Origin of the sequence: Salinarimonas chemoclinalis (assembly GCF_041514305.1) — a bacterium.
In the GTDB taxonomy this organism is placed as follows: domain Bacteria; phylum Pseudomonadota; class Alphaproteobacteria; order Rhizobiales; family Beijerinckiaceae; genus Salinarimonas; species Salinarimonas chemoclinalis.
In genome coordinates this window covers 1-45,569 of record NZ_JBGMWH010000023.1, presented here as the reverse complement: position 1 = coordinate 45,569, position 45,569 = coordinate 1, and the positions used below count along the sequence as shown (strand labels likewise).

Below are 45,569 nucleotides of genomic sequence, written 5' to 3'. Positions count from 1 at the left end.
GCGGCGCAGATCGGCATCGGACAGCCCGCGCAGGTCGGACGGGTCGCGGATCGTGTCGAGGAGGGGGGTGTCTGGGCGGCGACGCATGGCGACCTCCTGTGGACCGGGGGAGGGAGCGCGGGGGAGGGTCGCTCCGATTGTCAGTATAGCTTGACACATCGATGCGACAAGTCGTCGTCGCACGAAAAAGCGCCGGGTCCGTGTTCCCGCTTAGTCCCGAACGATCGCATGAGCCGTCTGCCGCAGGTGATCCAATGGATCAACGCGCGGTGCGCCAGCGCCGATACAGGTCGTAGACATGCGCGACGAAGGCGATCGTCAGCCCGGCGGCGACGATCGTCCAGGATTGACCGTGAATCGCGGCGCGCGCCGCGATCGAAAGCCCGAGGCCGGCGGCCACGAATCCCGCGAGATCGCGAAATCCGAGGCCGCGGCCCTCGGGGAGGAGCCGCGCTCTCGCCCGGGGGAGACGCGAGAGCGCGAAGAGCGCGATCCCTTCGAGGACCAGGATCGCGATGACCAGGTCGAAGACCCGGCCGGACGCGACGAAGTCGATCACGATGGCGATGCGTTCACGGCCGCACCAGCCCGAACAGATGCGCCAGGTCCTTGAAGAAGATCCGGATGTGCGCCATCGGATCGCGGCGCACGAGCTCCTTGTTCATGTAGGCCTGCCAGGTGAGGCGCTGCACGTCCGCGTCGCGGCAGATCGAGACGAAGCGCTCGCGCCGCTTGTCGCTGCCGTACCAGAAGCGCTGCATGATCCCCAGGATGAAGAACACCCGACCGTGCGCCTTCATGAAGGACTTGCGCGCGCCCGCCAGCGCCTTCGACCTGCCGGTCTCGAGATAGGCCTCGACCGCCTCCGCCGCGAGGCGCCCGCCCACCATGGCGTAGTAGATGCCTTCGCCGGAGGCCGGCGCGACGACGCCGGCGGCGTCGCCGGCGAGGAGCACGTCTCGGTTGTTGTCCCACTTCTTGGCCGGATGCAGCGGGATCGGCGCGCCCTCCTTGCGGATGGTGCGCACGCCGTCGAGCTTCGTCGTGGCGCGCAGATCCGCCACCGCCTCCTTGAGGCCGAAGCCCTTCTGCATCGACCCGACGCCGATCGAGGCGGATTTCCCGTGCGGGAAGACCCAGGCGTAGAAGTCGGGCGAGAGCTTGCCCTGGTAGTAGACGTCGCAGCGATTGGCGATGTAGTCCGCCGCGCCCTCGTCCGGCGCCTCGACGATCTCGTGATAGGCGAACACGAAGGGGACCGGCCCGCGCTGCGGCACGGCTTCGCGGGCCACCGCCGAGTTCGCGCCATCGGCGCCGATGACGGCGCGCGCGCGCACCGACACGCTCTCGCCGCCCTCCGCCCGCGACGTGCGGAAATGCACCCGCGCGGTTCCGTCGGGATCGCGGCTGATGGTCTCGAAGGTCGCGGACCGGCGGGTGGCGCCGTTGGCGGTGGCGCGCGCGCGCAGCCACTCGTCGAACACCTCGCGATCGACCATCGCGACGAAGCCGTCGTCGATGGGCATGTCCACCTTCTTGTCGGAGGGCGCGATCATGCGCGCGCCCGAGATCTTGGCGCAGATGATGCCGTCGGGGATGGCGAAGTCGCGCACGAGGCGGGGCGGGATCGCGCCGCCGCAGGGCTTGATCCGGCCCGCCCGGTCGAGGAGGAGCACGTCGCGCCCGCCGCGGGCGAGGTCCGTCGCCGCGGTCGCGCCGGCGGGGCCGCCGCCCACCACGACGACGTCCCAGGTGTGCTGCGGATCGACGGCGGTGCGGGTGAGTGTCTCCTCCGCGGGCGGAGGGGCCGCGTGCTCCGGGCTGTCGTGAGGCGTGTCGTGCGGGGTGTCTGTCGTATCGAAGGTCACGGGGACGGCCTCCCTTGCATGAGCGGTTCGCCGAGGGATCGCGAAGACGTCGCGAGAGACGGCTGCGGCGCGATCGCGGGCGTGGCGACGCGGGCGGGCCCGCGGACGAGGCTCGGCCGGCCGCTCATCACCCGTGCGGCGAGGACCGCCGAGACGAGGAAGAGCGCCGCTTCGCCGAGAAAGACCGAGGAATAGGCGGCGGAGGTGCTTTCGGCGACCAGGCGGCCGAGGTCGACCGCGACGGTGCCGACGAGCCCGCCGAGGCCGAAGGCGATGCCCTGCGCCGCACCCCAGAGGCCCACGCGCGTGCCCTCGCGATTGGCGGCGCCCTGGCTCGCGAGGCGCATCATGGAGCCGATGGCGGCGACCGCGAAGACGCCGTTGCCGAAACCGAGCGCGACGACGTTGGCGTGAAGCGGCCAGGCCGCCCCGACGGCGCCTCCGAAGGCGAGGCCGACGAGGGCCGCCGCCGAGATCAGGCAGCCGCCGATCGCCCACAGATGCAGGCGCGACGGCCCGCTGCCCCGGAAGCCGCCGCCGAGGAGCCCGGTGAGGATCATGCCGGCGAGAACGCCCGCGTTCTGGATGCCCGACAGCTGTGTCGTCTCTCCCGGCGTCATGTCGAAGACGAGGCCCGCGAACGGCTCGAGGATCAGGTCCTGGGCCGAGTAGGCCAGCATCGAGACGAAGACGAAGATCGTGAAGCGCCGCGCCGTCGGCTCGGCCCAGACCTCCGCCAGCGCCTGGCGGAAGGGGACCTTCGGCGCGCCCTCGACGGCCGCGCGGGCGCGCCGCGCGCCCTCGACGCCCCACACCGCGAGTCCGGTGACGAGGAAGGCCACGCCCGCGACGCTCGCGGTCACGGCGACGAGGCGGGTCATCGAGAACGGATCGAGGAAGTGCCCGGCCGTGCCCGCGGTGACGATGAAGCCCGCGATCATCATGATCCAGACGATCGCCGCCGCCGAGGCCTGGCGCGCCGGCGCGACGCGCTCGGCGAGGAGCGCCAGCAGCGAGGTGCCGGACGCGCCCACGCCCACGCCGATGACCCCGAAGGCGAGGGTGGACAGCGCGATGCCGGCGACGAGGTTCGTCGCCGCGAGCGCGGTGGCGAGGGCGGCGAGCACCGCTCCGGCCGCGAGCGCGGCCATGCCTCCGACGATCCAGGGCGTGCGCCGACCGCCGACGTCGGAGCCGTGGCCCCAACGCGGCCGCAGAAGCTGTACGGCGTAGTGCAGGCCCACCAGCAGGCCCGGCAGCGAGGCCGCCAGCGCCAGCTCCACCACCATGACGCGGTTGAGCGTCGAGGTGGTGATGACGACGATCGCCCCCAGCGAGGCCTGGACGAGCCCGAGCCGCGCGATACCGAGCCAGGAGAGGGGAGCGCTGTCGCGGAGGGCGTTCATCGTGCGGCTTCCCTTCATCCGGCGACCGGGCCGAGCCCGCGCAGGGCGAAGGCGGTGACGAGCATGCCGAGCACGTAGAGCGTCGTGCCGGTGGCGTTGTACCAGGCGGCCTTGCCGCGGGGATCGGCGACGAGCTTGCCCATGAGGGCGCCCTGCGCCGCCAGCAGCGCGGCGACCGCCAGCGCGTGCCACGGAGCGCCCCAGATCAGGAGCAGCGCGATCACGACGACCTGCGGCGCCGCCATGACCACGCAGGCGAGCCGCGCGGCGCGGTCGACGCCGAGCAGGACGGGGAGCGAATCGACCCCCTCGCGCCTGTCGCCCTCGACCGACTTGAAGTCGTTGAGCGTCATGATGCCGTGCGCGCCGAAGGAATAGAGCAGCGCCACGACGACGATCCGCCAGTCCGGGAAGGCGGCGGCCATGATCGCCGCGCCCGTGAACCACGGCAGTCCCTCGTAGGAGATCGCCACCGCGGAATTGCCCCACCAGCCGTTCTGCTTGAGGCGGAAGGGCGGTGCGGAATAGGCCCAGGCGAGCGCGAGCCCGATGACGCCAGCGAGCAGCACCACGGGCCCGAGCATGAAGGCGACGACGAAGGACAGGGCCGTCCAGATCACGGCGATCCGGAAGCCCCATTCGCCGGGGATGCGCCCCGAGGGAATCGGCCGGTTCGGCTCGTTGATGGCGTCGACGTGCCGATCGTACCAGTCGTTGACGGCCTGGCTCGCGGCGCAGACCAGCGGCCCCGCGAGCACGACGCCCGCGAGGATCACGGGCCAGCGCGTGTCGGCGGCGACGCCGGAAGAGACGACCCCGCAGGCGAACGCCCACATGGGCGCGAACCAGGTGATCGGCTTGAGGAGCTCGGTGAAGGAGAGGATGGCCGGTCGCGTCATGTCGGAGATGCTACCCCCTCCGACCGGCGCGTCAATCAGAATTGACACTTACGTGTGTCAAGTCGGGTGAGGGAGGTTCGCACGCCCGCGCGCGGCTCCCGGCCCGCGCGCGCTCGGCCTCAATCCTCGTGGTCGAGGTCGCCGAGCCCGTGCCGGCGCAGCTTGGCGTAGAAGCTCTGGCGCGAGAGGCCGAGCATCTCGGCGGCGGAGGCGCGGTTGTCGCCGGTGAGGTCGAGCGCGGCCTCGATGCACAGCTTCTCGATCACGTCGGTGGTCTCGCGCACGAGCTCCTTGAGCGACACGCGCCCGACGAGCTCCTTCATCTGCGCGACGGAATGCGGCAGCTCCGGCCCGGCGGCGCCCATCGCGGGGGCGGGGCGCGGCCCGGTGGGACGGATGGCGAAGCCGTAGCAGGCGTCGTCGACCTCCGGCGCCAGCACGGCGGAAACCTCGACGTCCTCGGTGAGCCCGTACTCGCCCTGGACGACGGTGCCGAATCGCTTCACCGCGCCGTGCTCGCGCACGCTCGCGGTCAGCACGTTGCAATCGACGCTCGAGCGGCCGAGCCAGCGGTCGAGCGGCTCGCCGCGGGCCTGCTCCTCGGTGGCGAGCTGCACGAGATCGAGGAAGGCGGCGTTGGCGGAGAGGATGCGCCGGTCCGAATCGGTCACGACGATCGCGTCCGGCAGGCGCTCGACCACCCGCAGCACGCGCCGACGCGCCGCGGCGAGGGCGCTCGCGCCGCCGGCGGGGGGGCTCAGCCGGACGAGGAAATGCGTCACCCGTTCCTGTCGGAAGACCGAGGCCGAGGCCAGCGCCTCGCGCCCGTCGCCGAGCTTGAGCCGCGCCTCGTCCGAGCGCCCGGCGGTGCGGGCGGCCCCGAGCAGGTCCTCGAGCGCGCCGGCGCTCTCGGGCGCGAAGAGCTGGGCGAGCGGCCGCCCGGCGATCGGGCGGCCCGAGGCGACGAGCTCGATCGCGGCGGGGTTGGCCTCGCTGACGCGGCGCGTGGCGGCGTCGACCACGAGCACCGCCTCGGACGCGATCTGGAAGAGGAGCCGGTAGCGCGTCTCGGCGCTGCGCAGGTGCGCGTACTCGCGCTCCATCGCGGCCTGGGCGTCCACCAGCCGGCGTTGCAGCGAGGCGACGCCGCGCAGGTCGCGGCCCACCGCGACGATGCGCCCGGAGCGGCCGACGTCCACGGCCGAGTAGAGAATCGGCAGGTCCGGCCCGGCGGGGAGGGGGTGGTTCACCTGGCGCCAGATGCGCGCCTCGTCGGAGGCGGCGTTGCGCATCAGGGCCTCGATCTTGTCGCGGCTCTCGACGGTGACGGTGTCGACCCAGCGCCTGCCGCGCCAGCGCCCGCATTCCTCCGCCTCGAGCTCCCGCGAGCCGACGGCGACGTCCTCGATCACCCCGTTGCGGTCGACGATGAGCGCGAGATCGTTCGTGGCCGCGATGAGGCGCGCGGCGCTCGCCGCGTCGACGTCGGCCAACGCCGTCTCAGGGGCCCGGAACCGGCGCAGGCCCTCGGGAGCCGTAGGAGTGTCCATCGGGCGCTGCGATCCTCGCTGTTCCAAGCCGATCCCTCACCGAGCCCGCGCGGCGCCTCCCACGAACCGCTGCGCCTTCCTGACGGCGTCGAGGCCGTCGAACGCCACGAGGTCGGCACCGACGAGCGCGGCGCTTTCGGGATGTTCGTTGAAGTAGTGGCCGCCGACGAGGACACCGATGCGCTTGTTGCGCGACCGGCGCCGCACCACGTCGATAGCGGACGCGAGCTCGGCGAGCAAGCTCTCGCAGCTCAACGACAATCCGACGACGTCGAACCAGTCGGTGCGGACGATTCGGCCCAGCTCGGAGAGAGAGGTGCCCGGCGCGCACACGGAGTCCCAGCCCGCGCGGCGCAGGAATTCCTCGACGATGGCCACGCCGAACGTATGGGTCTCGCCCGGCGAGGACACGAGCAGGATGCACTTCTCCTCGGGGCCGCCGTCGCCCTCCGCCTCGAAGGGCGCGCTGAGTGCGCGCAGCACCTGCTGAAGGCGCGAGAGGGCGATCGTGACGTCGCAGAAGTCCGCCTTGTCCTCGCGCCAGAGCGCGTCGAGGTGATTCGCGGCCGGCGCGAGTAGATGCAGGAAGATCGTCTCGAGCGTCGCGCCGCGGGCGCGCAACACGGACACGTAGGAGGTCGCGACCTCGACATCGTGCGCGATGACGATGCCGGCGAACTCCACCACCTCCTCGTGTGACGGCAGCGGGTCCTGCCGGTCGCCCCCGCCACAGCCGTCGCTCGTGTGCACGAGCATCAACCGGGGGATGATCTCCGCCTCGATGGTGCGGGAGAGCGCGTCTCGGCGATCGGCCTCGTTGCGCGGCGAGCGGCGCGATGCCTGTCCGACCGCCCGGGGGTCCCCCCGTGCATCGCTCCTCGGAGCGGCGGCGGATGACGCGATCGCCTCCTTCAGGCTGGCCATCGTAACCTCCCTTGGTCTCGGCGCTCGGCGCGTCGACTGCTCGCGAACCCTTGATCTTGTTGATTTTTACGGTCGGGGAGCGTGGCTGAACTTGGAGCGAGCATAAGGCGGAGCACGCTTAGCGCGCAAGTGGCGCGAAGCTACGCACTTAACCCGACCGTGTTTGTTGTGAGGATGGATTGACGTCAATCTAGGTTGACACTTCCGGGTCCGCTCCGTAGCTTTCGAGGCAAGAAGACGAGCCGTTCCAGGGAGGGTCGCGATGCGTCGCGCCGACGCCGAGACGCCGAGGAGAGGTCTCTACACGCCGCAGGAACGCCTGCGGCGCGACGCCTCCCCGTGGACCACGGTGCAGGGAGTCCTCGCCCCGGTGCAATTCCTGGTGTGCCTCGCCAGCATCGTCCTGATCGCGCGCTACCTCGCCACCGGGGAAGGCTACGCGCTCGCCACCATCTCGATCGTGGTCAAGACGCTGACGCTCTACACGATCATGGTCACCGGAGCGATCTGGGAGAAGGAGGTCTTCGGCGTCTACCTGTTCGCCGAGCCGTTCTTCTGGGAGGACGTGGTCTCCTTCGGTGTGATCGCGCTTCACACCTTCTATCTCGTGGCGCTGTTCACCGATCTGCTCGGCTCGCGCGGCGAGATGCTGCTCGCGCTCGCCGCCTACGCCGCCTACGTCGTCAACGCCGTCCAGTTCGTCCTCAAGCTGCGCGCCGCGCGGCTGCAGGAGAGCCGCGAGCGGGTGTCCGCATCGCCGGCTTCCGACGGGCTCGTGGCAGGGGAGGTCGCGCGATGAACCGCCACGTGCTCGTCGACGAGACCCGCAGGCCCGCCGCCGCCGGCTGCGCCGATCTTCCGGCCGCCGCCGCCCCCGGCACGGGTCCGACCGTGCGCACCGAGCGCGGCCAGCGCGAGGTCTTCTGCGGGCTCACCGGCATCATCTGGATGCACCGCAAGATCCAGGACGCGTTCTTCCTCGTCGTCGGCTCGCGCACCTGCGCGCACCTGATGCAGTCGGCCGCGGGCGTGATGATCTTCGCCGAGCCCCGATTCGCGACCGCGATCATCGACGACCGCGACCTCGCCGGCATCGCCGACGCCAACGACGAGCTCGACGCCTGCGTCGAGCGGCTGCTCGCGCGCCGACCCGACATCAAGATGCTCTTCCTGGTGGGCTCGTGCCCCTCCGAGGTGATCAAGCTCGATCTCTCCCGCGCCGCGCAGCGCCTCTCCGCGCGCTTCCTGCCGGACGTGCGGGTGCTCGCCTATTCCGGCTCGGGCATCGAGACGACGTTCACGCAGGGCGAGGACACCTGCCTCGCCTCGCTCGTGCCGACGCTGCCGCCGGCGGAGCCGCGGGCGAAGGAGTTGCTCGTCGTCGGCGCGCTCGCGGACGTGGTCGAGGACCAGTTCGCGCGCATCTTCGCCGCGCTGGGCATCCCCGCGCGCTTCCTGCCGATGCGCAAGGCGAACGACCTGCCGCCGGTGGGGGAGGGCACGCGCATGCTCCTCGCCCAGCCGTTCCTGGCCGAGACCGCCCGCGCGCTCGAGTCGCGCGGCGCGACGCACCTGCCGGCACCTTTCCCGCTCGGCGTCGAGGGGACCACCGCGTGGCTGAAGGCGGCCGCGGACGATTTCGGCGTCGACCCGGCGGCCTTCGAGCGCGTCACGGCGCCGATGGCGACGCGCGCCGGCGCCGCGCTGGCGCGCCAGCGCGAGCGGCTCTCCGGCAAGCGTGTCTTCTTCTTCCCCGATTCGCAGCTCGAGTTGCCGATCGCGCGCTTCCTGCATCGCGAGCTCGGCATGGAGCTCGTCGAGGTCGGCACGCCCTTCCTCCACCGCCAGCACATGGCGGCCGAGCTGGCGCTCCTGCCGGACGGTCTGGCGATCGTCGAGGGCCAGAACGTCGACCGCCAGCTCGATCGCTGCCGCGCGGCCGCGCCCGACATCACGGTGTGCGGGCTAGGCCTCGCCAACCCGCTCGAGGCGGAGGGCCTCGCGACCAAGTGGTCGATCGAGCTGCTCTTCACCCCCATCCACGGCTACGACCAGGCGGCGGACCTCTCCGGTCTCTTCGCCCGCCCGCTCGTGCGCCGCGAAAAGCTGAAGGTTTGAGGCGATGAAGCTCACCGTCTGGACCTACGAGGCTCCCCCGCACGTCGGCGCGATGCGCGTCGCGACCGCCATGGAGGGCGTGCACTACGTGCTCCACGCGCCCCAGGGGGACACCTACGCCGACCTGCTCTTCACGATGATCGAGCGGCGCGACCAGCGCCCGCCGGTGACCTACACGACCTTCCAGGCGCGCGATCTCGGCGCCGACACCGCCGAGATCTTCAAGGAGGCCGCGCGCGAAGCGTACGAGCGCTTCGACCCCGACCTGATGCTGGTCGGCGCGTCCTGCACCGCCGAGCTGATCCAGGACGATCCGGGCGGGCTCGCAAGGGCCCTGAACCTGCCGGTGCCGATCGTGCCGCTGGAGCTGCCGTCCTACCAGCGCAAGGAGAACTGGGGCGCGGCGGAGACCTTCCTCCAGCTCGTGCGCGCGCTGGCGCGGCCCCGGGCCGAGCCGCGGGAGGAGGGCGCGCAGCCGTCCTGCAACATCCTCGGGCCGACCGCGCTCGGCTTCCGCCACCGCGACGACCTCGAGGAGATCCGCCGGCTGATGGCCCGCATCGGCGTGCGCGTCAATGCGGTCGCCCCGCTGACCGCGCGGGCGCACGACATCGCCCGCCTCGGCGAGGCGGACTTCAACGTCGTCATGTACCCCGAGATCGCCGGGCCCGTGGCGCGCCATCTGGAGCGCGCCTGCGGGCAGCCCTTCACGAAGACGGTCCCGATCGGCGTCAACGCCACGCGCGCCTTCGTCGAGGAGGTGGGCGCGCTCGCCGGGCTCGACGTCGCCGACGTGCTGGCCGAGGGGGCGGGGCGGCTGCCCTGGTGGTCGCGCTCGGTCGATTCGAATTACCTCACCGGCAAACGGGTCTTCGTCTTCGGGGACGCGACCCACGCCATCGCCGCCGCCCGGGTCGCCTCCGAGGAGCTCGGCTTCGAGGTGGTGGGGCTCGGAACCTATTCCCGCGAGCTCGCCCGCGAGGTGCGTGCCGCCGCGGAGGGGCTCGGCCTCGAGGCTCTGATCACGGACGACCATCTCGAGGTCGAGGACGCGATCAACGCGCTCGCGCCGGAGATGGTGCTCGGCACGCAGATGGAGCGCCACATCGCCAAGCGGCTGGGCATCGCCTGCGCCGTGATCTCGGCGCCCGTCCACGTGCAGGACTTCCCCGCGCGGTACTCGCCGCAGATGGGCTTCGAGGGCGCGAACGTCCTCTTCGACACCTTCGTCCATCCGCTCGTGATGGGGTTGGAGGAGCACCTGCTCTCGATGTTCCGCGAAGACTTCGAGTTCCACGACGGCGCGGTGCCCTCGCACCTCGCCTCGGAGCACGCCGCACCCCGGCGCGAGGCGCCGCCGGCGCCGTCCGCCGAGCCGCGGCTCGAGCCCGCGGCGCCCGAGCACGGCGACGTCGCCGTGCTCGAGCGGCCGGTGGCGGAGGCCGGCGCCGACCTCCGCTGGACGCCGGAGGCGGAGAAGGAGCTCCTGAAGATCCCCTTCTTCGTGCGCGGCAAGGCCCGGCGCAACACCGAACGCTTCGCGCGCGAGCGCGGGGTCGCCCCGATCACCGTCGAGACGATCTACGATGCGAAGGCTCATTTCAGTCGTTGACAGGACGGATCTGACGATCCGATCCATGGACGGGCCGCCCGCGGCCCGCCTCGAGGGCGCCGCGTCGGCGTCGGCGGCGGGCGTGCCTCTGCGCTTCACCATCGTCACCCTCGACAATCATCTCGCGGGCCCGATCGCCCGCGCCCGCCGCACGCTCGCCCGGGAGCTGCCGGGGCTGACGCTGCGCGTCCACTGCGCCACCGATTTCGAGGGCGATCCGGAGGCGGTCGCCCGCGCGAACGCGGACATCGCGAGCGCCGACATCGTGCTGTGCACGATGATGTTCCTCGAGGACCACATCCGCGCCGTGATGCCGGCGCTGGAGGCGCGCCGCGACGCCTGCGACGGGCTCGTCGCCTGCATGTCGGCCGGCGAGGTGACGAAGCTCACCCGCATCGGCGGTCTCGACATGGGCAAGCCCGCCTCCGGGCCGATGGCGCTCCTGAAGAAGCTGCGCCCGAAGAGCTCGAAGAAGGACGGCGCCCCGGGCGCCGGCGATTCGGGCGCGCGCCAGCTCAAGCTCCTGCGCCGCATCCCCCAGATCCTGCGCTTCATCCCGGGCACCGCCCAGGACCTGCGCGTCTATCTCCTGTGCCTGCAATATTGGCTCGCCGGCTCGGAGGAGAACGTCGCCAACATGGTCCGCCTGCTGGTGGACCGCTACGCCGCCGGCCCGCGCAAGGTGCTGCGCGGCACGCTGAAGGTCGGCGATCCGGTCGAGGTGGCGGAGGTGGGCGTCTACCATCCGCGCATCCCCGGCGGCATCGCGGACAAGGCGGATGTGCTGCCGCGCCGCTCCGGAGCCGGTCGGGTCGGCCTGGTGTGCCTGCGCTCCTACATCGTCGCCGAGGACACGGCGCACTACGACGGGGTGATCTGCGCGCTCGAGGCCTCGGGCCTCGACGTCGTGCCCTGCTTCGCGGCGGGGCTCGACGCGCGCCCGGCCATGGAGCGCTATTTCCTCGACGCGGACGGGCGCCCGACGGTCGACGCCGTCGTCTCGCTGACCGGCTTCTCGCTCGTCGGCGGGCCGGCCTACAACGACTCGAAGGCCGCCGAGGAGATCCTGGCGCGCCTCGACGTGCCCTACATCGCCGCGCAGGCGAGCGAGTTCCAGTCGCTCGCGGCGTGGGAGGGCTCCGAGCGCGGGCTGCTGCCGGTCGAGGCGACGATGACGGTCGCGCTGCCGGAACTCGACGGCGCGACCGGGCCGATCCTCTTCGCCGGGCGCGGCCCCGGCGCGGGCGCCGGCGCCTGCGGGCATTGCCGGCGTTCGGAGGCGGAGCGCGCCGCCGGTGCCTGCGGCGACTGCATGCGCCCGCAGCCCGAGCGGGTGGCGATGCTCGCCGCGCGGGTGGCGAAGCTCGTCGCGCTGCGCCGCACCGCGCGCGCGGCGCGCCGGGTCGGCATCACGCTCTTCAACTTCCCGCCCAACAGCGGCGCCACCGGCTCGGCGGCCTTCCTCGCCGTGTTCGAGTCGCTCTTCAACACGCTCGCGGCGATGAAGGCGGCCGGCTACGCCGTCGACCTGCCCGAGAACGTGGACGCGTTGCGATCGGCGCTGCTCGAGGGCAACGCCGCCCGCTACGGGGCGGACGCCAACGTCGGCGCGACGATCCCCGTCGACGACCACGTGCGCCGCGAGCCCCACCTCGCGCAGATCGAGGCGCAATGGGGGCCCGCCCCCGGCCGCCAGCAGACCGACGGCGCCACGCTCCACGTGCTCGGGGCGCGCTTCGGCAACGTCTTCGTCGGCGTCCAGCCCGGCTTCGGCTACGAGGGCGACCCGATGCGGCTCCTGTTCGAGCGGGGCTTCTCGCCGACGCACGCCTTCTCCGCCTATTACCGCTGGCTGCGCGAGGACTTCGGCGCGCACGCGGTGCTGCACTTCGGCACGCACGGCGCCCTCGAGTTCATGCCCGGCAAGCAGACCGGCCTCTCGGCCGCCTGCTGGCCCGACCGGCTGATCGGCGATCTGCCGAACCTCTACGTCTACGCCGCCAACAACCCCTCCGAGGGCATGATCGCCAAGCGCCGCGCCGCCGCGACGCTGATCTCCTACCTCACACCGCCCGTCGGGCACGCGGGCCTCTATCGCGGCCTCGTCGACCTCAAGGGCGCCGTCGAGCGCTGGCGGGCGCTGCCGCCCGAGGACGTCGCCGAGCGCGCCGACCTCGCGCAGAGCATCCGCGCCCAGGCGGGCGAGCTCGACTTCGTGCTCGCCGATCCCGGCCCGAGTGGCGAGGCGGACATCGCGGGGCTGTGGGAGCAGGTGCTCGAGTACGAGACGACCCTCATCCCCTACGGCCTCCACGTGATCGGCCGCGCCCCCTCGCCGGCCGAGCGCGCGGACCTCCTCGTCTCCGTCGCGGACGCCTCCGACGGCATCGCGCTGCCGCGCGCCACCGCCGAGGCGCTCGCCGCCGGGGCGAGCCCCGCCGCCGCCCACCAGGCGGGGGAGCCCGGTCGAGGCGAGGTGATGCCGGACCAGCTCGAACTCCTCACCCGCCTCTCGGCGGTGAACGCGGCGCTGACGACGGACGGCGAGCTGCCCGGCATCCTGCACGCGCTCGACGGCGGCTACATCCGCCCCGCGCCCGGCGGCGACCTGCTGCGCACGCCCGCCATCCTGCCGACGGGGCGCAACATCCACGGCTTCGATCCCTTCCGCATCCCGAGCGCGTACGCCGTCAAGGACGGGGCACGCCAGGCCGAGGAGCTGATCCGCCGCCATTGCGCCGACGGCAACCCGCTGCCCGAGACCGTGGCGATGGTGCTGTGGGGCACCGACAGCCTGAAGACCGAGGGCGCGCCGATCGGACAGGCGCTCGCGCTGCTCGGCGCCGCGCCGAAGTTCGACAGCTACGGCCGGCTGTGCGGCGCGGTGCTGCGGCCGCTCGCCGAGCTCGGTCGCCCGCGCATCGACGTCGTCGCCACGCTCTCGGGCATCTTCCGGGACCTGATGCCGCTGCAGACGCGCATGCTCGCCGAGGCCGCCTTCCTCGCCGCCTCCGCCGACGAGCCCGACGCGATGAACTTCGTCGCGAAGCACGCGCGCGGCTACATGGCCGAGAGGGGCTGCGACCTCGAGACGGCGGCCCTGCGCATCTTCTCCAACGCCGACGGCGCCTACGGCGCCAACGTCAACCAGCTGATCGACGCCGGCGCCTGGGACGACGAGGACGAGCTCGCCGAGACCTTCTCGCGGCGCAAGTGCTTCGCCTACGGCCGCTCCGGCAAGACGACGCGCGAGCCCGCCCTGTTCGAGAGCATGCTCTCGGGCGCGGACCTCGCCTACCAGAACCTCGAATCGGTCGAGCTCGGCGTCACCACCGTCGATCAGTACTACGACAGCCTGGGCGGCATCTCGAAGGCGATCGGCCGCGCCCGCCGCGAGATCGGGCGCGACGCGCCGGGCGCCCGCCCGGTGCCGGTCTACATCGGCGACCAGACCAAGGGGAAGAACGTGGTGCGCACGCTCACCGAGCAGGTGGCGCTCGAGGCCCGCACCCGCATGCTGAACCCCAAGTGGTACGAGGGCCTGCTGCAGCACGGCTACGAGGGCGTGCGCCAGATCGAGGCCTCCGTCACCAACACGATGGGATGGTCGGCCACCACCGGCCAGGTGCAGGACTGGGTCTACCAGCGCCTCACCGAGACCTTCGTGCTCGACGCGGAGATGCGCGAGCGCATGGCCGCGCTCAACCCGAAAGCGTCCGTGAAGATGGCCAACCGCCTCATCGAGGCGCACGAGCGCCGCTACTGGACGCCCGACGCCGCCACGCTCGCCGCGCTGCGCGCCGCGGGCGAGGCCCTCGAGGACCGCCTGGAAGGCATCACCGAAGGAGCGACCCCGTGACCGCCTTGAACATCCGTGCGCCTATCCCCCGGCGCCCGACCCTCGGCCGCTCCGACGGCGAGGGCAGCGTGCAGGTCCACCTGGATCCGAGCCTCGACATGGGCAAGGCGCAGGTCTTCGCCGTCTACGGCAAGGGCGGGATCGGCAAGTCGACCACCTCGTCGAACCTGTCCGCGGCCTTCTCCAAGCTCGGCAAGCGGGTCATCCAGATCGGCTGCGATCCCAAGCACGACTCGACCTTCACGCTCACGCGCCGCCTGATCCCGACCGTGATCGACGTGCTCGAGACCGTCGACTTCCACTCGGAAGAGCTGCGGATCGAGGACTTCGTCGTGGAAGGCTACAACGGCGTCATGTGCGTCGAGGCGGGCGGCCCGCCCGCGGGTACCGGCTGCGGCGGCTACGTCGTCGGGCAGACGGTGAAGCTCCTCAAGGAGCATCACCTGCTCGAGGACACCGACGTCGTCATCTTCGACGTGCTGGGAGACGTGGTCTGCGGCGGATTCGCCGCGCCGCTCCAGCACGCCGACCGGGCGCTGATCGTGGCCGCCAACGACTTCGACTCGATCTTCGCGATGAACCGGATCGTGCAGGCCATCAAGGCGAAGTCGAAGAACTACGAGGTGCGGCTCGGCGGCGTCATCGCCAACCGTTCGGCGGCGACGGACCAGATCGAGCGCTTCACCGACAAGATCGGCATGAACGTGCTCGCCCGCTTCCCCGATCTCGACGCCATCCGACGCTCGCGGCTGGGCAAGCGCACGATGTTCGAGATGGGGGATGAACCCGATGTCGTCGCCGTGCAGGACGAGTACCTTCGCCTGGCGCAGTCCCTCCTCGACGGCACGGAGCCGCTGATCTGCGACTCGCTGAAGGATCGCGAGATCTTCGATCTGCTGGGGTTCGAGTGAGATGCACACGCAGAGCTACGTCGACCGCCGCCACCGCCTCCAGGCCTATTTCGACCGCACCGCGTCGGAGACCTGGGCGCGGCTGACGTCGGATGCGCCGGTCAGCCGCATCCGCGCCACCGTCCGGGCCGGACGCGCGGAGATGCGTGCGACGATCCTCTCCTGGCTTCCGGCGGACCTCGGCGGCCTCACCCTGCTCGACGCCGGCTGCGGAACCGGCGCGCTCGCCGTCGAGGCGGCGCGGCGCGGCGCGCGGGTGACCGCGATCGACGTGGCCGAGAGCCTCGTGCGCGTCGCCGCCGAGCGGCTGCCGGCGGACGTCGACCCCGCGCTCGTCTCCTTCCGCACCGGCGACATGCTCGATCCCGCGCTGGGGCGCTTCGACTACGTCGTGGCGATGGATTCGCTCATCCACTACCGCGCCGCGGACATGGCCGGCGCCCTCGCGGCGCTGTGCGCGCGCACGGACCGCGCCGTGATCGCCACCTTCGCCCCGCGCACGCCCGCGCTCTCGCTGATGCACGCGACCGGCAAGCTCTTCCCGCGCGCGGACCGCTCGCCGGCCATCGAGCCGGTCTCGGAGGCGACGCTCACGCGCCTCGTCGCGGGCGAGCCCGCGGCCGCGGGCTGGCGCCCGGCGCGCATGCGGCGGGTGAGCCGCGGCTTCTACACCTCGCAGGCGCTGGAGCTCGTGCCCGCATGAACCTGGCGAAGCCCGCCCTCTCGAGCTTCTGGACGCTGATCGGCACGCGCTTCCTGCCGTTCGCGGATGCGGCGACGCGTGAACTGCCGCTCTCGCGGCTGCTTCGCCTGTCGTTGTTCCAGGTCTCGGTGGGCATGGCGATCGTGCTGCTCAACGGAACGCTCAACCGGGTGATGATCCTCGAGTTGAACGTGCCGGCCTGGCTCGTGGCCTCGATGATCGCGCTGCCGGTGCTGTTCGCCCCGGTGCGGGCGCTGATCGGGCACCGTTCGGACCACCACCGCTCGCTGCTCGGCTGGAAGCGCGTTCCCTACATCTGGTTCGGCTCGCTGCTCCAGTTCGGCGGCCTCGCGATCATGCCCTTCGCGCTGCTCGTGCTCTCCGGCGACGGGCAGGGGCCGGTATGGGTCGGCCAGCTCGGGGCCGGCCTCGCCTTCCTCCTCGTCGGCGCGGGCCTGCACACGACCCAGACCGCGGGCCTCGCGCTCGCCACCGATCTCGCGCCGGAGGACACGCGCCCGCGCGTCGTCGCCTTCCTCTACGTCATGCTGCTCGTCGGCATGGTCGCGAGCGCGTTCCTGTTCTCCGTCCTGCTCGAGCCCTACAGCCACCTCGCGCTCATCCAGGTCGTGCAGGGCGCGGCCGTGGTGACGATGGTGCTCAACGCCGTCGCGCTGTGGAAGCAGGAGGCGCGCGACCCCTCCCGCACCCGCAAGGACGTGGCCCGCCCCGCCTTCAGGGAGAGCTGGGCCGAGTTCGTCGCTGGCGGGCGCGCCACGCGCACGCTCGTGGCGGTGGGACTGGGCACGGCCGGGTTCTCCATGCAGGACATCCTGCTCGAGCCCTACGGCGGCGAGGCGCTGGGCATGTCCGTCGCGGCGACGACGGCGCTCACGGCGTTCCTCGCCGGCGGCTCGCTCGTCGGCTTCGCCTATGCCGCGCGCCGGCTGACGAACGGCGGCAATCCCTATCGCCTCGCGGCGCTCGGCGTGCTGGTCGGCATCGCCGCCTTCTCCTGCGTCGTCTTCGCAGGGGCCTTCGACTCCGTGCTCATGCTGCGCATCGGCGCGGTGCTGATCGGGCTCGGCGCCGGGCTGTTCGCGGTGGGCACGCTCACGGGCGCGATGGCGCTCGCGGACGGGAGCGGCTCGGGCCTCGCGCTCGGCGCCTGGGGCGCGGTGCAGGCCACGGCCGCGGGCGTGGGCATCGCGGTCGGCGGCGCCATCCGCGACGGCGTCGGCGCGCTCGCCGCGTCTGGCGCGCTCGGCCCGGCGCTGTCGGGGCCGGAGATCGGCTACCACGTCGTCTACCACCTCGAGATCCTGATTCTGTTCGTCTCCCTCGTCGCGATCGGTCCGCTGGTCGCACCCGCTTCCGTCGGCTCCTCGGCGCGCCGCGAGCGGTTCGGTCTCGCCGATTTGCCAGCTTGAATGAGGAGGCTTCCATGGGCACCGGAGCCATTACGAGTTACATCGACGTCGCGCAGGTCACGCTCTACGTCTTCTGGTTCTTCTTCGCGGGACTGATCTTCTATCTGCGCCGCGAGGACAAGCGCGAGGGCTATCCCCTCGTCTCGGAGCGATCGGAGCACGTCCTGGTCCAGGGCTTCCCCTCGATGCCCAAGCCCAAGACCTTCCTCCTGCGCAACGGCCACACCTACCAGGCGCCCCCGGGGCACGTCGACGAGCGCGAGCTCAAGGCCGTGCCGGCCGAGGCCTGGCCGGGCGCGCCGCTCAAGCCCACCGGCAACCCTATGATCGACGGGATCGGCGCGGCCTCCTACGCCCTGCGCGAGAACGTGCCGGAGCTGACCGCGGAGGACGCCAATCGCACGGTGCCGCTCCGCGTCGCGACCGACTTCATGGTCGCCTCGGAGGACGTCTCGCCGATCGGGATGGCCGTCATCGGCGCCGACGGCGTGAAGGCGGGCGTGGTCGGCGAGCTGTGGATCGACCTCTCCGAGCCGATGATCCGCTATCTCGAGACCGTCCTCGAACCGGCGCACGGCGGCCGCACCGTGCTCGTGCCGATGAACTTCTGCCGCATGAAGAAGAGCCGCGGCGAGATCCACGTCGCGGCCATTCTCGCCTCCCAGTTCGCCGACGTGCCGGCGCTCTCCTCGCCCGACCAGATCACGGCGCGCGAGGAGGACAAGATCACCGGCTACTTCGGCGGCGGCACCATCTACGCCACCCCCGAGCGCGCGGAGCCGATCATATGAGCATCGCCATCGTCAAGAAGCCCGAGGAGGCGCTCGCGGCCGCCGCGCGCGCGGCGGCGGACGCCGAGCCGATCACCCCGCGGGGCCTGCCCGCGCCGCTGCCGGAAGGCGAGACCATCCTCTGGCAGGGCCAGCCGGCCTGGCGCACGCTCGCGCGACGCGCCATGCGGCTGCGCGGCATGAGCCTCTATTTCGGGCTCCTCGCCGCCTGGGCCTTCGGCGAGGCGATCGCCGCGGGGCAGGGCGTCCCCGCGGCGCTCCTGTCGGCGACCTGGCTGCTCGCACTCGGCGCTGCCGCGATCGGCCTCCTGTCGCTCTATGCCTGGCTGTCCGCCCGCTCGACCTTCTTCACCATCACCAACGAGCGGCTGATCCTGTCCTTCGGCGTGGCGCTGCCGATGAGCGTGAACGTGCCCTTCAAGCTCGTCGAGAACGTCGCGTTCAAGCGCTGGCCGAACGGCACCGGCGACATCGCGATCGCGATCGAGAGCGAGCGACGGCTCTCCTACGTGCTGTTCTGGCCCTACGTGCGGCCCTGGCGGTTCTCGAAGGTCGAGCCGATGCTGCGCGCGGTGCCGCAGGCCGAGCGCGTCGCGGCGATCCTCGCCGAGCGCCTGACCGCCACGCACGGCGAGAACGCCGCCGCGCAGGCGGCCGCGGAACGGCGCCAGGACGCGGTCGAAGGTGGTCGCGAGGGCGCACGCCTGCGGCCGGCCACCGCGTGATCACCGTATCGAGACCCACCGTATCGAGACCCGTGGAGCTCCCCCGATGAACGCTCACGCGATGCCACCTCGACCCGAACCGGCGGCCGACGCGCCGCGCCGGCGGGGGCACTTCCCGCGGGGCGCCCTGTACGGCGCCTCGACCGTCCTCCTCGCGGTGCTCGTCGCCGTGTGGATCTTCCGCGAGCCGGAGCCGGCGGCGCGGGACCTGAGCGGCGCGCACCTCGCCGTGGCGCTGATCTTCGAGGACCGCGCGGACGGTGCCGTCGTCGTGCGCGACCCGGTGGACGGGACGGTGGTGCAGGTGTTCGATCCGGGCACCAACGGTTTCGTGCGCGGGGCGCTGCGCGGCCTCGCCCGCGAGCGCAAGCGCCGCGCGATCGGCGCGGAGGTGCCCTTCACGCTCGTCCTGTGGCCCACGGGCCACCTCTCGCTCGAGGACACGGCGACCCACGCCTCGATCGATCTCTCCGCCTTCGGGCCGGACAACTTCGCGCCGTTCGTCGCGATCCTGAACGCAGAGGGAGGGGCGTCATGATCTTCCGCCGCACGATCGAGGTGCCCTGCACCGTCGAGATCGAGAACACGTTCGACAGCCTGCACGCGCACGTCGACCTGCACGGCGTCAAGGTCGCGCCGGGCGACAGCGTGATCGTCCACGGCGCGCCGACCGTGGTGCCCCACGGCGAGCGCCAGGTGTTCGAGCGCCGCGCCACGGTGGTGCGCGCCACGATCTTCGACCGGCTGTTCGCCAAGGCCGAGGGCTATGCGGAACTCACCGACCTGTTCGAGGTCGGCTTCGAAGGGCATCCTCCGGAAATCCGGGAGAGCGACGGCCCGGCGCGACGCGCGCCGGCACACGACGCCTGAACACACCCGAGGGAGGACGCGACATGATCACGATGGAAGGCGGAGTGGGCCAGGGCGAGAGCGGCAAGCCGCGCCGGAGCCCGCGCGAGGTCAACGAATCCACCCGCCGCGCCCAGGCGAGCACGATGCTCTCGCCGCGCTTCTACACGACCGATCACGCCGCCATGGACGCGATCGACGTCGAGCCCGTGCGCAAGGACTGGGACGCGCTGATCAAGGAGATGCGCGACGATCCCAACAAGGGCCACTTCAAGCGCACCGACGAGTGGGACGATTTCGACCTCTCGTCGCTGCCCGAGGGGCTGCAGGAGGAGCTCAAGGACTTCCTGATCTCCTCGGTGACGGCGGAGTTCTCGGGGTGCGTCCTCTACGTCGAGCTCAAGAAGCACATCCAGAACCCGGACGTGCGCGAGCTGTTCGCGCTGATGGCCCGCGACGAGGGGCGTCACGCCGGCTTCATCAACGACACGCTCAAGGACCTCGACATCGCCGTCGACCTCGCCTTTCTGACGAAGGCGAAGAAGTACACCTACTTCAAGCCGAAGTTCATCTTCTACGCGACCTACCTGTCCGAGAAGATCGGCTACGCGCGCTACATCACCATCTATCGCCTGTTCGAGCGCAATCCGGAGCTCCGCTTCCACCCCATCTTCAAATGGTTCGAGAAGTGGTGCAATGACGAGTTCCGCCACGGCGAGGCCTTCGCGCTGCTCATGCGCGCCAACCCGCATCTCGTGTCCGGGCTGAACAAGTACTGGGTTCGCTTCTTCCTGCTCGCGGTCTACGCGACGATGTACGTGCGCGACCACGCCCGGCCGCACTTCCACGCCGCGCTGGGCATCGACCCGGACGAGTACGACTACCGCGTCTTCCGGATCACCTCGGAAGTCTCGCGCCAGGTCTTCCCGGTCGTGCTCGACATCGACCACCCCGCCTTCAAGCCGGGGCTCGACCGGCTCGTGCGGATCTCCCGCTCGATGGAGAAGGCCGCCGCGCACGGGGGCATCGCGGGCCGGCTGCGCAAGGGCGCGCTCTCGCTCGCCGCCGCGGCCACCTTCGCGCGGCTCTATCTCCTGCCGGTGAAGCGCAACGAGGTCCCGGCTTCCGTGCGCCTCGAGCCGGCGTGGTGAGGACGCACGCGCGATGACCATGATCCTCGCCGCAGCCGGTTTCGCGCTCTTCGCCTGGTGGGCCTCCACCGGGCTCATCCTGATGCTCGACCGGCTGCCGCGCTGGACCTTCGCCTGGACCATGGCGGGAGCGACCACGCTCACCACGCTGGCGCTGTGGGGGCTCGCCTGGTCGGCGAGCGTGACGAGCGTCGCCTCGGCGCTGTGCGCCTTCGCCTGCGCGCTCGTCGTCTGGGGCTGGACGGAGGTGTCGTTCCTGACCGGCTGGATCACCGGCCCGCGCACGACGGCCTCGCCGCCGGGAACCCGCGGGCTCACGCGCCTGCGCCACGCGATCGCGGCCATCATCTGGCACGAGCTCGCCATCCTCGCGGGCTTCCTCGTCGTGCTCGCCGTCTCCTGGGGCGGCGAGAACCAGACGGCGACGGCGACCTACGCCGTGCTGTGGGTGATGCGGCTCTCCGCCAAGATCAACATCTTCCTCGGCGTGCCGAACCACGCCGACGGCTTCCTGCCAGAGCACCTCGCCTACCTGAAGTCCTGGTTCACCAAGCGGGCGATGAACCCGTTCTTCCCGGTTTCGGTCTCGGCGGCGCTCGTCGCGCTCGCGCTCCTCGCCGCCCCGGTCTTCGCGCCGGAGACGAGCGCGTTCGAGGCGGCGAGCCGCGCGCTCGTGGCGACGCTCCTCGCGCTCGCGGTACTGGAGCACTGGTTCCTGGTGCTGCCTTTCGAGTCGATCGCGCTCTGGCGCCTGCCGTCCGGCGAGCGGCCCCCCGGCGAGGCCGGGCGCGACACCCGCCCTCCGGGCCTCCCCGCACCCGTTCCGGCCCCGCTTCCGGCCTCCGTTCCCGCCCCGTCGCGCGAGCCCCTCCCGGATCTCGCGCGCGACCCCCGCGCCCCGCGCCGCCCCGTGCCGCGTATCGAGGACACGCCGTCCGCGTTCAGCCTGTGGAGACGATGATGAACTACGAAGAGATCTTCCGCACCGCGCTCGACGGGCTGCGCCAGGAGGGCAACTACCGGGTCTTCGCCGATCTCGAGCGCCAGGCGGGTGCCTTCCCGCGGGCGGTGTTCCGCAACGGCGGCGTCGAGCGCGAGGTGACGATCTGGTGCTCGAACGACTATCTCGGCATGGGACAGCATCCCGACGTCGTCGCGGCGATGCAGGAGACGATCGGCCGCTGCGGCGCCGGTGCGGGCGGCACCCGCAACATCTCCGGCACGACCCACGCCCACGTGCTGCTCGAGCGCGAGCTCGCCGACCTCCACGGCAAGGAGGCGGCGCTGCTCTTCACCTCGGGCTACGTCTCGAACTGGGCCGCGCTCTCCACGCTCGGCGCGAAGCTGCCGAACGCGGTCATCGTCTCGGACGCGGGCAACCACGCGTCCATGATCGAGGGCATCCGGCACTCGAAGGCGGACAAGGTGATCTTCCGCCACAACGACGTCGCCGACCTCGAGGCGAAGCTCGCCGCGATCGACCCGTCGCGGCCGAAGATCGTCGCCTTCGAATCGGTCTACTCCATGGACGGCGACATCGCGCCGATCTCCGAGATCTGCGACGTGGCCGAGGCCTACGGCGCGATGACCTATCTCGACGAGGTGCACGCGGTGGGCATGTACGGCGCGCACGGCGGCGGCGTGTCCGAGCGCGAGGGCCTGGCCCATCGCCTCACCATCATCGAGGGCACCCTCGGCAAGGCCTTCGGCGTGATGGGCGGCTACATCGCCGGCTCGGCGGCGGTGTGCGACTTCGTGCGCTCCTTCGCCTCCGGTTTCATCTTCACCACCGCGCTGCCGCCGGCGCTGGCCGCGGGCGCGCGCGCCGCGATCCGGCACCTCAAGGTCTCCGACGTCGAGCGCCGCGGCCAGCGCGAGCGCGTGGCGCAGGTGCGCGCGCGGCTCGACCAGGCGGGCATCCCCCACCTGATGAACGACAGCCACATCGTGCCCGTCATGGTCGGCGACCCCGTGCGCTGCAAGGCGATCACCGACCTCCTGCTCGAGCGCTACGGCATCTACGTGCAGCCGATCAACTACCCCACCGTGGCGCGCGGCACCGAGCGCCTGCGCATCACCCCGGGCCCGTTGCACACCGAGGCGGACATCGAGCACCTGGTGCGCTCCCTCCAGGCCTGCTTCGCCAGCGTGGCCGAGCTGCGCGAGGCCGCCGAGTAGCGCCCCCGGGGTGCCCGGCCCGCCGCCCTCAGGCCTCGCGCGCGAGGGCGGCGAGCCGCGCCACCATGGACGATCCCGGGTCGGCCAGCGGCGCGACGACGTCGAAATGGTGCCGGCCGGGCACCGACTCGTAGCGGGTGGCGACGCCTTTCGCCCCCCACGCCTCGACGATGGCGCGGCTCTGGCGGTGGTACTCGGCGCTCTCGGTCTCGCCGACGACGGCGTCGAGGGTGCCGCCGGGGATCGGCTCCCACAGGAGCGGGCTCGCCGCCTTCGCCTCGGCCTCGTCCATGCGCAGCGCGCCGTTCACCTTCGTGCGCAGGAGCGGCGCGAGGTCGAACAGGCCGGAGATCGCGTAGGCCGCCCGCACGAGATCGTCCGGCAGCTCCCGCGAGACAGCCTTCCAGTGCGTGCCGAGCAGGCAGGCGGCGAGGTGGCCGCCGGCGGAGTGGCCAGCGACGACGAGCGGACGGTCGAAGCGCGCCATCTCCCGCGCCGCGGTGCGCATCTCCTCGACGATCTCGCCGATGCGCGCCTGCGGGGCGAGCGTGTAGCTCGGGATCGCGACCTGGATGCCGTGCGCGAGGAGCCCCGCCGCCAGATGGCTGAAGTACGATCGATCGAGCGACTGCCAGTAGCCGCCGTGGATGAACATCACCGACGCCGCCGCGCGGTCCTCGTCCGGCCGGAACAGGTCGAGCCTCTGCCGCTCGCGCGCGCCGTAGGCGATCTCGAGCGGCGGATGCGCCGTGCGGAAGGCGGCCGCGTCGCGCGCCCAGCCGGCGAAGATCTCCGGGTGCTCCGGCACCCGGGCACGGTTGTCGTACTCGGCCTCGTAGTCGATGGGCGCGTTCGTCATCGCAGGGCTCCTCTCCCGCTCGAGGGAAGCGCGCCCGGCGCCCCGCCGCAAGGGCCTGCGCGCCCGAAGCCGGATCGGCACACCCGCGCCCGCGCCCGCCCGCTGCTTTGACTTCCCCGTCCGCATCCGTCAAAAGGCCGGCCTTCCGGGACGCGCGCCCGCGGCCGCGCCCCGACACGGGAACCCGAGAGGCCCAGATGCACAATCCCGTTCTCGTCGAGGTGACGCGCGGCGCGCTCGTCGAATCCCGCCATCGCGGCGCGGTGGCGGTGGTCGATACCGAGGGCACGGCGGTGCTCGCCGTCGGCGACGTGGACGAGCCGGTCTTCCCGCGCTCGGCCGTCAAGGCGATCCAGGCGCTGCCCCTCGTCGCGAGCGGGGCCGCGGACGCGATGGGCCTCACCGACGCCGAGCTCGCGCTCGCCTGTGCCTCCCATTCCGGCGAGCCCGCCCACGTCGAGACCGCGGCGGCGATGCTCGCCAAGGCGGGCCGCGACCTCGGTGCGCTCGAATGCGGCTGCCATTGGCCGCTCGACCAGAAGGTGGCCCGCGCGCTCGCGGAAGCCGGTGGGCAGCCGAGCGCGCTCCACAACAACTGCTCGGGCAAGCACGCGGGCTTCGTCTGCCTCGCCTGCGCCTCGAAGGTCGATCCCGCGGGCTACGTGGGGCCGGACCATACGGTCATGGAGCAGGTTCGGGCGGCGCTCGAGGAGGTCACCGGCGCGACCCATACGGCGGACCGGCGCGGCACGGACGGCTGCGCCATCCCGACCTATGCCGTGCCGCTCACGGCGCTCGCCTACGGCTTCGCCAAGCTCGGAACCGGCGTCCATCTCTCGGACGGCTACGCGGCTGCCGCCGCGCGCCTCCGCAAGGCGGTGGCGGAGAACCCGTTCATGGTGGCGGGGACGGGGCGCTTCGACACGCGGGTGATGGAGTGCCTCGGCCCGCGGGTGTTCCTCAAGACGGGCGCGGAGGGCGTCTACTGCGCGGCCTTCCCGGAACTCGGGATCGGCGCCGCGCTCAAGTGCGACGACGGCGCGACCCGGGCCGCCGAGGCGATGATGGCGGCGATCATCCGCCGCTTCCTCGACCTCGACGACAAGGAGCGCACGCTCGCCGATTCCGTCGCCGGCGCCGCCATCAGGAACTGGAACGGCACGCTCGTCGGCGAGATCCGGGCCGTGGGGCCGCTCTCGGGCTGAGCGGCCGGCCATCGCGCCGCGCGAGCGGCGATCGAAGCGGCTATGTCCCCGATCGACGAAATGACGCGCAAGTCGATTGCATGAGCCGCGCGCGATCGCTAGGTCGCGGCCCGCGATCGTGCGAAACGCCAGGGCGGTGCAGGCGCCCCGCGCCGGGCTTCCTCCCGGCGCCCTCGGGCGGAGGACCCGCCCGATTGCACGGAGGGCACGGCGATGTCGTGGATGTTTCCGCGTCTGAGCGTGTCCATCACCCTCCGCTGGGGGCGGAAGGCGAGCCTCACTCTCGCCTTCCGCATGTCCTCGGGACGGTGATGAAAGAGAGGGGGGAGGGGAGACCCTTCCCCCTCACTCCAGCTCTCAGACTAGCGCACCTTCCGCAGAACGGCAACGAGTTCCAACGTCGGAAAACGACGAAAAAGCCACCGATCCGGTTTCGAGCGCTGCGCCGTCCACGTAGGCTGCGGCCCGCGATCGTGCGAAACGCCAGGGCGGTGCAGGCGCGCCGCGCCGGGCTTCCTCCCGGCGGCCTCGGGCGGAGGACCCGCTCGATCGTACGGAGGGCACGGCGATGTCGTGGAGATTCCCGCGCCTGAGCGTGTCCATCGGCTTCCGCTGGATGCGGAAGGCGAGCCTGAACCTCGCCTTCCGCCTGAGCCTCGGAGGCTGATGAAACGGGAGGGGAAGGGAGACCCTCCTCGCTCACTCCGGAGCCGAAAAGAGCACGATCGCCGAAATCCACGATGCCGCCGAGCGCCGTCGCCACGATGCACGCGGCCCCGACGGCGCGGACCGGCCCGCGGAACGTCCCGCGCGGCGGCGTCGTTCACCCGGCTGCCAACCCGGGAGGAGCATCATGATCGCCGGCACGAAATGGTGGCAGCGCGGCATCATCTACCACGTCTATCCCCGCTCGTTCCAGGACACGGACGGCGACGGGATCGGCGACCTGAAGGGCATCGAGCAGCGGCTCGACCACATCGCCGGGCTCGGCTGCGACGCGGTCTGGATCAGCCCGGTCTACCCCTCGCCGATGAAGGACCACGGCTACGACGTCGCCGACTACACGGGCATCCATCCGCTGTTCGGCACGCTGGACGACTTCGACCGGCTGGTGGCGCGGGCGAAGGCGCTCGGGCTGAAGGTCGTCATGGACTTCGTGCCCAACCACACCTCGGACCGGCACGCCTGGTTCCTGGAGAGCCGCGCCTCGCGCGAGAGCGAGAAGCGCGACTGGTACGTCTGGCGCGACGCCGGGCCCGACGGATCGCCGCCCAACAACTGGATCTCGGTCTTCTCCGGCCCGGCCTGGACCTGGGACGAGGCGACCGGGCAGTACTACCTGCACTCCTTCCTCCCCGAGCAGCCGGACCTGAACTGGCGCAACCCCGCGGTTCGCGCCGCGATGTACGACGCCATGCGCTTCTGGCTCGACCGCGGCATCGACGGCTTCCGGCTCGACGTCGTCTACTACTGCATGAAGGACCCGCAGCTTCGCGACAACCCGCCGAACCCCGGCTGGAAGCCCGGCATGCCGGAGATCGACACGCTGCTCCAGGCGCACTCTAACGATCACGAGGACATGGCGATCGTCATCCGCGAGATGCGCGCCGTGGTCGACGCCTACGACGACCGCCTCCTGATCGGCGAGATCTACCTGCCGCTCGAGCGGCTGATGGCCTATTACGGCCGCGATCTCTCGGGCGCCCACCTGCCCTTCAACTTCCAGCTCATCCTCACGCCTTGGGAGGCGCGGGAGGTGGCGGCGCTCGTCGCGCAGTACGAGGGTCTGCTGCCGCAGGGCGGCTGGCCGAACTGGGTGCTCGGCAACCACGACCAGAAGCGTGTCGCCGCCCGCGTCGGCGAGGCGCAGGCGCGCATCGCGGCGATGCTGCTGCTCACCCTGCGCGGCACGCCGACGCTCTACTACGGCGACGAGCTCGGGATGCCGAACGTCGACATCCCGCCCGGCCGCGGGGAGGACGCCTGGGGCCGACACGAGGCGGGTTTCTCGCGCGATCCGCAGCGCACGCCGATGCAGTGGGACGACACGGAGCACGCCGGGTTCTCCACGGCGGAGCCCTGGCTGCCGCTCTCGCCCGACTGGCGCGTGCGCAACGTCGCCTCGCAGGACCGCGACCCCCGCTCGATGCTCACCCTCCACCGCCGGCTCCTCGCGCTGCGCCGCGCCTCGCCGGCGCTCGCGATCGGAGACTGGTCCGGCATCGAGACGGTGGAGGGTGACGTCTTCGCCTTCGAGCGCCACCACCAGGGCGACGCGATCACGGTCGTGCTCAACTTCGGCGCAAGCGAGGTGGAGGTGGCCGACCTCCGGCTGCCGGGCGGCACGGGGCGGATCGCCCTCTCGACGCACCTCGACCGCGACGACCAGAACGTCGGGCCGGGCGTGCGGCTGCGGCCGAACGAGGGGGTGATCATCGTGGCGTGAGGTGCGCCGCATCCGCCTCGTCGCGGCGCGGCAGGCCATCGGTCCCGAGCACCGGATGAGCGATGGCTGCCTCGCCTCCAGGGAAGGGGAGGCGCGGCTCGTGCCGGGCCGACACCCCTCTCGCCGCGCTTGACGCGCCGGTCGGAACCGCGCTTCCCTCCGCCTTCGCTCCCACCACGAGGACCCCTCCATGCCCCTCTACGCCCTCGACGACGTCGCCCCCCAGGTTCCCGGGGACGGGCGGTACTGGGTCGCTCCGGATGCGCAGGTGATCGGGAAGGTGCGGCTCGGGCTCGACGTCGGCGTCTGGTTCGGGGCGGTGCTGCGCGGGGACAACGAGCTCATCGACGTCGGCGAGGGCACGAACATCCAGGAGCACGCGCTGCTCCACACCGATCCCGGCGCGCCGCTGACGATCGGGGCGCACTGCACGGTGGGCCACCACGCCATCCTGCACGGCTGCACGATCGGCGAGGCGAGCCTGGTCGGCATGGGGGCGACCGTCCTCAATCACGCCCGCATCGGGAAGAATTGCCTCGTCGGCGCCAACGCGCTGATCACGGAAGGCAAGGAGTTTCCCGACAACTCGCTGATCGTCGGCGCGCCGGCGCGGGTGGTGCGCACGCTCGACGACGCGGCGGTGCTCGCGCTGCGACAGGCGGCGCAGCGCTACGTCGAGAACTGGCGGCGCTACGCCGCAGGGCTTCGTCGGATCGATTGACGGCGGATCGCCGCCGGGTTCGCGCGCGTGCGTCGCTCAGCGCGCGGCGGTGACCGTGGTGGGCGAGGAGACGCCGCCGAGGGAGACCCAGGCGGTGCCGGTCGAGCCCTCGCGCTTGATGTAGGTGTAGCCCGTCTCGCCCCACGGTTTCACGGCGTCGACCTTGTTGTCGAGGATCATGTCGCCGCGGTCCGTGCGGATGGCGAGGACGGCGTGGCCCTCGTTGTTCTCGTCGAGCACCACCGTCATGCGCATGGCCCGGCGCGGGAGGCCGGCCTCCGCGAGGCGCGCGCGCTTGAGGAGCTGGTAGTCCTCGCAGTCGCCGTAGCCGGTGTCCGGGAAGTCCCAGCTGTCGACCACGTTCCACTGACGCATGTCCGTCATCGGGCGGATCTCGCGGTTCACCTGCTTGTTGATCGCGACCACGGTCCGCCAGATCTGCGGGGTGAGCACGATGACCTCGGGCTCGCGCGGGTCGATCGCGCATTCGGCGGGATGGGCTGCGCAGAAGCGGACCCAGGCCGGGACCGGACGGGCGCCGCCCGTCGTCGCGAGCTGGATCGTGGCCTCGGGAAACGGCCCGGCGAGGGCGGCGCCCGGTGTGCCGGCGCCGATCGCTCCGGCCCCGCCGATCGCGGCCAGGAGAGCGATCTTGCGTGCAGCGTGCGCGAGGCGCACGATGATGTCGCGGCCGCCGCCGCCCGCTTTCCCAATCTGCCGCATGACCGCGCCCCACGGATCGTTGTTAAGCTTCTGTTACGAAGCTGCCACGGCCGGGCGGCGGGCTCAAGAGTCGGAAGACGGAGGGCGTCAACGATGACGTGATGCGTTGGTTCCGCGCAACACTCTGATTTTTCGCAACGAGCTTGGCCGTAGGTGCGCCGGTGGCGGCCTCCCCCGAAGGGGAGCGGCCCCGAAATGGGTGAGGGGCCAGCCTCGCGGCTGGCCCCTCGTGCGATCCCGGTCGGGGACGGGGAGGGTGGGGACGTGACCGGGTGTCGCATCCGTTGGAGCGGCGTTCCGCGCCCGCGGGCGCCGCTCGTGTTCCGAATCGGTCGCCGCGCGTCAGTCCCTCCGGGCCGTGGCGGTGGGCGAGCGGACGTGGCCGAGCGAGGTCCAGGCCGTGCCGGCGGATCCCTCGCGCTTGACGTAGACGTAGCCGGTGTCGTGCCAGGGCAGGACGGCGTCGCGCACGTTGTCGAGGATGAAGTCGCCACGGTCCGTACGGACCATCAGCACGGCGTGGCCCTCGTCGTTCTCGTCGATGACGACGGTCATGCGCATCGCGCGCCGGGGCAGGCCGGCCTGGGCGAGGAGATTGCGCTTGAGGAGCTGGTAGTCCTCGCAGTCGCCGTAGCCGTTGACCGGGAACGTCCAGAGGTCGGCGACGCCGTAGAGCTCCCAGTCGGTGGCCGGGCGGACGGCCGCGTTCACGCGCTGGTTGACCTCCACGATCGTGCGCCAGATCTCCGGCGTCAGGCGGATCGTCTCCGGCTCGCTGCGGTCGACGACGCATTCGCCGGGATACGAGCGACAGAACTCCGTCCAGCCCTGTATCGGCTGTGCCCGGCCCCAGTCCTGGCTCGCCACCCCGACGGCGGGGAGCGCCTGGGCGGCGCCCGAGAGGAGCATCGCGATGCCGGCCAGCGCCGAAGCGAAATGCTTGGTGTTCATGTCGTCTCTCCCTGTCCACGGGAGAGACTGCCGACGGGAATTCGCCCCGCGCTGAAACGAATACGGACAATTCGAGCGAATCGCCCCGCAACCGCCGCGATCGCGGCGCGATTACGCGTCAGGACCAAGATCCTGTTGGCCGATCACGTCGAATTGCGCGGATTTCCGCAAGGAAGGCCCGGAAGCCCGCCATGCCGGTCTCAGGCGCGCCGGCGCGCGCCCTCCGCCAGCCAGCCGGCGAGCACGGCGCCGAGCAGCAGCACCACGCCGACGAAGCCGAGCGCCAGCGGCACGACCGAGACGCCGCGGACCACGGCGGACTCGCTCGGGCGGATGCCGATCCAGTCCGCGCCTGACAGCCGCGTGTCCGAGCGCACCGTCTGGATGCGCGGCACGACGACCGCGCCGGCGCCCTCCGCCAGGCGGCGCACGGAGCCGCCGGTCGCCTCGGCGATGGGTGCGAGATGCGCCACCGCGGAGAACACGTCGCGCATCTCGCGCGGGTTCGCCGGGCCGACGCTGACGAAGGCGACGAGCCCGTCGGCGCGCAGCTCGTGCAGGCCGAGCTCGGCGCCGGTCACCCGCGCCCGCCAGAGACCCGGCGCGGCGGGCTCGAGCGCCACGCCGACGCTCTCGCCGGAGGGAGCGGTGAGCGTCACGGGGGAGGGCGTCTCGCCCATGCTCTGGCGCTCGATCGCGATCGTGCGCCCCTCTGCGGAGGCGCGCAGGGCCTCCTCCTCGAGCGCCGGCTCCTTCATCAGCCAATGCGCGGTGCGGCGCAGGAGATCGAGATAGGGGCCGCCCTCGCGGAAGCCGCGCGCCCAGAGCCACGCGTGATCGGACAGGAGCAGCGCGACGCGTCCCTCGTCGTAGCGCTCGAGAACGAGGAGGGGGCGCCCGTCGACGCCCGACATCACCGTGTCGCCGGCGCGCACGTCCGCGTCGAGGAGGCGCAGCCACTCGCCCCAGGCCGGCGGCGAGACCTCCGAGCCGTCGAGCCCACGCGTCACCGGATGGCGGGTCCCCACCGCCGTGATCTCGGCCTTGTAGGGCTCCTCCAGGATCTCGCCGGTGGGCACGCCGGGGATGATCGGCGAGAGCCGGGTCCGGGCGAGCGAGGCGACGGTGGCGAATTCCGGCCCGGCGGCGAACAGCACCGCCCCGCCGTTCTCCACGTAGGAGACGATGTTGTCGAAATAGATCGACGGCAGGATCGACTGGTTGGCGTAGCGGTCGAAGATGATGAGGTCGAACTCGTCGATCTTCTCCTGGAACAGCTCGCGGGTGGGGAAGGCGATCAGCGAGAGCTCGTCGATCGGCGTGCCGTCCTGTTTGTGCGGCGGGCGCAGGATGGTGAAGTGGACGAGATCCACGTTCGCGTCGGACTTCAGCAGGTTCCGCCAAGCCCTTTCCCCAGCGTGAGGTTCTCCCGAAACGAGAAGCACCCGCAGGTTCTCGCGGATGCCCTCGATCTCGACGACGGCGCGGTTGTTGGCCCGGGTCAGCTCCTCCTCGAGCGGCTCGACCTCGATCTCGACGACGTTGGCGCCGCCGCGGTCGATGGTCACCGGGACGGCGAAGGTGCGCCCGGTGGGCACGTCGCGGCGGGCCATGACCTCGCCGTCGCGGCGTACCGTGACGAGGGCCGAGCCCGTGCCGTTGCGCTCCTCGACCATGGCCTCGATCGTCTGCTCGCGCCCGACGATGCCGAAGCGCGGGGCGCGCACGAGGCGGATCTGGCGGTCGCGCTCGGTCTCGCGCCCGGTGATCAGCGCATGCAGCGGTGCGCGGAAGCCGAGCTGGCCGACGGCGTCCGGGATGTCGTGGACGACGCCGTCGGTGACGAGGATCACGCCGGCGATCCGGTCGGGCGGCACGTCGGCGAGGCCGTTGGCGAGCGCCCGGAAGAGGAGCGTGCCGTCGTCCCCCGCGCCGTCCTCCACGGCGATGAAGCGGGGCACGACGTTCTGCATGGTCGAGAGTCGCCGGTCGAGTTCCTCGCGCACCGCCTCCGTCATCGCAGCGCGTTCGCCGAGTCCTTGCGAGGCGCTCTCGTCGACGACGACGGCGACGACGTCGTCGACGGGCTCGCGCTCCTCCTCGACGAGGGCGGGGTTGGCGAGCGCCAGGACGAGGATCGCCAGCGCGAGCGCGCGCAGCATGGCCGGCGCGCCGCGGGCGAGCACCGAGACGATCGCGACGATCGCGGCGAGCGCCGCCGCCGCCCACAGGACGGGCTCGGGGACGAGAGGCGAGAAGGAGAGCGTCAGCAAGGGCTTCTAGCCTCTAGTTTCCGAGCCGCTCGAGCAGGGCGGGGACGTGCACCTGGTCCGCCTTGTAGTTCCCGGTGAGGGTGTACATGACGATGTTGACCCCCGCGCGATAGGCCATCTCGCGCTGGCGGGTGCCCGATCCGGTGACCGGGTACATCGGCTCGCCGCCGGGGCCGATCGCCCAGGCGGCGGCGAGGTCGTTGCCCGTGATGATGATCGGCGAGACGCCGTCCCCCGAGCGGGCGGGGCGTACGACGTCGTCCGCGCCGACGGCGGGCATCGCCTCGACCCAGGTCTGCGAGCGGTCGAAGCGGCCGGGCAGCTCGCGCAGGATGTAGAAGGTCTTGGTGATGACGTGGTCCGCCGGCAGCGGCTCCAGCGGCGGGATGTCGAGGGTGGCGAGCATGCGCCGCAGGTAGGCGGTCTCCGGTGTCGGCGCGCCGGAGGGGCGCCAGGTTAGGGCGTCGCGGGTGTCGAAGATCACGGTGCCGCCGCTCTTCATGTAGGCGTCGAGCGCCCGGATCGCCTCCGGCGAGGGAAGCGGGCGATCGGGCGTGATCGGCCAGTAGAGCAGCGGGAAGAAGGCGAGCTCGTCGCGGTCGAGGTCGACGCCGACGGGATCGCCGGGCTCGAGCGCGGTGCGCCGGGCGAGCACCCGCGAGAGACCGTCGAGGCCCGCGCGGCTCGTCTCGTCGACGCGCGCGTCGCCGGTGATGACGTAGGCGAGGCGCGTCTCGAAGGCGCTCTCCAGCACCTCGCGCGACAGGATGCCGATGTCCTCTGCCGCCGCCTGGGCGCGGGCCGGATCGGGCGCCGCGAGGGCGCCGAGCGCGCCCAGCACGATCGCCGCGGCGGCGCCGGCGCGTCGGGCGCGCCCGAGGAGCCGGCCGAGATGACCTCCGAGCCAGAGCGAGGCGAGGCTGTCGATCACGAGGAGCACCAGGGCGGCGGCGAGGAGGGGCGCGCGCAGGTCGACCGTCTCGGCCGGCTCGAGCGGTGCGCGCACGGCGTCGAGCGGGGCGAGGTCGAGCGGCGCCAGCCGGTCGCCCGGCAGGAGCGCGTTGATCGCGAGCGCGGCGTCGACCGGGCCGTAGAAGCCCGGCGGATGCGCGGCCTCGGCGCGCCCGGCGAAGGCCCGCGTCACCGGAACCGCGTCGGGCGGGGGCGAGACGAAGGCGCCGAAGCCGTCGAGCACCTGGCGCGGCGCCACCGGCGGCCCCGCGTCCTCGCCGCCCTGCGCCCGCGCGGCGGCGGGCGCCGCCGAGAAGGCGATCGTGCGTCGGAGCATGTCGACGAAGAGCCCCGTCAGCGGCAGGTTCGACCAGCTCGCGTCCGCCGTGACGTGGAAGAGGACGAGCAGGCCGTCGCCGCGCCGCTCGGCGGTGACGATGGGCGTGCCGTCCCCGAGCGCCGCCCAGGTGCGCTCGGGCAGTGTCGCGTCCGGTTCCGCCAGGATCTGGCGGCGCACGCCGAGGTCGTCCGGCACGGCGAGGCCCTGGAAGGGGCTCTCGCGCGTGAAGGGGGCGAGCGTGCGCGGCGTGTCCCAGGAGAGCGCGCCGCCCAGCGTGCGACCGCCGCGGCGCAGGCGCACCGGGACGAGATCGTCCGATCCCGAGGAGAGCCGCGGGCCGGCGAAGCGCAGCAGTAGCCCACCTGCCGCGACGAAGTCCTCGACGCGCGCCGCCACGGCGGGCTCGAGCGCGCCGACGTCGGCGAGCACCAGCACGGAGACGTCGTCGTCGAGCATCCGCTCGACGCCCTCCGACGCGCCGCCGCGCGCCTCCAGGATCTCGGCGAAGGGGGCGAGGGCGCGCTCGATGTAGAAGGTCGGCGCCAGCAGCGGCTGCGCCTGGTCGAGGCTCGCGCCGGAGACGATGCCGACGCGCCGGCGCTGCGAGCGCTCGTCGATCAGGGACACCGCCGCCGCCGAGCCCTCGCCGGAGATCTCGACGCGGGCGATGGCGTTGCGCAGCTCGATCGGCAGGTCGAAGCGCGCGGTCGCCTCGGTCGCGCCCGGCTCGAAGGCGAAGGGCGTCTCGCCGACGGGCAGCCCGCGCAGGTCGACCGCGCGCAGCACGCCCGCGTCGCGGCCGTTCGGCTCGGCGCGCACCAGCGTCGCGACGAGGCCGGCGGCGCTGTTGTCGGTGCCCGCGAGGGCACGCGCGGGGGCGCGCTGCTCGGAGAAGACGACGATCGAGCGATCGCCCACCACCTCCGCCAGCGCGGCCGAGAACCCGTCCTCCTCCGGCCCGGCGACCCCGTCGGAGATCCACACGATCTGTGCGTCGGGGTGCTCGGCGAGGAAGTCGGCGACGGCGGGGAGGGCGGCGGCGCGCCCGGCGAGATGGGGCGCGGGGCGGATGGCGCGCAGGCGCTCCAGCGCCGCCGCGGGGGCGAGCAGCGGGATCCGCGGCGTCGGCTCGGCCGTCGCGACGATGCCGAGCGAGCGCCCCTCGCGCGCGAGCGCCTCGCCCTGCTCGACGAGGACGCCCGCGCGGCGCTCCCAGTCTCCGGCGGCGAGCGCGCCGTTGTCGACGACGAGCAGCACCGGCGCGTCGGCCGCGCCGTCGAGGGCCGGGGGCGGGTTGAGGATCGGGCCGGCGGCGGCGAGGATCAGCGCGGCGGCGATCGCGAGACGCAGCGCCAGCAGCCACCACGGCGTCCGCGCCGGCGTCTCGCGGCGGGGCGCGAGGTCGCGGATGATCTTCAAGGGCGGGAAGGCGATCAGCCGCGGCTGCGGCGGCGTCACCCGCAGGAGCAGCCAGATCGCGGGCAGCGCCACGAGCGCGGCGAGGACGAGGGGGGCCGCGAAGCTCATCTCAGGCCGCTCCCGTCAGGCCCTGGCCGGAGCGCGAGGCGCCCACCAGGGTGAGGACCCGCAGCGCCGCCTCGCTCGCGGGGCGGTCCGTGCGATGGAGCGTCAGCGTCCAGCCGCGGCGCCGGACGAGGTCGGCGAGCGCGCCGCGATGCTCGGCGAGGCGCGTGCGGAAGCCCTCGCCCCAGGCGGCGGCGTCGCCGACGCGCAGCCGGCCGCCGCCCTCGAGATCCTCGAGCACCGCCTGGCCGGCGAAGGGGAAGGTCTCCTCCACGGGGTCCGCGATCATCAGGAGATGCCCGCGCGCGCCGCTCGTCGACAGGCTCTCGATACGCGGCGCGATCTCGGAGATCGGGGTGAGGAAGTCGGAGACGAGGAGCGCCTCGTCCTGGGCGCGCAGCGGCGCCTCCGGCGGCAGGTCGGCGTCGATGCCGACGCGGTCCGAGGCGATCGCCTCGGCGAAGGTCTCGACCACCCGCCGCGAGGCGCGCGGCGGCAGGAGGCCGATCAGGCCCACCCGCTCGCCGGCCTCGACGAAGGCGTCGGCGAGCGCGAGACCGAGCACGACGGCGCGCTCGATCTTCGAGCACTGCGCGAGGTCGGACGAGAAGGCCATCGAGGCCGAGCGGTCGATCCAGAGGTAGACCGAGTGCGCGGCCTCCCACTCGCGCTCGCGCACGTAGAGCCGGTCGTCGCGCGCCGAGCGGCGCCAGTCGACCCGGCTCGCGGGCTCGCCGGGATGGAAGGGCCGGAACTGCCAGAAACTCTCGCCCGGGCCGGCCCGGCGGCGACCGTGGATGCCGTGGGCGAGAGTCGCGGAGACGCGCCGCGCCTCCAGCACGAGGCGCGGCAGGCGATGCGCGAGCGCCAGCGCCGCGTCCGCCTCGGCGCGCCCGGGGTTCCTGATCGCCGGCTCGTGGACCCGCACGCGCGCCATGCGCCCGCCCTCAGCCCGAAGTCCGCGCCGGGAGGCGCTCGACGAGGCGCCTGACGAGGGCCGGGATGGTCTCGCCGTCGGCGCGCGCGGCGAAGGTGAGCGCCATGCGGTGCTTGAGCACGGGCTCGGCGAGCGCCGCGACGTCCTCCACCGACGGCGACAGCCGCCCCTCGATCAGCGCGCGGGCCCGCACGGCGAACATCAGCGCCTGCGAGGCGCGCGGTCCGGGACCCCAGAGCAGCTTGTCCGTGACCGAGGCGTCGCCCTCGCCGGGGCGCGCGGCGCGCACGAGGTCGAGGATCGCCTCGACGACGCTCTCGCCGACCGGCAGGCGCCGGGCGAGACGCTGGGCCTGCATCAGCTCCTCGCCGGAGAGGACGGCGACGGGCCGGGCCTCGTCGACGCCGGTGGTCTCGATCAGGATGCGCCGCTCGGCGACCCGGTCGGGATAGCCGACGTCGATCTCGAGCAGGAAGCGGTCGAGCTGCGCCTCGGGGAGGGGATAGGTGCCCTCCTGCTCGATCGGGTTCTGGGTCGCGAGCACGTGGAAGGGCCGCGGCAGATCGTGGCGCTCTCCGCCCACCGAGACGTGATGCTCCTGCATGGCCTGGAGCAGCGCGGATTGCGTGCGCGGGCTCGCCCGGTTGATCTCGTCCGCCATCAAGAGCTGCGCGAAGATCGGGCCCTTGATGAAGCGGAAATGGCGTCGCCGGTCGGCGGTCTCCTCCAGGATCTCCGAGCCCAGGATGTCGGAGGGCATCAGGTCGGGCGTGAACTGCACGCGCCGCGCGTCGAGCCCGAGCACGGTGCCCAGCGTGTCGACGAGCTTCGTCTTGGCGAGCCCCGGCACGCCGACGAGGAGGCCGTGGCCGCCGGCGAGGATCGTCACCAGCGCGAGGTCGACGACCTTCTCCTGGCCGAAGATCACGCCGTGGATCGCCTCGCGGGCGCGCGAGAGCGCGGCGAGCGTGGTCTCCGCCGAGCGGGCGATCGCCGCGTCGAGATCGGTCGTGTCGGGCGCGGTGGAGTGGGACATGCGGCTACCTTCGATGTTGCGGACCGGAGCCAGGCCGGAGCCGAGAGGCAAGTCTGGGGCCGATCGCGCCGTCGTGGCAAGCGAGGCGCGCCGCCGCAGCCCTGAGATCCGCGAACGCCGCGGCCGCCCGCGCGTTCGACGAAGCGGGGGCGCGACGCCACTTCTCTTCTGGCAAGATGGCGCGCGAAGGGCGAGGGTGTGCACCATGGCTGATCACGAGTTCGAGACCGGCGGCGGCGACGCGCTCTCCCGCCTCGTCGCCGCGGCGAAGGGCGGGCGCGGCGCGCCGCCGGTGGAGCGCTGGAATCCTCCCTATTGCGGCGAGATCGACATGCGCATCGCCGCCGACGGCACCTGGTTCTACCAGGGCACGCCGATCGGCCGGCCGGCGCTCGTGAAGCTGTTCGCCTCCGTGCTGCGCAAGGACCCGGAGCGATTCGTGCTCGTCACCCCCGTCGAGCGGGTGGGAATCGTCGTCGAGGACGCGCCCTTCCTGGCCGTCGAGATGGCGGTGGAGGGTGAGGGCGAGGCGCGCCGGCTGGCGTTCCGCACCAACGTCGACGACGTGGTGACGGTCGATGCCGATCACCCCCTCGTCTTCGCCCGCGACGCGCACGGCGGCGCAAAGCCCTACGTGAAGGTCCGCGGCGGGCTGTGGGCACTCGTCACCCGCGCGCTCGCCTACGACCTCGCCGAGATGGCGCAGCCGCGCACGATCGACGGCCGCGAGGTCTGGGGCGTCGCCGCGGGCGGCGGGTTCTGGCCGATGATGGACGCCGCCGATGCGGGGTGAGAACGCGAACGCAGGCCGCCGAGGGTCTCCCCTCCCCCTCGTGCTCGGCGAGTGCACGGATCTGCGGCGCCCCGCCCGCTCGACCGGGCCAGCGCCGAGATCGGTGCAAGCGCTCTCCGTCCCTGTAGGGGAAGATGTCGCCGGCAAAGTCGGCGACGGATGGGGCGCGGCGCGCAGCGACGCGTTCCGCGAAGCGGAAGCCTCGGTGTCCGGCCCCACCGGTGCTCTTCGGCTTCGCCGAACGCGCGTGCCGCGCGCCCCATCCGTCTCGGCTGCGCCGAGCCCCCTTCCCCTACAGGGAAGGACAGGGTGCGTCGGCGCCGTTCGACCACGTTCCGGACCCCGCACGTCCGGAGCCGCCGAAGATGGCAGGCGACGCGCGTTTCTATCGACACGCGTGGCGATGCGAGCCTGCCGGCAGGCGACGTCGGCAGGGGCGTCGCGATCCTCTGCGACCCGCGCCCCATGACAGAGGCGGAACTCCTCGAGCGCGCCCGCACCCGCCTCGCGCCGGAGCCGATCGGCCGGCTCGAGGCGGCGCGGGGCGATCACGATCTCAACGCCGGCCTGCCGCTGGCGCGCGACCCGAAACGCGCGGCCGTGCTCGTCCCCATCGTGCGCCGACCCGAGGGCCCGACGCTGCTGTTCACCACCCGTTCGAGCCGGCTGCGCGCCCATTCCGGGCAGGTGGCCTTCCCCGGTGGGCGAATCGACGCGGGCGACGCCGGGCCGTGGGACGCCGCCTTGCGGGAGGCGCGCGAGGAGATCGGGCTCGACGCGCGCTTCGTCGCACGGCTCGGCTACTCCGACACCTACCTCTCGACCTCGGGCTATCTCGTGATTCCGGTGGTCGGCCTCGTGTCGGAGGGCTTCGCGCTGAGGCTCAACCCGGCGGAGGTGACGGAGGTCTTCGAGGTGCCGCTCGTCCACGCCTTCGACGAGGGGAACCACGAACTGCACGTGCGCGCCTGGAACGGGCGGCTGCGGCGATACTATGCGATCTCCCACGCGAACCGCTATGTGTGGGGCGTGACGGCGGGCATCCTGCGGCATCTCCACGAGCGGCTGACGCGCGAGCCCGCCCAGGCCCGCAGCCCGGAGGCTCCATGACCCGCGCGCTCCTGCAGCAATTGCTGTTCTTCTTCCTGCCCTTCGTCGCCTTCTTCGTCTACCTGCTGATCCGGCAGCGCAACCCGCTCGCCTTCGAGCATTGGGAGCGCTCGATCCCGCCGCTCGCGATCGCGGGGCTCGTGCTCGTCGTCGCGGCCCTCGTCTATACGGGTGCGGTGGCGCCGCGGGCTACGGGCGTGTACCAGCCGCCGAGCTACCAGGACGGGACGGTCACGCCGGGCCGGTTCGAATGAGCCGCGAGGCGCGCGATCTCGACCGTGCGGCCCTCGCCGCGCTCCTCGCGGACGGGCGGGTCGCGCTGCTCCTCGAGACTTTGAACGGGGCGGGCGAGGAGACCCGCATCGTCGGCGGGGCGGTGCGCAACGCGCTCGTCGGCCGTCCCGTGCACGAGGTCGACCTCGCCACGACCGCGCATCCCGACGTCACGCGGGCGCGGGCCGAGGCCGCGGGCTTCAAGGTCGTGCCGACCGGGCTCGCCCACGGCACGCTCACCGTCGTCGTCGAGGGCGAGCCCTACGAGGTGACGAGCCTGCGCGAGGACGTCGAGACCTTCGGGCGCCACGCGGTCGTGCGCTTCGGGCGCGACTTCGCCGCCGACGCGCTGCGCCGCGACTTCACCCTCAACGCGCTCTCCCTCGACGTCGCGGGGCGCCTGCACGACTACGCCGGTGGCGCCGAGGATCTCGCCGCGGGGCGGGTGCGCTTCATCGGCGACGCGCGCCGGCGCATCCGCGAGGACTACCTGCGCATCCTGCGCTTCTTCCGCTTCTCGGCGGATTTCGCGCACGGCGCTCTCGACGCGGAGGGGCTGCATGCGGCGGTCCTGGAGCGCGAGGGCGTCGCGATCCTGTCCCGCGAGCGCGTGCGCAACGAGCTGATGCGGCTCCTCGGCGCACGCCGCGCGGTCGAGATCGTCGTCGCGATGGCGCAGGCGGGCTTCCTCGGCCGCTTCCTCGGGGGGATCGGGGACGGGGCGCGGCTCGCGCGCGCCGTCGCCGCGGGGCGCGACGCGACCGGCCGGCTCGCCGCGCTCGCCGTCGCCACGCGCGAGGACGCGGCGCGGCTGCGCGAGCGCCTGCGGCTGCCCAACGCCGACGGCGACCGGCTCGACACCTACGCCCGCCTCGTCGAGCGCCTGCACGACGCCCCCGCGCCCCTCGACCCGGTCGGCGTGCGACGGCTCGTCGCCGACGATCCGCCGCGGGCCGTCGCCGACGCGCTCGCCGCGCTCGCGGGCGAGCCGCGGCCGGGAATCGCGCCCGAGGCCGCCGAGGCGATCGCCGCCTACGAGGCCGATCCCGCGCGCGTGCCGACGATCCCGCTGCGCGGCCGCGATCTCGTCGCGGCGGGCGTGCCGAAGGGCCCCGCCGTCGGCGCGGCGATGGCGCGGGCGCGTGCGCGCTGGCTCGCGCTCGGCTGCCCGACGGACGTGGGCGCCCGCCCCGCGCTGATCGCCGCGGCGTTGGAGGGCGCGTGACGCCCGCCCCCTCCGCCGGCCCGTTAAGCCCTCCATTAACCGCGAGCCGCTAAGACCGTTGATCGGCGAGAGAAAGCTCGCCGCCAGGGGGCGACCGGCGCGTGACGAGGGCGAGGAGACAGCGTGAGAGGCCGGCGGGGCGGGCGCATCGCGTCCTCGCCCTCGCGCTCGCGCTGTCGCTGGCGGCGCCGATCGACGGCCGCGGGCTCGTGCCCGCCGATGCGCAGGAGGCGCCGGCCGGCGAGACGACGCAGGCGCGCGTGCGCGCCGCGCAGGAGCCCACCTGGGGCCGCATCCGGCTCGACTTCGACACCGCCGTCACCGTCGCCGCGCGCGCCGACAACGGCGTCCTCGTCATCCGCTTCGATCGCCCGGTGGAGATCGTCACCGAGCGTGTCGCGGAGGAGATACCCTCCTACGTGAACCAGGTGAGGCGCGATCCCGACGGGACGGGGCTGCGCATGGCGCTCTCGCAGAACTTCTCGGCGAGCGTGCTGCCGGCGGGCGAGACCGTCTTCGTCGATCTGTTGCCCGAGGCCTGGCGCGGCATGCCGCCGGGCCTCCCGGAGGACGTGGTCGCCGATCTCGCGCGCCGCGCGGCGGCCGCCGAGGAGCGCTTCGCGGCCGAGCGCGCAGCGCGCCGCGACGCGATGCCCGCACCCATGCCCGTGCGCGTCGCCGAGCTGCCTGGGCTGACCCGCCTGATCTTCGCCGCCCCCGAGGGCGTGCCCGTCGAGGCGCGCTCCAACGAGCGCTCGACCACGCTCTTCTTCGACGGGCGCCTGGCGCTGGAGCCCGAGCGCCTGCTGCCCACCATTCCCGGCATCGCCGACGTCTCGGAGGACGACACCGGCGAGGCGCTCTACGTGCGGATCGACCTCGCCGAGGGCTACACCTCCCGCGGTTTCCGCGAGGAGGACGGCTTCGTCCTCGACATCGAGCCCGTCGATCCCGCCGCCGGGGGCGTCGCGCCCGTGCGCGCGGCGCTCGGGCTCGTGCCGTTCCTGCCGGGGCAGGACGAGGGCGCAGCGCCGCCGGACGCCGTACCCGCGCCTGAGGACGCGCCTCCCACCGACGATCCGCCCGTCGTGGCCCAGCCCCGCGCGGCGGCGCCGATCGCGGAGCCCGTGCCCGACACCACGCCCGCGCCGGAGACCGCGCCCGCGCCGACGATCGCCGAGGCTCCGGCCGCCGCTCCCGCGCCGATCGACGCCGTCCGCGACGTCCCGGTCGTGGGCGTCGACGCCGACGGTCTGCGCATCGCCTTTCCGGTCGCGGCCACCGTTCCCGCAGCGGCCTTCACCCGCGCGGGCGTAGTCACGGTCGTCTTCCAGTCCCCCGCGACCCTGCCGGAGCCGGACCTGTCGGGCGTCGCCGCGGATTTCGCCCGGCTGGAGTCGCTCGCGCGCGAGGGTCCCTTCGTCACCACGCGGCTGCGCCTGACGGAGCCGCGCGTCGCGCGCCTCACGCCGGAGGAGGGCGGCTGGACGCTCACCATCGGCACGCCGGCGCAGGCCGCGCCGGAGCCGATCGGCGTGCGCGCCGTGCTCGAGGACAGCGGCCGAACCGGCCTCGCCCTCGACCTGCTCGACGCCACCGGGGTGCACTGGATCGGCCTCGCCGGGGGCGGCGAGCGGATCGCCGTCGTCACCGCGCCCGGCCCGGCGCGCAACGTGCCCTCGACCCGGCGCTTCACCGAGCTCGAGCTCCTTCCCACCGCCCACGGCGTCGCCGTCGCCGCGATCGCCGACGACGTCGTGGTGCGCGCCGATCTCGACGGCGTCCATGTGGGCCGCGGCGCGGGGCTCTCGATCGCGCTGCCGGATACGGACGAGGGCGGCGCGACGGACGCGCCGCTCGACCTCGTCCTCGATCACGACGACTGGGTCGAGGCGCAGCGCGGCTCGGCGCAGGCCGACCAGCGCGCGCGGCTGGCGCGGATCGTGGACGCGCCCGTCCCCGAGCGCAGCCGCGAGCGCCTGGCGCTCGCGCGCGCGCTCCTCGCCCACGGCCTCGCGCCCGAGGCCTGGGGCACCCACCGCTTCGCGCTCGCCGAGGATCCGGATCTCGCCTCCGACGCGAAGGTGCGCCTGCTCGAGGGCATCCTCGCCGCGATGAACCGGCGCTTCGACGCGGCCGAGGCGTTGCTCACGCAGGACGAGGTGATCGACCTGCCCGAGGCGGTGCTGTGGCGGGCCTACGTCGACGCGAAACGCGGGCCGGCACCGCGCGCGATCGCCGGCTTCGGCCGCGCCGAGCGGGTGCTCGACGCCTATCCGGACGACCTGCAGGGCCTCCTGCGCCTCGCCGCCGTCCGTGCCGGCCTCGCCGAGCGCGACTTCGGCTTCGCCGACGAGCAGCTGACCCGCATCGCACGGCTGCACCCGGGCGCGGTGCCCACCGACGAGGTCGACCTCGTGCGCGCCCTCGTCGACACGCAGACCGGCCGCGTCGAGTTCGCCCTCGCCGAGCTGACGCGGCTCGCGGAGAGCGCATCGCGGCCGGTCGCGGCGGAGGCCGAGCTCGCCCGCGTGCGCCTCGCTCTGGCCGAGGGCGCGATGGAGGCGTCCGAAGCCATCGAGGCCCTCGAGCACCTGTCGATCGCATGGCGCGGGGACGAGATCGAGGTCGAGACCAACGGTCTGCTCGGGCGGCTCTACGCCGATGCGCAGCGCTGGCGCGACGCCTTCTTCACCGCCCACATGGCCAACCTGATCTACCCGGACCACCCGGTGACGCTGCAGCTCCACGAGGAGACGGCGCAGGCCTTCGACGACCTGTTCCTGTCCGGTCGCGGCGCGGACCTCGACGAGGTCGAGGCGGTGGCGCTGTTCTTCGACTTCAAGGAGTTCCTGCCGATCGGCCGGCGCGGCGACGAGATCGTGCGGCGCCTCGCGGATCGTCTGGTCTCGCTCGGGCTGCTCGACAAGGCGGCCGAGCTGCTCACGCACCAGGTCGACAACCGGCTCGAGGGTGCGGGCCGTGCGGCGGTGGCGGCGCGGCTCGCGACGATCCGGCTGATCGACGGCCAGCCGGCGGAGGCGCTGTCGACGATCGAGCGCACGCGCATCGCCGAGCTGCCGCAGGCCGTGCGGCGCGTGCGCAACCTCATCGAGGCGCGCGCGCTCTCCGACCTCTCGCGCACGGATCTCGCGCTCGAGGTGATCGAGGACGAGAGCGGCCCGGAGATCGACCGCCTGCGCGCGGACGTCTGGTGGACCGGCCGGCGCTGGCGCGAGGCGGGCGAGGCGCACGAGGCGCTCGCGGGTACGAGCTGGCGGGAGGAGCGCGAGCTCGGCGACCGCGAGCGCATCGACGTGATGCGCGCGGCGCTCGCCTACAATCTCGGCCAGGACGCGATCGGCCTCGACCGGCTGAAGGCGAAGTTCGCCGACGCGATGAACGACTCCGCCGACGCACCGGGCTTCGCGGTCCTCTCGGATCCCGCCGCGATCGCCACGCCCGCCTTCCGCGAGGCGGCGCGCACGATCTCGAACCAGGACACGCTCGCCGACTTCCTCGCCGCGCTGCAGGCGCGCCACCCCGGGGCCGCGCTGCCGGTCGGGCCGATGGCGGAGGCGGGAGCGCCGGCGGACCCGCCTGCGGCGGCGCCCGACGGCGCGGCCGAGGCGCCGCCGGCGACCGAGCCGACGCCGGTTCCGGTGCCCGGCCCGGAGGCGCGGGCGACGGACGGGCAGCAGGCGCTCTGAGGCGGACGGCGCGCGCTATCCCCCGCCGTAGCTCTGCACGAGCGAGCCCGCCACCAGGCTCCAGCCGTCCACCAGAACGAAGAAGATCAGCTTGAACGGCAGCGAGACCGTGATGGGCGGCAGCATCATCATGCCCACCGACATCAGGATCGAGGCGACCACGAGGTCGATGATGAGGAAGGGCACGAACAGCAGGAAGCCGATCTCGAAGGCCCGGCGCAGCTCCGAGATCATGAAGGCGGGCACGAGCACGTGCAGCCCGAGGTCGTCGGGTGTCTGGGGGGCCGCGTCTCCCGAGAGGCCGACGAAGAGCTCGAGGTCGCGCTCGCGCACGTGGGCGAGCATGAAGGTGCGAAACGGCGCGATGCCGCGGTCGAACGCCTCCTCCGGCCCGATCTCTTCGGCGAGCAGCGGCTGGATGCCCTCGTCGTAGGCAGCCTGGAAGGTCGGCGCCATCACGAAGGCGGTGAGGAAGAGCGCCAGCGAGACGATCACCCCGTTGGGCGGCGCCGTCTGCGTGCCGATCGCCGAGCGCAGCAGCGAGAGCACGACCACGATCCGCGTGAAGGAGGTGATCATCACCAGGATCGAGGGCGCGAGCGCAAGGACCGTGATCAGCGCGACGAGCTGGAGCGCGCGCTCGGTGACGCCGGCGCCCTCGCCGAGATCGAGCGTGATCGATTGCGCCGCGGCGGGACCGGCGGTCGAGACGAGGAGGCCGCCGGCGGAGGCCGCCAGCGCGAGCCCGGCCGCCGCGGCCCGCACGCGGCGGGCGCGACGCGCGGTCGCGTCGAGGTCGAGGCCGGTCATGTCCCTGATTCGCCGATTGCCGCCACGGTCCCGGACGCTGCGCAATCGGCCGCCGCGACGCAAGCGGCGCCGCGGCGAAGCCGCTGGATAAGCTCAGGACCTGTCGTCGCGGGTCGGCGCGCGCCCGAGCAGGCGGGCGAACTCGGCCTCGATTTCCTCGACGGAGAACGGGTCGATGGGCTTGGACGCGGGGCGCTCGTCGGCGGGCGCGGCTTCGGACGACGTCGCCGGCGCGGCCTCCGGCTCGGCGGCCTCTGCGTTCGACTCCTCGGGAGCGGGCTCCTCGACCGGGGGCTCTTCGACCGGGTGCTCTTCGACTAGGGGCTCCTCGACCGGGGGCTCGGCGGAGACGGGAGCCTCGGGGGCGGGCGGCTCCTCGGCGACGGGCTCGTCCGCCGGCGGCTCCTGCGCCGGGGGCGTTTCGACCTCGCCGTCTTGCCGACCGGCCTTCTCCAGGCCGAGGGGCGCCGCGGCGATCTCCTCGGGAGGGGCCTGCTCGGCCCGCGGCAACTCCGCGACGGGCTCGGCGACGGGCTCGGCGACGGGCTCGGCGACGGGCTCCGCGACCGGCTCCGCGACCGGCTCGTCGAACGGCGCGGGCTCGTCGGCGGCGGGTGGCGGTTCCGGCTCGGGGCCGACGCGTGGGGGCGGCGAGGCGGGCTCGTCTGCGCCGAAGCCGGCGAGCGCGGCGCTCGCGGCGGCGCGCTC

At 72.8% G+C, this 45,569-nt stretch carries 36 protein-coding genes and 1 pseudogene; 22 read left to right on the top strand and 15 right to left on the bottom strand.

Features of this window, described 5'->3' with window-relative positions; translation table 11 throughout:
• Positions 1 to 259 precede the first annotated feature (259 nt).
• The 6 genes from AB9M23_RS20890 to AB9M23_RS20865 form a co-directional block, all read right to left on the bottom strand.
• A complete protein-coding gene (locus tag AB9M23_RS20890; protein WP_372426580.1) occupies positions 260 to 559 on the bottom strand; it encodes a hypothetical protein in 300 nt (99 codons plus the stop codon).
• A 13-nt stretch (positions 560 to 572) separates the two neighbouring features.
• A complete protein-coding gene (locus AB9M23_RS20885) occupies positions 573 to 1,739 on the bottom strand; it encodes a geranylgeranyl diphosphate reductase (protein ID WP_372426583.1) in 1,167 nt (388 codons plus the stop codon).
• A gap of 125 nt (positions 1,740 to 1,864) precedes the next feature.
• Positions 1,865 to 3,274, bottom strand: coding sequence for a BCD family MFS transporter (locus AB9M23_RS20880; protein ID WP_372426578.1), 1,410 nt, complete (start codon positions 3,272 to 3,274; stop codon positions 1,865 to 1,867).
• Positions 3,275 to 3,288: 14 nt separating this feature from the next.
• On the bottom strand, positions 3,289 to 4,173 hold the full coding sequence (gene chlG / locus AB9M23_RS20875) for a chlorophyll synthase ChlG (protein ID WP_372426577.1): 885 nt from the start codon (positions 4,171 to 4,173) through the stop codon (positions 3,289 to 3,291).
• Positions 4,174 to 4,292: 119 nt separating this feature from the next.
• On the bottom strand, positions 4,293 to 5,723 hold the full coding sequence (gene ppsR, locus AB9M23_RS20870; protein ID WP_372426576.1) for a transcriptional regulator PpsR: 1,431 nt from the start codon (positions 5,721 to 5,723) through the stop codon (positions 4,293 to 4,295).
• A 36-nt stretch (positions 5,724 to 5,759) separates the two neighbouring features.
• On the bottom strand, positions 5,760 to 6,647 hold the full coding sequence (locus AB9M23_RS20865; protein WP_372426574.1) for a cobalamin B12-binding domain-containing protein: 888 nt from the start codon (positions 6,645 to 6,647) through the stop codon (positions 5,760 to 5,762).
• 262 nt (positions 6,648 to 6,909) lie between these two features.
• Here AB9M23_RS20865 and bchF point away from each other — a divergent pair, with 262 nt between their 5' ends.
• The 14 genes from bchF to hemA are packed head-to-tail and all read left to right on the top strand — an operon-like array spanning position 6,910 to position 22,974.
• Positions 6,910 to 7,446, top strand: coding sequence for a 2-vinyl bacteriochlorophyllide hydratase (bchF, locus tag AB9M23_RS20860; protein ID WP_372426573.1), 537 nt, complete (start codon positions 6,910 to 6,912; stop codon positions 7,444 to 7,446).
• Positions 7,443 to 8,765 (top strand): ferredoxin:protochlorophyllide reductase (ATP-dependent) subunit N, encoded by a 1,323-nt coding sequence (locus AB9M23_RS20855; RefSeq protein WP_372426571.1) that lies wholly within the window; start codon positions 7,443 to 7,445, stop codon positions 8,763 to 8,765. The genes bchF and AB9M23_RS20855 overlap by 4 nt, the downstream gene beginning before the upstream one ends.
• A gap of 4 nt (positions 8,766 to 8,769) precedes the next feature.
• Positions 8,770 to 10,377, top strand: a complete 1,608-nt coding sequence (gene bchB, locus AB9M23_RS20850) for a ferredoxin:protochlorophyllide reductase (ATP-dependent) subunit B (protein ID WP_372426569.1) — start codon at positions 8,770 to 8,772, stop codon at positions 10,375 to 10,377.
• Between the two features lie 25 nt (positions 10,378 to 10,402).
• Positions 10,403 to 14,236: a magnesium chelatase subunit H gene (locus tag AB9M23_RS20845; protein ID WP_372426568.1), complete on the top strand. Its 3,834-nt coding sequence runs from the start codon at positions 10,403 to 10,405 to the stop codon at positions 14,234 to 14,236.
• Positions 14,233 to 15,147, top strand: coding sequence for a ferredoxin:protochlorophyllide reductase (ATP-dependent) iron-sulfur ATP-binding protein (gene bchL, locus AB9M23_RS20840; RefSeq protein WP_443726258.1), 915 nt, complete (start codon positions 14,233 to 14,235; stop codon positions 15,145 to 15,147). The genes AB9M23_RS20845 and bchL overlap by 4 nt, the downstream gene beginning before the upstream one ends.
• A 1-nt stretch (position 15,148) precedes the next feature.
• On the top strand, positions 15,149 to 15,850 hold the full coding sequence (gene bchM / locus AB9M23_RS20835; RefSeq protein ID WP_372426567.1) for a magnesium protoporphyrin IX methyltransferase: 702 nt from the start codon (positions 15,149 to 15,151) through the stop codon (positions 15,848 to 15,850).
• On the top strand, positions 15,847 to 17,280 hold the full coding sequence (locus AB9M23_RS20830; protein WP_372426566.1) for a PucC family protein: 1,434 nt from the start codon (positions 15,847 to 15,849) through the stop codon (positions 17,278 to 17,280). The genes bchM and AB9M23_RS20830 overlap by 4 nt, the downstream gene beginning before the upstream one ends.
• 14 nt (positions 17,281 to 17,294) lie before the next feature.
• Positions 17,295 to 18,071, top strand: coding sequence for a photosynthetic reaction center subunit H (gene puhA, locus AB9M23_RS20825; RefSeq protein ID WP_372426565.1), 777 nt, complete (start codon positions 17,295 to 17,297; stop codon positions 18,069 to 18,071).
• Positions 18,068 to 18,796, top strand: coding sequence for a photosynthetic complex putative assembly protein PuhB (puhB, locus tag AB9M23_RS20820; RefSeq protein ID WP_372426564.1), 729 nt, complete (start codon positions 18,068 to 18,070; stop codon positions 18,794 to 18,796). Before puhA ends, puhB begins: the two co-directional genes overlap by 4 nt.
• Before the next feature lie 46 nt (positions 18,797 to 18,842).
• A complete protein-coding gene (puhC, locus tag AB9M23_RS20815; RefSeq protein WP_372426563.1) occupies positions 18,843 to 19,334 on the top strand; it encodes a photosynthetic complex assembly protein PuhC in 492 nt (163 codons plus the stop codon).
• The gene (locus AB9M23_RS20810; protein ID WP_372426562.1) at positions 19,331 to 19,666 is read left to right on the top strand and encodes an O2-dependent cyclase accessory protein; all 336 of its coding nucleotides are present in this window, start codon (positions 19,331 to 19,333) and stop codon (positions 19,664 to 19,666) included. Before puhC ends, AB9M23_RS20810 begins: the two co-directional genes overlap by 4 nt.
• 23 nt (positions 19,667 to 19,689) lie before the next feature.
• Entirely contained in the window at positions 19,690 to 20,796 is a 1,107-nt protein-coding gene (acsF, locus tag AB9M23_RS20805; RefSeq protein WP_372426561.1) for a magnesium-protoporphyrin IX monomethyl ester (oxidative) cyclase, read from the top strand.
• A gap of 13 nt (positions 20,797 to 20,809) precedes the next feature.
• Positions 20,810 to 21,757, top strand: coding sequence for a putative photosynthetic complex assembly protein PuhE (gene puhE / locus AB9M23_RS20800; protein WP_372426560.1), 948 nt, complete (start codon positions 20,810 to 20,812; stop codon positions 21,755 to 21,757).
• Positions 21,757 to 22,974 (top strand): 5-aminolevulinate synthase, encoded by a 1,218-nt coding sequence (gene hemA / locus AB9M23_RS20795; RefSeq protein WP_372426559.1) that lies wholly within the window; start codon positions 21,757 to 21,759, stop codon positions 22,972 to 22,974. Before puhE ends, hemA begins: the two co-directional genes overlap by 1 nt.
• Positions 22,975 to 23,002: 28 nt before the next feature.
• On the opposite strand, the gene AB9M23_RS20790 is transcribed toward hemA, so the two are convergent.
• On the bottom strand, positions 23,003 to 23,833 hold the full coding sequence (locus AB9M23_RS20790) for an alpha/beta hydrolase (protein ID WP_372426558.1): 831 nt from the start codon (positions 23,831 to 23,833) through the stop codon (positions 23,003 to 23,005).
• 197 nt (positions 23,834 to 24,030) lie between these two features.
• Between AB9M23_RS20790 and AB9M23_RS20785 the strand changes: the two genes are divergently transcribed.
• The 3 genes from AB9M23_RS20785 (at position 24,031) to AB9M23_RS20775 (ending at position 28,205) form a co-directional block, all read left to right on the top strand.
• Positions 24,031 to 25,038, top strand: a complete 1,008-nt coding sequence (locus AB9M23_RS20785; protein ID WP_372426557.1) for an asparaginase — start codon at positions 24,031 to 24,033, stop codon at positions 25,036 to 25,038.
• 853 nt (positions 25,039 to 25,891) lie between these two features.
• Positions 25,892 to 27,484, top strand: coding sequence for an alpha-amylase family glycosyl hydrolase (locus AB9M23_RS20780; protein ID WP_372426555.1), 1,593 nt, complete (start codon positions 25,892 to 25,894; stop codon positions 27,482 to 27,484).
• Between the two features lie 190 nt (positions 27,485 to 27,674).
• On the top strand, positions 27,675 to 28,205 hold the full coding sequence (locus tag AB9M23_RS20775) for a gamma carbonic anhydrase family protein (protein ID WP_372426553.1): 531 nt from the start codon (positions 27,675 to 27,677) through the stop codon (positions 28,203 to 28,205).
• 36 nt (positions 28,206 to 28,241) lie between these two features.
• Here AB9M23_RS20775 and AB9M23_RS20770 read toward each other — a convergent pair whose 3' ends face one another.
• The 6 genes from AB9M23_RS20770 to AB9M23_RS20745 all read right to left on the bottom strand — a co-directional run bounded on the left by AB9M23_RS20770 (position 28,242) and on the right by AB9M23_RS20745 (position 36,940).
• On the bottom strand, positions 28,242 to 28,883 hold the full coding sequence (locus AB9M23_RS20770) for a transglutaminase-like cysteine peptidase (RefSeq protein ID WP_372426552.1): 642 nt from the start codon (positions 28,881 to 28,883) through the stop codon (positions 28,242 to 28,244).
• Positions 28,884 to 29,270: 387 nt separating this feature from the next.
• Positions 29,271 to 29,879, bottom strand: coding sequence for a transglutaminase-like cysteine peptidase (locus AB9M23_RS20765; protein ID WP_372426551.1), 609 nt, complete (start codon positions 29,877 to 29,879; stop codon positions 29,271 to 29,273).
• Between the two features lie 200 nt (positions 29,880 to 30,079).
• Complete coding sequence (locus AB9M23_RS20760) at positions 30,080 to 32,152, bottom strand: hypothetical protein (RefSeq protein ID WP_372426549.1); 2,073 nt, start codon at positions 32,150 to 32,152, stop codon at positions 30,080 to 30,082.
• 13 nt (positions 32,153 to 32,165) lie between these two features.
• Complete coding sequence (locus AB9M23_RS20755; protein WP_372426548.1) at positions 32,166 to 34,970, bottom strand: DUF4159 domain-containing protein; 2,805 nt, start codon at positions 34,968 to 34,970, stop codon at positions 32,166 to 32,168.
• Position 34,971: 1 nt separating this feature from the next.
• On the bottom strand, positions 34,972 to 35,904 hold the full coding sequence (locus AB9M23_RS20750; RefSeq protein ID WP_372426547.1) for a DUF58 domain-containing protein: 933 nt from the start codon (positions 35,902 to 35,904) through the stop codon (positions 34,972 to 34,974).
• Between the two features lie 10 nt (positions 35,905 to 35,914).
• Positions 35,915 to 36,940, bottom strand: a complete 1,026-nt coding sequence (locus tag AB9M23_RS20745) for an AAA family ATPase (protein WP_372426546.1) — start codon at positions 36,938 to 36,940, stop codon at positions 35,915 to 35,917.
• 205 nt (positions 36,941 to 37,145) lie between these two features.
• Here AB9M23_RS20745 and AB9M23_RS20740 point away from each other — a divergent pair, with 205 nt between their 5' ends.
• The 5 genes from AB9M23_RS20740 to AB9M23_RS20720 all read left to right on the top strand — a co-directional run bounded on the left by AB9M23_RS20740 (position 37,146) and on the right by AB9M23_RS20720 (position 44,051).
• Entirely contained in the window at positions 37,146 to 37,733 is a 588-nt protein-coding gene (locus AB9M23_RS20740; RefSeq protein WP_372426545.1) for a DUF1285 domain-containing protein, read from the top strand.
• Positions 37,734 to 38,198: 465 nt separating this feature from the next.
• Complete coding sequence (locus AB9M23_RS20735) at positions 38,199 to 38,843, top strand: CoA pyrophosphatase (protein WP_372426544.1); 645 nt, start codon at positions 38,199 to 38,201, stop codon at positions 38,841 to 38,843.
• Entirely contained in the window at positions 38,840 to 39,097 is a 258-nt protein-coding gene (locus tag AB9M23_RS20730; protein WP_372426542.1) for a DUF6111 family protein, read from the top strand. The genes AB9M23_RS20735 and AB9M23_RS20730 overlap by 4 nt, the downstream gene beginning before the upstream one ends.
• A complete protein-coding gene (locus AB9M23_RS20725) occupies positions 39,094 to 40,341 on the top strand; it encodes a CCA tRNA nucleotidyltransferase (protein ID WP_372426540.1) in 1,248 nt (415 codons plus the stop codon). Before AB9M23_RS20730 ends, AB9M23_RS20725 begins: the two co-directional genes overlap by 4 nt.
• A gap of 101 nt (positions 40,342 to 40,442) precedes the next feature.
• A complete protein-coding gene (locus AB9M23_RS20720) occupies positions 40,443 to 44,051 on the top strand; it encodes a tetratricopeptide repeat protein (RefSeq protein WP_372426539.1) in 3,609 nt (1,202 codons plus the stop codon).
• Between the two features lie 15 nt (positions 44,052 to 44,066).
• Here the strand turns inward: AB9M23_RS20720 and fliP are convergent, their stop codons facing one another.
• The gene (fliP, locus tag AB9M23_RS20715; RefSeq protein WP_372426538.1) at positions 44,067 to 44,861 is read right to left on the bottom strand and encodes a flagellar type III secretion system pore protein FliP; all 795 of its coding nucleotides are present in this window, start codon (positions 44,859 to 44,861) and stop codon (positions 44,067 to 44,069) included.
• Positions 44,862 to 44,954: 93 nt separating this feature from the next.
• Positions 44,955 to 45,569: pseudogene (locus AB9M23_RS20710) on the bottom strand (hypothetical protein); the annotation flags it as partial.

Coding starts and splice junctions, on each gene's coding strand:
- AB9M23_RS20880 (WP_372426578.1), bottom strand. CDS start 3,274: ATGAACGCCCTCCGCGACAGCGCTCCCCTCTCCTGGCTCGGTATCGCG.
- chlG (WP_372426577.1), bottom strand. CDS start 4,173: ATGACGCGACCGGCCATCCTCTCCTTCACCGAGCTCCTCAAGCCGATC.
- ppsR (WP_372426576.1), bottom strand. CDS start 5,723: ATGGACACTCCTACGGCTCCCGAGGGCCTGCGCCGGTTCCGGGCCCCT.
- AB9M23_RS20865 (WP_372426574.1), bottom strand. CDS start 6,647: ATGGCCAGCCTGAAGGAGGCGATCGCGTCATCCGCCGCCGCTCCGAGG.
- bchF (WP_372426573.1), top strand. CDS start 6,910: ATGCGTCGCGCCGACGCCGAGACGCCGAGGAGAGGTCTCTACACGCCG.
- AB9M23_RS20855 (WP_372426571.1), top strand. CDS start 7,443: ATGAACCGCCACGTGCTCGTCGACGAGACCCGCAGGCCCGCCGCCGCC.
- bchB (WP_372426569.1), top strand. CDS start 8,770: ATGAAGCTCACCGTCTGGACCTACGAGGCTCCCCCGCACGTCGGCGCG.
- AB9M23_RS20845 (WP_372426568.1), top strand. CDS start 10,403: ATGGACGGGCCGCCCGCGGCCCGCCTCGAGGGCGCCGCGTCGGCGTCG.
- bchM (WP_372426567.1), top strand. CDS start 15,149: ATGCACACGCAGAGCTACGTCGACCGCCGCCACCGCCTCCAGGCCTAT.
- AB9M23_RS20830 (WP_372426566.1), top strand. CDS start 15,847: ATGAACCTGGCGAAGCCCGCCCTCTCGAGCTTCTGGACGCTGATCGGC.
- puhA (WP_372426565.1), top strand. CDS start 17,295: ATGGGCACCGGAGCCATTACGAGTTACATCGACGTCGCGCAGGTCACG.
- puhB (WP_372426564.1), top strand. CDS start 18,068: ATGAGCATCGCCATCGTCAAGAAGCCCGAGGAGGCGCTCGCGGCCGCC.
- puhC (WP_372426563.1), top strand. CDS start 18,843: ATGAACGCTCACGCGATGCCACCTCGACCCGAACCGGCGGCCGACGCG.
- AB9M23_RS20810 (WP_372426562.1), top strand. CDS start 19,331: ATGATCTTCCGCCGCACGATCGAGGTGCCCTGCACCGTCGAGATCGAG.
- acsF (WP_372426561.1), top strand. CDS start 19,690: ATGATCACGATGGAAGGCGGAGTGGGCCAGGGCGAGAGCGGCAAGCCG.
- puhE (WP_372426560.1), top strand. CDS start 20,810: ATGACCATGATCCTCGCCGCAGCCGGTTTCGCGCTCTTCGCCTGGTGG.
- hemA (WP_372426559.1), top strand. CDS start 21,757: ATGAACTACGAAGAGATCTTCCGCACCGCGCTCGACGGGCTGCGCCAG.
- AB9M23_RS20790 (WP_372426558.1), bottom strand. CDS start 23,833: ATGACGAACGCGCCCATCGACTACGAGGCCGAGTACGACAACCGTGCC.
- AB9M23_RS20785 (WP_372426557.1), top strand. CDS start 24,031: ATGCACAATCCCGTTCTCGTCGAGGTGACGCGCGGCGCGCTCGTCGAA.
- AB9M23_RS20780 (WP_372426555.1), top strand. CDS start 25,892: ATGATCGCCGGCACGAAATGGTGGCAGCGCGGCATCATCTACCACGTC.
- AB9M23_RS20775 (WP_372426553.1), top strand. CDS start 27,675: ATGCCCCTCTACGCCCTCGACGACGTCGCCCCCCAGGTTCCCGGGGAC.
- AB9M23_RS20765 (WP_372426551.1), bottom strand. CDS start 29,879: ATGAACACCAAGCATTTCGCTTCGGCGCTGGCCGGCATCGCGATGCTC.
- AB9M23_RS20755 (WP_372426548.1), bottom strand. CDS start 34,970: ATGAGCTTCGCGGCCCCCCTCGTCCTCGCCGCGCTCGTGGCGCTGCCC.
- AB9M23_RS20750 (WP_372426547.1), bottom strand. CDS start 35,904: ATGGCGCGCGTGCGGGTCCACGAGCCGGCGATCAGGAACCCCGGGCGC.
- AB9M23_RS20745 (WP_372426546.1), bottom strand. CDS start 36,940: ATGTCCCACTCCACCGCGCCCGACACGACCGATCTCGACGCGGCGATC.
- AB9M23_RS20740 (WP_372426545.1), top strand. CDS start 37,146: ATGGCTGATCACGAGTTCGAGACCGGCGGCGGCGACGCGCTCTCCCGC.
- AB9M23_RS20735 (WP_372426544.1), top strand. CDS start 38,199: ATGACAGAGGCGGAACTCCTCGAGCGCGCCCGCACCCGCCTCGCGCCG.
- AB9M23_RS20730 (WP_372426542.1), top strand. CDS start 38,840: ATGACCCGCGCGCTCCTGCAGCAATTGCTGTTCTTCTTCCTGCCCTTC.
- AB9M23_RS20725 (WP_372426540.1), top strand. CDS start 39,094: ATGAGCCGCGAGGCGCGCGATCTCGACCGTGCGGCCCTCGCCGCGCTC.
- fliP (WP_372426538.1), bottom strand. CDS start 44,861: ATGACCGGCCTCGACCTCGACGCGACCGCGCGTCGCGCCCGCCGCGTG.